56 protein-coding genes and 1 tRNA gene (2 of these 57 only partly in view) are annotated in these 55214 nt (G+C 71.4%); 34 read left to right on the top strand and 23 right to left on the bottom strand.

Features of this window, described 5'->3' with window-relative positions:
• The 3 genes in view from ACIBI4_RS16575 to ACIBI4_RS16565 are tightly spaced (at most 4 nt apart) and all read left to right on the top strand, a layout consistent with a single transcriptional unit that may run on beyond the window.
• A protein-coding gene (locus tag ACIBI4_RS16575) for a branched-chain amino acid ABC transporter permease (RefSeq protein WP_399204592.1) crosses the window boundary here: on the top strand, window positions 1-382 show its 3' end. 1427 nt of this gene lie to the left of the window's left edge; only the last 382 of its 1809 coding nucleotides appear in the window; its start codon lies beyond the left edge, outside the window; its stop codon occupies window positions 380-382.
• A 4-nt stretch (window positions 383-386) separates the two neighbouring features.
• On the top strand, window positions 387-1253 hold the full coding sequence (locus ACIBI4_RS16570; RefSeq protein WP_399204591.1) for an ABC transporter ATP-binding protein: 867 nt from the start codon (window positions 387-389) through the stop codon (window positions 1251-1253).
• Complete coding sequence (locus tag ACIBI4_RS16565) at window positions 1250-1966, top strand: ABC transporter ATP-binding protein (RefSeq protein ID WP_399204590.1); 717 nt, start codon at window positions 1250-1252, stop codon at window positions 1964-1966. Before ACIBI4_RS16570 ends, ACIBI4_RS16565 begins: the two co-directional genes overlap by 4 nt.
• A 77-nt stretch (window positions 1967-2043) precedes the next feature.
• Here the strand turns inward: ACIBI4_RS16565 and ACIBI4_RS16560 are convergent, their stop codons facing one another.
• Window positions 2044-2703, bottom strand: coding sequence for an ANTAR domain-containing response regulator (locus tag ACIBI4_RS16560; protein ID WP_399204589.1), 660 nt, complete (start codon window positions 2701-2703; stop codon window positions 2044-2046).
• Between the two features lie 102 nt (window positions 2704-2805).
• Between ACIBI4_RS16560 and ACIBI4_RS16555 the strand changes: the two genes are divergently transcribed.
• A tRNA-Leu gene (locus ACIBI4_RS16555) sits at window positions 2806-2879 on the top strand.
• 93 nt (window positions 2880-2972) lie between these two features.
• Here ACIBI4_RS16555 and ACIBI4_RS16550 read toward each other — a convergent pair.
• Window positions 2973-5246 carry an FdhF/YdeP family oxidoreductase gene (locus ACIBI4_RS16550; RefSeq protein WP_399204588.1) on the bottom strand — a complete coding sequence of 758 codons (2274 nt, stop codon included), beginning with the start codon at window positions 5244-5246 and terminating at the stop codon, window positions 2973-2975.
• 204 nt (window positions 5247-5450) lie between these two features.
• Here ACIBI4_RS16550 and polA point away from each other — a divergent pair, with 204 nt between their 5' ends.
• Entirely contained in the window at window positions 5451-8114 is a 2664-nt protein-coding gene (gene polA, locus ACIBI4_RS16545) for a DNA polymerase I (protein ID WP_399204823.1), read from the top strand.
• 122 nt (window positions 8115-8236) lie between these two features.
• Window positions 8237-9280 carry a serine hydrolase gene (locus ACIBI4_RS16540; RefSeq protein WP_399204587.1) on the top strand — a complete coding sequence of 348 codons (1044 nt, stop codon included), beginning with the start codon at window positions 8237-8239 and terminating at the stop codon, window positions 9278-9280.
• Here the strand turns inward: ACIBI4_RS16540 and ACIBI4_RS16535 are convergent.
• Entirely contained in the window at window positions 9192-10061 is an 870-nt protein-coding gene (locus tag ACIBI4_RS16535; protein WP_399204586.1) for a DUF4184 family protein, read from the bottom strand. The two genes, ACIBI4_RS16540 and ACIBI4_RS16535, sit on opposite strands and share 89 nt — an antisense overlap.
• A 233-nt stretch (window positions 10062-10294) precedes the next feature.
• On the opposite strand from ACIBI4_RS16535, the gene ACIBI4_RS16530 reads away from it, so the two are divergent.
• The 3 genes from ACIBI4_RS16530 (at window position 10295) to ACIBI4_RS16520 (ending at window position 13279) form a co-directional block, all read left to right on the top strand.
• Window positions 10295-11953 carry a lytic murein transglycosylase gene (locus ACIBI4_RS16530; RefSeq protein WP_399204585.1) on the top strand — a complete coding sequence of 553 codons (1659 nt, stop codon included), beginning with the start codon at window positions 10295-10297 and terminating at the stop codon, window positions 11951-11953.
• A 163-nt stretch (window positions 11954-12116) separates the two neighbouring features.
• The gene (locus tag ACIBI4_RS16525) at window positions 12117-12251 is read left to right on the top strand and encodes an SPW_0924 family protein (RefSeq protein WP_399204584.1); all 135 of its coding nucleotides are present in this window, start codon (window positions 12117-12119) and stop codon (window positions 12249-12251) included.
• Window positions 12252-12265: 14 nt separating this feature from the next.
• Complete coding sequence (locus tag ACIBI4_RS16520; RefSeq protein WP_399204583.1) at window positions 12266-13279, top strand: DUF3068 domain-containing protein; 1014 nt, start codon at window positions 12266-12268, stop codon at window positions 13277-13279.
• A gap of 12 nt (window positions 13280-13291) precedes the next feature.
• Here the strand turns inward: ACIBI4_RS16520 and hrpB are convergent, their stop codons facing one another.
• Together hrpB and ACIBI4_RS16510 are read right to left on the bottom strand one after the other, a co-directional pair.
• A complete protein-coding gene (hrpB, locus tag ACIBI4_RS16515; protein WP_399204582.1) occupies window positions 13292-15895 on the bottom strand; it encodes an ATP-dependent helicase HrpB in 2604 nt (867 codons plus the stop codon).
• A gap of 102 nt (window positions 15896-15997) precedes the next feature.
• Window positions 15998-16948, bottom strand: coding sequence for a class I SAM-dependent methyltransferase (locus tag ACIBI4_RS16510; protein WP_399204581.1), 951 nt, complete (start codon window positions 16946-16948; stop codon window positions 15998-16000).
• Between the two features lie 225 nt (window positions 16949-17173).
• On the opposite strand from ACIBI4_RS16510, the gene rpsA reads away from it, so the two are divergent.
• The 5 genes from rpsA to ACIBI4_RS16485 all read left to right on the top strand — a co-directional run bounded on the left by rpsA (window position 17174) and on the right by ACIBI4_RS16485 (window position 21469).
• Window positions 17174-18682, top strand: a complete 1509-nt coding sequence (rpsA, locus tag ACIBI4_RS16505; RefSeq protein WP_399204580.1) for a 30S ribosomal protein S1 — start codon at window positions 17174-17176, stop codon at window positions 18680-18682.
• A gap of 192 nt (window positions 18683-18874) precedes the next feature.
• Window positions 18875-19813 carry a PAC2 family protein gene (locus tag ACIBI4_RS16500; protein ID WP_399204579.1) on the top strand — a complete coding sequence of 313 codons (939 nt, stop codon included), beginning with the start codon at window positions 18875-18877 and terminating at the stop codon, window positions 19811-19813.
• Between the two features lie 63 nt (window positions 19814-19876).
• Window positions 19877-20479 (top strand): dephospho-CoA kinase, encoded by a 603-nt coding sequence (gene coaE / locus ACIBI4_RS16495; protein WP_399204578.1) that lies wholly within the window; start codon window positions 19877-19879, stop codon window positions 20477-20479.
• A gap of 13 nt (window positions 20480-20492) precedes the next feature.
• Window positions 20493-20876 (top strand): DUF3592 domain-containing protein, encoded by a 384-nt coding sequence (locus tag ACIBI4_RS16490; protein WP_399204577.1) that lies wholly within the window; start codon window positions 20493-20495, stop codon window positions 20874-20876.
• Window positions 20877-21085: 209 nt separating this feature from the next.
• Window positions 21086-21469 carry a tetratricopeptide repeat protein gene (locus tag ACIBI4_RS16485; protein ID WP_399204576.1) on the top strand — a complete coding sequence of 128 codons (384 nt, stop codon included), beginning with the start codon at window positions 21086-21088 and terminating at the stop codon, window positions 21467-21469.
• A 118-nt stretch (window positions 21470-21587) separates the two neighbouring features.
• Here the strand turns inward: ACIBI4_RS16485 and ACIBI4_RS16480 are convergent, their stop codons facing one another.
• Window positions 21588-22736 carry an ABC transporter substrate-binding protein gene (locus ACIBI4_RS16480; RefSeq protein WP_399204575.1) on the bottom strand — a complete coding sequence of 383 codons (1149 nt, stop codon included), beginning with the start codon at window positions 22734-22736 and terminating at the stop codon, window positions 21588-21590.
• 90 nt (window positions 22737-22826) lie between these two features.
• Here ACIBI4_RS16480 and ACIBI4_RS16475 point away from each other — a divergent pair, with 90 nt between their 5' ends.
• The 3 genes from ACIBI4_RS16475 (at window position 22827) to ACIBI4_RS16465 (ending at window position 24174) form a co-directional block, all read left to right on the top strand.
• Window positions 22827-23099 (top strand): DUF6343 family protein, encoded by a 273-nt coding sequence (locus ACIBI4_RS16475; RefSeq protein WP_399204573.1) that lies wholly within the window; start codon window positions 22827-22829, stop codon window positions 23097-23099.
• 55 nt (window positions 23100-23154) lie between these two features.
• Window positions 23155-23598, top strand: coding sequence for a cupin domain-containing protein (locus ACIBI4_RS16470; protein ID WP_399204571.1), 444 nt, complete (start codon window positions 23155-23157; stop codon window positions 23596-23598).
• Window positions 23599-23730: 132 nt separating this feature from the next.
• The gene (locus ACIBI4_RS16465; RefSeq protein ID WP_399204570.1) at window positions 23731-24174 is read left to right on the top strand and encodes a DoxX family protein; all 444 of its coding nucleotides are present in this window, start codon (window positions 23731-23733) and stop codon (window positions 24172-24174) included.
• Between the two features lie 64 nt (window positions 24175-24238).
• Here the strand turns inward: ACIBI4_RS16465 and ACIBI4_RS16460 are convergent, their stop codons facing one another.
• A complete protein-coding gene (locus tag ACIBI4_RS16460) occupies window positions 24239-24835 on the bottom strand; it encodes a GNAT family N-acetyltransferase (protein WP_399204569.1) in 597 nt (198 codons plus the stop codon).
• Entirely contained in the window at window positions 24825-25469 is a 645-nt protein-coding gene (locus ACIBI4_RS16455; protein ID WP_399204568.1) for an RNA-binding S4 domain-containing protein, read from the bottom strand. Before ACIBI4_RS16455 ends, ACIBI4_RS16460 begins: the two co-directional genes overlap by 11 nt.
• Before the next feature lie 157 nt (window positions 25470-25626).
• Here ACIBI4_RS16455 and ACIBI4_RS16450 point away from each other — a divergent pair, with 157 nt between their 5' ends.
• Together ACIBI4_RS16450 and ACIBI4_RS16445 are read left to right on the top strand one after the other, a co-directional pair.
• Window positions 25627-26451 (top strand): helix-turn-helix domain-containing protein, encoded by an 825-nt coding sequence (locus ACIBI4_RS16450; protein ID WP_399204567.1) that lies wholly within the window; start codon window positions 25627-25629, stop codon window positions 26449-26451.
• A gap of 92 nt (window positions 26452-26543) precedes the next feature.
• A complete protein-coding gene (locus ACIBI4_RS16445) occupies window positions 26544-27929 on the top strand; it encodes an alpha/beta hydrolase (protein ID WP_399204566.1) in 1386 nt (461 codons plus the stop codon).
• 48 nt (window positions 27930-27977) lie between these two features.
• On the opposite strand, the gene ACIBI4_RS16440 is transcribed toward ACIBI4_RS16445, so the two are convergent.
• On the bottom strand, window positions 27978-28463 hold the full coding sequence (locus ACIBI4_RS16440; RefSeq protein ID WP_399204565.1) for a GNAT family N-acetyltransferase: 486 nt from the start codon (window positions 28461-28463) through the stop codon (window positions 27978-27980).
• Window positions 28460-28873 carry a RidA family protein gene (locus ACIBI4_RS16435; protein ID WP_399204822.1) on the bottom strand — a complete coding sequence of 138 codons (414 nt, stop codon included), beginning with the start codon at window positions 28871-28873 and terminating at the stop codon, window positions 28460-28462. Before ACIBI4_RS16435 ends, ACIBI4_RS16440 begins: the two co-directional genes overlap by 4 nt.
• A 224-nt stretch (window positions 28874-29097) precedes the next feature.
• On the opposite strand from ACIBI4_RS16435, the gene ACIBI4_RS16430 reads away from it, so the two are divergent.
• Window positions 29098-30021, top strand: a complete 924-nt coding sequence (locus tag ACIBI4_RS16430) for an NADP-dependent oxidoreductase (protein ID WP_399204821.1) — start codon at window positions 29098-29100, stop codon at window positions 30019-30021.
• A gap of 53 nt (window positions 30022-30074) precedes the next feature.
• Here the strand turns inward: ACIBI4_RS16430 and ACIBI4_RS16425 are convergent, their stop codons facing one another.
• The 3 genes from ACIBI4_RS16425 to ACIBI4_RS16415 form a co-directional block, all read right to left on the bottom strand.
• Window positions 30075-30677 (bottom strand): DUF4291 domain-containing protein, encoded by a 603-nt coding sequence (locus ACIBI4_RS16425; protein WP_399204563.1) that lies wholly within the window; start codon window positions 30675-30677, stop codon window positions 30075-30077.
• A gap of 61 nt (window positions 30678-30738) precedes the next feature.
• Window positions 30739-31254 carry a pyridoxamine 5'-phosphate oxidase family protein gene (locus ACIBI4_RS16420; protein WP_399204561.1) on the bottom strand — a complete coding sequence of 172 codons (516 nt, stop codon included), beginning with the start codon at window positions 31252-31254 and terminating at the stop codon, window positions 30739-30741.
• Window positions 31255-31390: 136 nt separating this feature from the next.
• On the bottom strand, window positions 31391-32884 hold the full coding sequence (locus ACIBI4_RS16415) for a DHA2 family efflux MFS transporter permease subunit (protein ID WP_399204560.1): 1494 nt from the start codon (window positions 32882-32884) through the stop codon (window positions 31391-31393).
• 105 nt (window positions 32885-32989) lie between these two features.
• Here ACIBI4_RS16415 and ACIBI4_RS16410 point away from each other — a divergent pair, with 105 nt between their 5' ends.
• From ACIBI4_RS16410 to ACIBI4_RS16395, 4 genes are all read left to right on the top strand, one after another.
• Entirely contained in the window at window positions 32990-33484 is a 495-nt protein-coding gene (locus ACIBI4_RS16410) for a MarR family winged helix-turn-helix transcriptional regulator (RefSeq protein ID WP_399204559.1), read from the top strand.
• Between the two features lie 71 nt (window positions 33485-33555).
• Window positions 33556-34317 (top strand): nucleotidyltransferase domain-containing protein, encoded by a 762-nt coding sequence (locus ACIBI4_RS16405; RefSeq protein ID WP_399204558.1) that lies wholly within the window; start codon window positions 33556-33558, stop codon window positions 34315-34317.
• A gap of 107 nt (window positions 34318-34424) precedes the next feature.
• Window positions 34425-36062 carry a membrane-associated oxidoreductase gene (locus ACIBI4_RS16400; RefSeq protein ID WP_399204557.1) on the top strand — a complete coding sequence of 546 codons (1638 nt, stop codon included), beginning with the start codon at window positions 34425-34427 and terminating at the stop codon, window positions 36060-36062.
• Window positions 36063-36122: 60 nt separating this feature from the next.
• A complete protein-coding gene (locus ACIBI4_RS16395) occupies window positions 36123-37619 on the top strand; it encodes an MFS transporter (protein WP_399204556.1) in 1497 nt (498 codons plus the stop codon).
• Window positions 37620-37639: 20 nt separating this feature from the next.
• Here ACIBI4_RS16395 and ACIBI4_RS16390 read toward each other — a convergent pair whose 3' ends face one another.
• Complete coding sequence (locus tag ACIBI4_RS16390; protein ID WP_399204555.1) at window positions 37640-37870, bottom strand: DUF5999 family protein; 231 nt, start codon at window positions 37868-37870, stop codon at window positions 37640-37642.
• A gap of 171 nt (window positions 37871-38041) precedes the next feature.
• On the bottom strand, window positions 38042-38653 hold the full coding sequence (locus ACIBI4_RS16385; RefSeq protein WP_399204554.1) for an HIT family protein: 612 nt from the start codon (window positions 38651-38653) through the stop codon (window positions 38042-38044).
• Window positions 38654-38727: 74 nt separating this feature from the next.
• Between ACIBI4_RS16385 and ACIBI4_RS16380 the strand changes: the two genes are divergently transcribed.
• On the top strand, window positions 38728-39627 hold the full coding sequence (locus ACIBI4_RS16380; RefSeq protein WP_399204552.1) for a bile acid:sodium symporter family protein: 900 nt from the start codon (window positions 38728-38730) through the stop codon (window positions 39625-39627).
• Here ACIBI4_RS16380 and ACIBI4_RS16375 read toward each other — a convergent pair.
• Window positions 39620-41068 carry a WGR domain-containing protein gene (locus tag ACIBI4_RS16375; protein ID WP_399204551.1) on the bottom strand — a complete coding sequence of 483 codons (1449 nt, stop codon included), beginning with the start codon at window positions 41066-41068 and terminating at the stop codon, window positions 39620-39622. The genes ACIBI4_RS16380 and ACIBI4_RS16375 overlap by 8 nt on opposite strands.
• A 128-nt stretch (window positions 41069-41196) precedes the next feature.
• Between ACIBI4_RS16375 and ACIBI4_RS16370 the strand changes: the two genes are divergently transcribed.
• On the top strand, window positions 41197-42585 hold the full coding sequence (locus ACIBI4_RS16370) for an amidohydrolase (RefSeq protein WP_399204550.1): 1389 nt from the start codon (window positions 41197-41199) through the stop codon (window positions 42583-42585).
• A 143-nt stretch (window positions 42586-42728) separates the two neighbouring features.
• Window positions 42729-42911, top strand: a complete 183-nt coding sequence (locus ACIBI4_RS16365) for a hypothetical protein (protein ID WP_399204549.1) — start codon at window positions 42729-42731, stop codon at window positions 42909-42911.
• A gap of 43 nt (window positions 42912-42954) precedes the next feature.
• Here the strand turns inward: ACIBI4_RS16365 and ACIBI4_RS16360 are convergent, their stop codons facing one another.
• The 3 genes from ACIBI4_RS16360 to ACIBI4_RS16350 all read right to left on the bottom strand — a co-directional run bounded on the left by ACIBI4_RS16360 (window position 42955) and on the right by ACIBI4_RS16350 (window position 45914).
• On the bottom strand, window positions 42955-44841 hold the full coding sequence (locus tag ACIBI4_RS16360) for an ABC transporter ATP-binding protein (RefSeq protein ID WP_399204820.1): 1887 nt from the start codon (window positions 44839-44841) through the stop codon (window positions 42955-42957).
• Window positions 44842-45060: 219 nt separating this feature from the next.
• A complete protein-coding gene (locus tag ACIBI4_RS16355; protein WP_399204548.1) occupies window positions 45061-45465 on the bottom strand; it encodes a hypothetical protein in 405 nt (134 codons plus the stop codon).
• Between the two features lie 2 nt (window positions 45466-45467).
• Window positions 45468-45914, bottom strand: a complete 447-nt coding sequence (locus ACIBI4_RS16350; protein ID WP_399204547.1) for an ATP-binding protein — start codon at window positions 45912-45914, stop codon at window positions 45468-45470.
• A gap of 239 nt (window positions 45915-46153) precedes the next feature.
• On the opposite strand from ACIBI4_RS16350, the gene ACIBI4_RS16345 reads away from it, so the two are divergent.
• The 3 genes from ACIBI4_RS16345 to ACIBI4_RS16335 all read left to right on the top strand — a co-directional run bounded on the left by ACIBI4_RS16345 (window position 46154) and on the right by ACIBI4_RS16335 (window position 48196).
• On the top strand, window positions 46154-47014 hold the full coding sequence (locus ACIBI4_RS16345; RefSeq protein WP_399204546.1) for a helix-turn-helix domain-containing protein: 861 nt from the start codon (window positions 46154-46156) through the stop codon (window positions 47012-47014).
• A 29-nt stretch (window positions 47015-47043) separates the two neighbouring features.
• Window positions 47044-47331, top strand: coding sequence for a DUF397 domain-containing protein (locus ACIBI4_RS16340; protein ID WP_399204819.1), 288 nt, complete (start codon window positions 47044-47046; stop codon window positions 47329-47331).
• Window positions 47332-47404: 73 nt separating this feature from the next.
• Window positions 47405-48196 carry an SAM-dependent methyltransferase gene (locus tag ACIBI4_RS16335; protein ID WP_399204545.1) on the top strand — a complete coding sequence of 264 codons (792 nt, stop codon included), beginning with the start codon at window positions 47405-47407 and terminating at the stop codon, window positions 48194-48196.
• A gap of 6 nt (window positions 48197-48202) precedes the next feature.
• On the opposite strand, the gene ACIBI4_RS16330 is transcribed toward ACIBI4_RS16335, so the two are convergent.
• Window positions 48203-49180, bottom strand: coding sequence for an SGNH/GDSL hydrolase family protein (locus ACIBI4_RS16330; RefSeq protein WP_399204544.1), 978 nt, complete (start codon window positions 49178-49180; stop codon window positions 48203-48205).
• A 122-nt stretch (window positions 49181-49302) separates the two neighbouring features.
• Complete coding sequence (locus ACIBI4_RS16325; protein WP_399204543.1) at window positions 49303-50790, bottom strand: glutamate synthase subunit beta; 1488 nt, start codon at window positions 50788-50790, stop codon at window positions 49303-49305.
• A 170-nt stretch (window positions 50791-50960) separates the two neighbouring features.
• Here ACIBI4_RS16325 and ACIBI4_RS16320 point away from each other — a divergent pair, with 170 nt between their 5' ends.
• On the top strand, window positions 50961-51923 hold the full coding sequence (locus ACIBI4_RS16320) for a D-2-hydroxyacid dehydrogenase family protein (RefSeq protein WP_399204542.1): 963 nt from the start codon (window positions 50961-50963) through the stop codon (window positions 51921-51923).
• A gap of 42 nt (window positions 51924-51965) precedes the next feature.
• Here ACIBI4_RS16320 and ACIBI4_RS16315 read toward each other — a convergent pair whose 3' ends face one another.
• Entirely contained in the window at window positions 51966-52622 is a 657-nt protein-coding gene (locus ACIBI4_RS16315; RefSeq protein WP_399204541.1) for a DUF2293 domain-containing protein, read from the bottom strand.
• 25 nt (window positions 52623-52647) lie between these two features.
• Window positions 52648-53130, bottom strand: coding sequence for a DUF1772 domain-containing protein (locus ACIBI4_RS16310; protein WP_399204540.1), 483 nt, complete (start codon window positions 53128-53130; stop codon window positions 52648-52650).
• A 179-nt stretch (window positions 53131-53309) separates the two neighbouring features.
• Between ACIBI4_RS16310 and ACIBI4_RS16305 the strand changes: the two genes are divergently transcribed.
• From ACIBI4_RS16305 to ACIBI4_RS16295, 3 genes are all read left to right on the top strand, one after another.
• Entirely contained in the window at window positions 53310-53942 is a 633-nt protein-coding gene (locus ACIBI4_RS16305) for a uridine kinase (RefSeq protein WP_399204539.1), read from the top strand.
• A gap of 149 nt (window positions 53943-54091) precedes the next feature.
• Window positions 54092-54511 (top strand): CBS domain-containing protein, encoded by a 420-nt coding sequence (locus ACIBI4_RS16300; RefSeq protein WP_399204538.1) that lies wholly within the window; start codon window positions 54092-54094, stop codon window positions 54509-54511.
• A gap of 146 nt (window positions 54512-54657) precedes the next feature.
• On the top strand, window positions 54658-55214 hold the 5' portion of the coding sequence (locus ACIBI4_RS16295) for a methyltransferase domain-containing protein (protein ID WP_399204537.1). Its footprint extends 238 nt past the window's final position; 557 of the gene's 795 nt are visible here — the first part of the coding sequence; the start codon lies at window positions 54658-54660; its stop codon lies beyond the right edge, outside the window.

Raw genomic sequence — 55214 nt, 5'->3', positions numbered from 1 at the left:
CGCGACCCTCGCCGGTCTGGCCGGCACGGTGCAGGCCCACGTCTCGTACTCCGTGACACCGGACTCGTACAAGTTCGCCTCCACCGCACCGCCGAACTCGGCGTTCCTGCTCGCCGCCGTCATCCTCGGCGGCATGGGAACGGTCAGCGGCCCGCTCATCGGTGGCGCACTGCTCTTCCTCATCCCGGCCAAGCTCAGCTTCATGGAGAACTACCAGCTGCTCGCCTTCGGCCTCGCCCTGATCGTCCTCATGCGCTTCCGCCCCGAGGGCATCATCGCGGACCGCCGCAAGCAGCTCGAGTTCCACGAGACGGGCCAACTCGACGTACCGGAACAACGATTGCCCGAAGGCGGCGTCGGCGCCACGAAGGCAGGGGCGTGACCACATGACCAGCAACGGATCCAGCGCCGTTCTCGACGCAAGCGGCGTCACCATGCGCTTCGGCGGCCTCACCGCCGTCCGCGGCGTGGACCTCACCGTCAACAGCGGCGAGATCGTCGGTCTCATCGGCCCGAACGGTGCCGGCAAGACCACCTTCTTCAACTGCCTCACGGGCCTGTACATCCCGACCGAGGGCAAGGTCACCTACAAGGGCACCGTCCTGCCGCCCAAGCCGCACCTCGTCACCCAGGCAGGCGTCGCCCGTACCTTCCAGAACATCCGGCTCTTCGCCAACATGACGGTCCTCGAGAACGTCCTCGTCGGCCGGCACACCCGGACCAAGGAAGGTCTCTTCTCCGCGCTCGTCCGGGGCCCCGGCTTCAAGAAGGCGGAGAAGGAGTCCAAGGAACGGGCCATGGAACTCCTGGAGTTCACCGGCCTGGCGAAGAAAGCGGACCACCTCTCCCGCAACCTGCCCTACGGCGAGCAGCGCAAGCTGGAGATCGCCCGCGCCCTCGCCTCCGAGCCCGGCCTGCTGCTCCTCGACGAGCCCACGGCCGGTATGAACCCGCAGGAGACGCGGGCCGCGGAAGAGCTCATCTTCGCCATCCGCGAGATGGGCACCGCCGTGCTCGTCATCGAGCACGACATGCGGTTCATCTTCAACCTCTGCGACCGCGTCGCCTGTCTCGTCCAGGGGGAGAAGCTCGTCGAGGGCACCCCCGAGGTCGTGCAGAGCGACGAACGTGTCGTCGCCGCCTACCTCGGCACCCCCTTCGAAGGCGCCCCCGGTGCCGAGGAGCTCGCCGAGGTCGAGGCCGCGGAGGCAGCAGCACCCAGCACCGACTCCCGCTCGGAGGACGACCAGTGACCGCACTGCTCGAGGTCGAGGACCTCAAGGTCGCGTACGGCAAGATCGAAGCCGTCAAGGGCATCTCCTTCAGCGTCGAGGCCGGTCAGGTCGTCACCCTCATCGGCACCAACGGTGCGGGCAAGACGACCACGCTGCGCACGCTGTCCGGTCTGCTCAAGCCGCTCTCCGGCAGCATCACCTTCGACGGGAAGCCGCTGCGGAAGTACCGCGCGGACCAGATCGTGGCGCTGGGCCTGGCCCACTCGCCCGAAGGCCGGCACATCTTTCCCCGGATGACCATCGAGGACAACCTCCGCCTCGGCGCGTATCTGCGCGACGACAAGGAGGGCATCCTCAAGGACATCCAGGCCGCCTACGATCTCTTCCCGATCCTCGGCGAGCGCCGCAAGCAGGCCGCCGGCACCCTGTCCGGCGGTGAGCAGCAGATGCTCGCGATGGGCCGCGCGATGATGTCGCAGCCCAAGCTCCTCATGCTCGACGAGCCCTCCATGGGTCTGTCGCCGATCATGATGCAGAAGATCATGGAGACGATCACCGAGCTGAAGTCCCGCGGCACGACGATCCTTCTCGTCGAGCAGAACGCCCAGGCGGCGCTCTCGCTCGCCGACCAGGGTCACGTCATGGAGATCGGCAAGATCGTCCTGTCGGGCTCCGGCCAGGACCTCCTGCACGACGAGTCGGTCCGCAAGGCGTACCTCGGCGAGGACTGATCCTCCGACGCTCCGGCGTTCCGACGCGAAAGGGCCCGTTTCCCCGTACGTACGGGGAAACGGGCCCTTTCCGTGAGCTACTGGGCGGCCTCGCCCTTGGCGGCCTTCTTCTCCTCGGAGTCCTCGATCACGGCCTCCGCCACCTGCTGCATCGACAGACGCCGGTCCATCGACGTCTTCTGGATCCAGCGGAACGCGGCCGGCTCGCTCAGCCCGTACTCCGTCTGCAGAATGCTCTTCGCGCGGTCGACCAGCTTGCGGGTCTCCAGGCGCTGCGTGAGGTCGGCGACCTCCTGCTCCAGCGTCTTCAGCTCGGTGTACCGCGAGACCGCCATCTCGATCGCCGGTACGACGTCGCCCTTGCTGAAGGGCTTCACCAGATACGCCATCGCCCCGGCGTCCCGCGCCCGCTCGACGAGATCGCGCTGCGAGAACGCGGTGAGCATCAGGACGGGCGCGATGGACTCCTCCGTGATCTTCTCCGCCGCGGAGATGCCGTCGAGCTTCGGCATCTTCACATCGAGGATGACGAGGTCGGGACGGTGCTCGCGCGCCAGCTCGATGGCCTGCTCACCATCTCCCGCCTCACCGACGACGGTGTAGCCCTCCTCCTCGAGCATCTCCTTGAGGTCGAGCCGGATCAGCGCCTCGTCCTCGGCGATGACGACGCGCGTCGTGAGGGGCGGAACGTGCGACTTGTCGTCGTCGGCGACGGGCTGGGGCTCGGGGGCGGTCACTTCTGGCTCCTTGTGGCGGGGCAGGAACTGCTTCCCATGAGCCTACCCAGCTGCGGTAAGGTGGGTGAGCGGCGGGTCGAGGTAAACCTTTGATTCGCAGGAGCTCCGGTAGCCCAATCGGCAGAGGCGATGGTCTCAAACACCATTCAGTGTGGGTTCAAATCCCACCCGGAGCACTTTTCCTTCGATTCGAAGGTCTGGCCCGATCGGGCTGTTCCGCAGGCCGACCGGGCCACTGCTTCCGCCGTTTCCGGCTCTGTCCGCTGCCGCTACTTCGCCTCCAGCCGAACGACGACCGCCTTGCTCACCGGCGTATTGCTCGTGTCGGCCGTCGAGTCCAGCGGCACCAGCACATTCGTCTCCGGGTAGTACGCGGCCGCGCAGCCGCGTGCCGTCGGATAGTGCACCACCCGGAAGCCGGGCGCCCGTCGCTCCGACCCGTCACGCCACTCGCTGACCAGGTCCACGTACGCACCGTCCGCGAGACCTCCGAGCGCGGCCGCGTCCTCGGGGTTCACGAGCACGACGCGCCGCCCGTTCCTGATGCCCCGGTAGCGGTCGTCGAGACCGTAGATCGTGGTGTTGTACTGGTCGTGCGAGCGCAGGGTCTGCAGCAGGAGCCGTCCTGCGGGCAGTTCGGGGTGCTCGACGGGTGCGGCCGTGAAGTTGGCCTTGCCGGTCGCCGTCGGGAAGCGGCGCTCGTCGCGCGGGGCGTGCGGCAGCGTGAAGCCGCCGGGGTGGGCCACCCGCGCGTTGAAGTCCTCGAAGCCGGGGATCACCGCGGCGATACGGTCCCGGATGGTCGCGTAGTCCTTCTGGAACTCCTCCCACGGCGTACGGGAGCCCTCGCCCAGGACACGGCGGGCGAGCCGGGCCACGATGGCCGGCTCGGAGAGCAGATGCGGGCTCGCCGGGTCGAGGCGCCCGCGCGAGGCGTGCACCATGCCCATCGAGTCCTCGACGGTCACGAACTGCTCGCCGCTGCCGTGCAGGTCCTTCTCGGTCCGCCCGAGCGTCGGCAGGATCAGCGCGCGGGCGCCGGTCACCGCGTGCGAGCGGTTCAGCTTCGTCGACACGTGCACGGTCAGCCGCGCGCGCCGCATCGCGGCCTCCGTGACCTCCGTGTCGGGACTGGCCGACACGAAGTTTCCGCCCATCGCGAAGAACACCTTCGCCTCGCCGTCGCGCAGCGCGCGGATGGCCCGTACGACATCGAGGCCGTGGTGGCGCGGCGGGGCGAAGCCGAACTCGCGCTCCAAGGCGTCGAGGAACTCGGCCGCGGGCCGCTCGAAGATCCCCATCGTGCGGTCGCCCTGCACGTTCGAGTGACCGCGCACCGGGCAGACGCCCGCGCCCGGGCGGCCGATGTTGCCGCGGAGCAGCAGGAAGTTGACGACCTCGCGGATCGTGGGCACGGCGTGCTTGTGCTGCGTCAGGCCCATCGCCCAGCACACGATGGTGCGCTCCGACGCGAGCACCATGCGCAGCGCCTCGTCGATCTCCTCGCGGCGCAGGCCCGTGGCGGTCAGCGTCTCGTCCCAGTCCGCTTCGCGCGCGGCGGCCGCGAACTCCTCGTATCCATGGGTGTGTTCGTCGATGAACGCCTGGTCGACGGCGCCTTCCGTCTCCAGGATCAGTTTGTTGAGGAGGCGGAACAGGGCCTGGTCGCCGCCGAGCCGGATCTGCAGGAAGAGATCGGTCAGCGCGGTGCCCTTGAGCATGCCCTGCGGGGTCTGCGGGTTCTTGAACCGCTCCATGCCCGCCTCGGGCAGCGGATTGACCGTGATGATCTTCGCGCCGCCCGCCTTGGCCTTTTCCAGGGCGGAGAGCATGCGCGGGTGGTTCGTGCCCGGGTTCTGCCCGGCCACGATGATCAGGTCCGCCTTGTAGAGGTCCTCCAGGAGGACGCTGCCCTTGCCGATCCCGATCGTCTCGACCAGCGCGGAGCCGGACGACTCATGGCACATGTTGGAGCAGTCCGGCAGGTTGTTGGTGCCGAACTCGCGGGCGAAGAGCTGGTAGAGGAAGGCGGCCTCGTTGCTGGTGCGCCCGGACGTGTAGAAGACCGCCTCGTCGGGGGAGGCGAGGGCCTTCAGCTCCTCGGCGACGATGTCGAAGGCCCGCTCCCAGGTGACGGCCTCGTAGCGGTCCGCGCCCTCGGGCAGATACATGGGCTGGGTGAGCCGGCCCTGCTGGCCCAGCCAGTAGCCGCTGCGGTGGGCGAGGTCGCTCACGGGGTGCGCGACGAAGAAGTCCGGCGTCACCCGCCGCAGGGTCGCCTCCTCGGCGACGGCCTTCGCCCCGTTCTCGCAGAACTCGGCCTTGTGCCGGTGCTCGGGCTCGGGCCAGGCGCAGCCCGGGCAGTCGAAGCCGTCCTTCTGGTTCACGCGCAGCAGGGTCAGCGCGGTGCGCTTCACACCCATCTGCTGCTGCGCCATCCGCAGCGTGTGCCCGATGGCGGGCAGCCCGGCGGCCGCGTGCTGCGGCGCCGCCACCTCGGGTGCGTCCTGAATGGGATCGCCGGCGGGGGGCTTGCCTGCCATGGCCGTTCTCCTTCGAGCGGGCTCTTCTGCGGGGGTGTTCCGATCCTGCCACGCGTGGGTGGCGTGGCTCACGCCCGGGAAGGGGCGATCCGGCCGCGGCCATCGATCCGGGAGCGGACCGGACTGTCAGTGGGGCGTGGGAGGATCGGACACGTGGCAGAGAAGACAGCGAACAAGTCGAAGAACCAGTCCCGACCGCGCCTGATGCTCATGGACGGGCACTCGCTCGCCTACCGGGCGTTCTTCGCGCTGCCCGCGGAGAACTTCACGACGGCGACCGGCCAGCCCACCAACGCGATCTACGGCTTCGCGTCCATGCTGGCGAACACCCTGCGCGATGAGCAGCCCACCCACTTCGCGGTGGCCTTCGACGTCTCGCGCAAGACGTGGCGGTCCGCCGAGTTCCCGGAGTACAAGGCGAACCGGTCGAAGACCCCGGACGAGTTCAAGGGCCAGGTCGAGCTCATCGGCGAGCTCCTCGACACGATGAACGCGGACCGTTTCGCCGTCGACGGCTTCGAGGCCGACGACATCATCGCCACCCTCGCCACGCAGGCCGAGGCCGCCGGCTTCGAGGTCCTGATCGTCACGGGCGACCGCGACTCGTTCCAGCTGGTCACCGAGAACATCACGGTGCTGTACCCCACCAAGGGCGTCTCCGAGCTCACCCGCTTCACGCCGGAGAAGATCGAGGAGAAGTACGGGGTCCACCCCTCCATCTATCCGGACGTGGCGGCGATCCGCGGCGACTCCTCGGACAACCTGCCGGGCGTCCCGGGCTTCGGCGAGAAGACCGCCGTGAAGTGGATCAACAAGTTCGGCTCCTTCGACGCCCTCCTGGAGAACGCGGACAACATCACCGGCAAGGGCGGCGAGAACTTCCGGGCGCACATCGACTCGGTGCGGCTCAACCGCCGCCTCACCGAGATGGTCCGCGACGTCGAACTGCCCAAGGCCCCCACGGACCTTGAGCGCCGGCCGTACGACCGCAAGGCGCTCGCGATGGTCCTCGACACCCTGGAGATCCGTAATCCCTCGCTGCGCGAGCGGCTGCTCGCCGTCGACCCGGGCTCCGAGGAGGCCGAGGAGGCCCCGGCCGAGCCCGGCGTCGAGATCGACGGTCAGGTCCTCGCCACCGGCGAGCTGAAGCCCTGGCTCGATGAGCACGGCACGCAGCTCCTCGGCCTGGCGAGCGTCGACTCCTGGGAGCTCGGCACCGGCTCGGTCGCCGAGGTCGCCCTCGCCGCCGCCGACGGCGCGGCCGCCTGGTTCGACCCGTCGCAGCTCGACGAGGCGGACGAGAAGGCCTTCGCGAAGTGGCTCGCCGACGGCAAGCGGCACAAGGTGCTGCACAACGCGAAGAACGTGCTGCGGGTCTTCGCCGAGCACGGCTGGGCCGTCGAGGGCATCACGATGGACAGCGCACTCGCCGCGTACCTCGTGAAGCCCGGCCGCCGCTCCTTCGCCCTCGACGCGCTCTCCCTCGAATACCTGGGCCGCGAGCTCGCCCCCGCGTCCGCCGCCGAGGGCCAGTTGGCGTTCGGCGCGGACGACAGCGCCGAGGCCGACGCCCTGATGCACCAGGCCCGTACGATCCTCGACCTCGGCGAGGCCTTCGGGGAGAAGCTCAAGGAGGTGGGCGCCACCGAGCTCCTCACCGATGTCGAGCTGCCCACCTCGCTGCTCCTTGCCCGGATGGAGCGCTTCGGCATCGCCGCCGACCGGCCCCATCTCGAGGCGATGGAGCAGCAGTTCGCCGGAGCCGTGCAGCAGGCGGTGAAGGAGGCGCACGCCGCCGCGGGCCACGAGTTCAACCTCGGCTCGCCCAAGCAGCTCCAGGAAGTCCTCTTCGCCGAGCTGGGCCTGCCCAAGACGAAGAAGACCAAGACCGGTTACACGACGGACGCGGACGCGCTCGCGTGGCTTGCGACCCAGACCGACAACGAAGTGCCGGTCATCATGCTCCGCCACCGCGAGCAGGCGAAGCTGCGCGTCACCGTCGAGGGCCTGATCAAGACGATCGCCGCCGACGGCCGCATCCACACCACGTTCAGCCAGACCGTCGCCGCCACGGGCCGGCTCTCCTCCACGGAGCCGAACCTGCAGAACGTGCCGGTCCGCACCGACGAGGGCCGTGCGATCCGCCGCGGCTTCGTCGTCGGCGAGGGCTTCGAGTCCCTGATGACGGCCGACTACAGCCAGATCGAGCTGCGCGTCATGGCCCACCTCTCGGAGGACGAGGGCCTCATCGAGGCCTTCACCTCCGGCGAGGACCTGCACACCACCGTCGCCTCCCAGGTCTTCTCCGTCGAGAAGTCCGCGGTCGACGCGGAGATGCGCCGCAAGATCAAGGCCATGTCGTACGGCCTGGCGTACGGTCTGTCGGCCTTCGGCCTGTCGCAGCAGCTGAACATCGAGGCGGGCGAGGCCCGCGGTCTGATGGACACGTACTTCGAGCGCTTCGGCGGCGTACGCGACTATCTGCGCCGCGTCGTCGACGAGGCCCGCGCCACGGGCTACACGGCCACGATGCTCGGCCGCCGCCGCTATCTTCCGGACCTCAACAGCGACAACCGCCAGCGCCGCGAGGCCGCCGAGCGCATGGCGCTCAACGCGCCGATCCAGGGCACGGCCGCCGACATCGTCAAGATCGCGATGCTCAATGTGGACAAGGCGCTCCAGGCGGAGCACCTCACGTCCCGGCTGCTCCTCCAGGTCCACGACGAAGTCGTGCTGGAGATCGCCCCGGGGGAGCGCGAGCAGGTCGAGGAGCTGGTCCGCCGCGAGATGGCCTCGGCGGTGAGCCTGCGCGCCCCGCTGGACGTCTCGGTGGGCGTGGGCACGGACTGGGAGTCGGCCGCACACTGAGCCACGGCTTTTCGACGGGCCCGGGGCGGTTGCGCCGGGCCCGTCGCCGTACCCGAACGGCCCTCACTCAGACGGACCCCGACCCCGGGCCGTCCCGTGGGGGCGGCGGCATCGTGGCGGTCATGGATCTTCACATACGGACGCGGCGTGCTGTCGTACGCCACGGCATACGACGGCGGCACAGCGCGGTGCGGCACTGGCGGCCCGCGGTCGCGGCGGCCGTCGCCTCCGCGCTGATCGCGCCGATATCCGCGGTCTCCGCGGAGGCCGCCGTGCGGCGGGGCGCGCCGGTCGCCCCCCTCGCACCCGCCTGCCGCTCCCCGCGTGACCCCGGACTCGCCGCCCGGATGTCCAAGGACATCCGGGCGGCGTTGTCGTCCCGGGAGGGCACGGTGTCCGTGGCCGTGCACGACGACGACAGCGATCTGTGGTGTGCGCTCGACGCCGGGCGGCAGTACGACGCGGCGAGCGTCGCCAAGGTGCTGATCATGGAGACCGTGCTGTGGCGGGCCGAGCAACTGCGGCGCAAGCTCACCCAGTTCGAGGCGCGGCGCGTCCCGCCGATGATCCAGGTCTCCGACAACGCCGCGGCCGGGCAGCTGTGGCAGGACCTCGCGCCCTGGCGGGTCGAGCAGTTCCTGGCCAAGGCGAAGGCCGCGTCCACCACCCCCGGACCGGGCCGCCTGTGGGGCCTGACCCGGACCACCGCCGTCGACCAGATGCGGCTGCTCGGCGTACTGACCCAGGCCCGCTCCTTCCTGCGCTCGCGTGCCTACGGGCTCAAGCAGCTGGCACAGGTCCGCAAGGACCAGCGCTGGGGCGTCACGGCGGGCATGGCCAACGGGGTCAGTGCCCACATCAAGAACGGCTGGCTGCCGAGGGCCACGCACGGGTGGCGTGTGCACAGCATCGGCGCGTTCAAGGGCGACGGCCGGACCTACCGCATCGTCGTGCTCAGTCACGACAACCCGACGATGGCGTACGGCGTACGGACCATCGAGCGGGTCGCCCACGCCGTGCACCGCGCGCTCAACAAGGGGCGCTCGGCCGGGCAGGGCTACACGCCCGAGAGCGAGATCAGCGAGCAGCCGGACGGGTCGGTTCCGGATGATGCGCCGGAGGCTCCGCCGCAGGACCCGGACCGCCCCGGCCCGTCAGCACCCTGACCGCCAGCGCGTAGCCGAGCAGTCCGAGCAGCAGCCCCGCCCCGGCGCCGAAGCAGAGCGTCGGGATGATCTCCCAGGGCTTGCGCGGGCTGCCGCCCACCTCCCGCAGCCACCCGGCCGTGCGATGGGCCGCCCCGAGCAGCACGCAGCCACCGATGAAGACGCCCGCGGCGATCCGGGCACGTACGGTCAGACGCGGCACGTCGGCGTCCGCACCCGTGACCTTGACGCGCCGCAGCGCGGAGGCCGCGAACCAGGTCACGCCGATCAGCGCCAGCGCCGAACCCCCGTACTGCAGATACCAGTAGAGCGGTGAACCGGCGATCTGCTCGCCGAGCACCGGGAACAGCCGCATGCCCCACCGGTCGAGATGGGTGAACGCGTCCCACACCGTGTGCGAGGCCGCCCCGAGCACCGCCGAGACGTAGAAGCCCAACAGCAGCGCGGCGCGTGGCCGTTCACGCCACGCACGGCCGCGGACCAGTCCGAGCACACGGCCGCGCCAGGCCGCGGGCAGCAGCGCGATCACCGGTTCGCGCAGCAGCAGCCACGCGCCCACGAGCAGCGCCGTGATCACGACGTCCGCCGTCAGCACCCCGGGCAGCGAGTGTGTCACCGCGCCGAATCCCATCGCGCCGGGCAGCACACTCTCCGCGAAGTATGTGAGATCCGGTGCGAACGAGCCCGCGACCAGCACCGAGGGAAGCAGCGCCGCGCGCCCGGTCCCGTCCCTGCGCACCAGCGGAAGTACGGCGGCGGCATGGCTGAGCGTGAACGGCAACAGAGCTCCAAGGGGGCGGCGCGAGGTGCGGTGAGGACAGGTGTACGGGGCCATCGTCCGCTGAGCGCGACCCCGTTCACCGCAGGAACGGAAATTCCGCATGAACACAGCTGTCGATCCGCCAACAAAACGGACAGGAACCGGTTTCTGCGGAAGGGAACTTGTCGTAGTGTCGCCTGCGTTGGCGCGTGGGGAGTACGCGCCGGGTGGGACACGGGAGGGGAACCGTCGGGATGCGAGCACTCTTCGGGAAGCGGATGCGCAGGACGACGGCGGCGGCCGCGGTGGCGGCGGCGGCCTTCGCGGCGCTTTCTGCTTCGCAGGCGCCCGGGGTGACGGATGCGCCGTCCGGCGGGCGTCAGACCACGGAGACGGCCGACGTACCGGACACCGCGGGCGGCGACGACTCGTACTTCACGGACATCCCGCTTTCGCCGCCGGACCTGAACGACCCGGACGCGCCCACCAACAGCGGCATCCCCAAGACGGTCCTCGACGCCTACATGAAGGCCGAGACGGCGCTGCGCGGCGACAACCCCGGCTGCAACCTGCCCTGGCAGCTGCTCGCGGCCATCGGCCAGGTCGAGTCCGGCCACGCCCGTGGCGGCAAGGTGGACGCCAACGGCACCACCAGCTCGCCGATCCTCGGACCTCCGCTGAACGGCGAGGGCTTCGCCAAGATCACCGACACCGACGGCGGCGCCTACGACGGCGACACCACGCACGACCGCGCGGTGGGCCCGATGCAGTTCATCCCGTCGACCTGGGAGACCTGGAGCCAGGACGGCAACGGGGACGGCAAGAAGGACCCCAACAACGTCTACGACGCGGCGCTCGCGGCCGGCAAGTACCTCTGCGCCAACAACCGCGACCTGTCCAAGGCCAAGGACCTGCGGCAGGCGATCCTCAGCTACAACCGCTCCACCGACTACCTCAACCTCGTGCTGAAGTGGATGGAGACGTTCAAGAAGGGCGGCGTGGACACGCTGCCGGACGGTACGGGTCCCATGCCGGACAACCGCAACGACGACACCACCCCGGACCCGGACCCCGACACCGACGGGGGCAACGGCGGTACGGGCAACCCCGGCGGCGGCAAGCCCGGCGGCGGCGCCACCGACCCGGGCGACAAGCCCGACCCCAAGCCCGACCCCGACCCCGATCCGGAGGACCCGGACGACCCCGCCCCCGTCACCGAGCTGGCCAAGGCCGGTGCCGCCTCCTTCACGGCCACCGAGGGCAGCGCGTTCGCGGACACCCCCACCGTCAAGGCCGCCACGGCCTCCGGTGCGGGCGTCGGCAAGGTCCTCGTGCGCTTCACGATCGTCGGTGACACCGACGCGTCCTTCGGCGGCAGCAAGTCGGCCGAGGTCAGGACCGGCGCCGACGGCCAGGCGAGCGCGCCCGCGCTCCAAGCGGGCGAGAAGACCGGCGAGTTCACCATCCGGGCCACCACCACGGCCGGCAGCCGCGTCCTCACCACGGACTTCTCGGCGACCGTCACCGCACGCCAGGCCGACGCCCTCACCAGCGCCACGGCCACGCTGACCGGTGCGCCGGGCGCGGCGTTCACGGAGACCGCCGAGGTGAAGGCCACGCTCGGCGGCGCGGCCGCCCCCGGCGTCAAGCTCACCGCCACCATGGTCAAGAACGACGCGGGCGACCCGAACGACGCGGGTCCGTACTTCAAGGACGCCGACGGCAAGGCGATCCGCACCCTCACGCTCACGACCGGCGCGGACGGCACGGTGAAGCTCCCGGCGATCTACGCGGACGACACCGCGGGCACGTACAAGCTGAGGCTGCTCGCCCCCGGCGGCGGCAAGCTCGACGTCGAGCTGAAGGTCGCGCCCGCCGAGTCGCCGTCGCCGAGCCCGGACCCGACGCCTTGACCGGCCCTCTCCCGTAGACGCCACACAACTTCACATCCGTCACCGCACCGCCCCTGGACCGAAAGCCGGATCAGGGGCGGTGCGACGTGTTCTCATCTCGCCCCCGCGTTGCTACGGTGCCCCAGCCCTGACGCCGTATCAGATTCTGGAGGGGGCCGGAAAAATGCGCGCTCTGATAGCCGCGGGGATCGGTCTCGCCGTTGCGCTCGCCCTGGTCCTCACCATCTCGTCGATGGAGGCACCGCCCGGCAAGACCTCGCCGAAGCCTCTGCTGACCACGATCCCCAAGCACCCGTAGGGAGGGCCGACGCGATGCGCCGCAAGGCCAGTCTCATCCTGCTCGGCTTCGCCGTGTTCTTCGCGGCGCTCTCGCCGCTGCTGCGTTTCTACGCTTTTCCCCGGCTGGCGAAGGTGCCCGCGAACCAGTACCAGACGATGGTCCTGGAGGCGAAGGGTGCCAGCGTCATGGACATGGCCGAGGGGGGAGTGAAGAAGACCGATCTCTCGATCGTGCAGACCCTCCGGGGCAACGTGGAGGAGTCCGAGAAGATCGAGGAGTCGGCGGGCCGTGACGTCGTGGTCTGGGACGGGCTGTCCTACGCCCAGGACTCCGACGGCAAGATGGTCACGATGATCCCGGAGCGCTACATCTTCGACGCCCACTCCGCCGAACCGCTGCACGCCACGGGCGAGATGGCCGACAAGCAGCCGGTCAAGCGCGAGGGCCTCGAGTTCAAGTGGCCGTTCCTCACGGAGAAGCGGGACTACAAGTACTTCGACGCCCGCAGCCGCACCACCAACACCATCTTCTTCAAGGGCGAGCAGAAGTTCCGCGGCCTCGACGTCTACTACTTCGAGCAGACCATCGACTGGATGAAGGTCGACTTCCCCAGCACGATGCCCGGCGGCTACAAGATCTCCAAGGAGCAGCTCAAGGCCTCGAAGACGGAGATGTGGTACACGACCGTCCGCAAGTTCTGGGTCGATCCCACGACCGGCGCGCCCGTGTACGGCGAGGAGATCCACAAGGAGGAGATGCGCGGCGGGACGCTCGTCGAGGGGCTCGCGCCCGGCAAGGACAAGCTCACCGTCTTCGACGGCCATGTGAAGATGCGCGAGGACTTCATCGAGTCCACGGTGGACCTGGTCAAATCCAACCGGGTCCTCGTCCTCCTGATGACCTCGTACCTCCCGTGGGGTTTCCTGATCCTCGGCGCCCTGCTGCTCTCGCTCTCCCTGTGGCTGGAGGCCCGCAGCCGCCGCCCCGGGGACGATCCCGAGGGGTCAGGGGAGCGCACACCGGAACCCGAACCCGCCGGGGTCTGACCGGCCCCGGGTTCAACCCCGGTTCCGCAGGCGGGCGTTGGTGAACCGGGTCGGTTCCGCGCCCGCCGGGTCCTCGGGCCACGGATGCTTCGGATAGCGCCCGCGCAGCTCGGCCCGTACCGCCTGATAGCCGCCCTGCCAGAACGAGGCGAGGTCGGCCGTCACGGCGGCGGGCCGGCCCGCGGGCGACAGCAGATGCACCAGGACCGGTACGCCCGCGACCGTGGGCGTCTCGGCGAGCCCGAACATCTCCTGCAGCTTCACGGCCAGGACGGGCTGCTCGGAGTTCGCGTAGTCGACACGGACACTCGATCCGCTCGGCACGGTCAGCCGTTCCGGCGCCAGCTCGTCGAGCCGTGCCGCCTCGCCCGTTGCCCACGGGAGCAGCCGGGTGAGCGCCTGCCCGGCATCGATCCGCCCCAGGTCCGCGCGCCGCCGCGCCTTCGACAGCTCGGGTTCCAGCCAGTCGTCGGCGCGCGCGAGCAGCGCGGTCTCGTCCACGTCCGGCCAGGGCGCACCGAGCCGGCGCCGCAGGAACGCGAGCCGCCGCCGCAGCTCCTCGCCCTTCTGCGACCACTTCAGGAGGACGAGGCCGTCGGCGGCCAGCCCGTCCAGAAGTGCCTTGCGTACGAGGCCGGGTCCGGGGGAGGCGAGCGGGCGCACCTTCAGCTCGATCGCGCCCAGCCGCTCCACCTGCCGCGCGACGACCTCGCCGTCCGCCCAGCAGACCTCCTCGCCGCTGCTGTGCAGCGGTGCGGCGGCGCGGCGGGCCGCGGCCTCGTCGAGCACCGCACCGAGCCGTACGCGGGCGTGGGCCGAGCCGACGGGGCGGTCCGCCACCGCGACGGCGATCCACTCGGAGCGGAACAGCGGGGAGCCGTCCGGGAGTTCGGCGGCGGTGCCCGAGGCCATCAGGAAGCTGCCCGGGCCCTTGGCGCGGGCGACGCGCTCGGGGAAGGCGAGTGCGGTGACGAGGGCGGGCGCGTGCTCGTCGGCCGCCTTGGTGTGGCTGATGTGCGTGGTCTCGTCGGTGTGCGCGGCCCCCTCGGCGTGCGCGGCCGCGGAAGTGTTCGCGGTAGCGGCGGTGATCGCGGTTCCGGCGGAGTTCGCCGCGGACTCCAGCCGTCGGGCCTCCGTACGCCACCGTGCCGAGTAGCCGTCGCCGCCCTGCCGTGCGCGGCGCCAAGCGGCCGCCAGGTCGTCGCCGTACTCGCGCGGCGGCTCCTCGCTCAGGAGCGCGACAAGCTCGGCGGCCCGGCGCACCCCGATGTCACGCGCGCCGTCGAGCAGCGCACGGCCCAGGCGCGGATGCAGGCCGAGCCGGGCCATGCGCAGCCCTCGTCCGGGCACCCGGCCCGCCTCGTCCAGGGCGCCGATCGCCGTCAGCGTCTGCCGGGCCGCGGCCATGGCGCCGGCCGGCGGCGGGTCGAGCAGGGCCAGACCGGAGGCGTCCGGGTCGCCCCAGCACGCGGCCTGCAGCGCGAACGCCGTGAGGTCGGCGACCTTGATCTCCGGCGCGGGGAAGCGGGGGAGCCGTCCGTCCTCCGCCTCGTCCCAGCAGCGGTACACCGCCCCGGGCGCCTCACGCCCGGCCCGGCCCGCGCGCTGCCGTCCGGCCGCCTGCGAGGCCCGTACGGTCGTCAGGGCGCTGAGGCCGCGGGCATGGTCGGTACGGGGCTCACGTGCGAGCCCGGAGTCGACGACGGTCCGTACGCCCGGCACCGTCAGCGAGGACTCGGCGACCGCCGTGGCGAGCACGACGCGGCGGCGCTCACCGGGCGAGAGCACCGCGTCCTGCACGGCGGCGGGCGCACGGCCGTGCACCTGCAGCACGTCCACACCGTCGAGCGGCCCCAACTGCCCGGCCACCCGGCCGATTTCGCCCACCCCGGGCAGGAAGCACAGTACATCCCCGGCGCGCTCGGCGAGGGCGCGGCGGACCGTGGCGGCGACATGGGTGAGCAGTGCCGGATCGACGCGCATCCCGTGCGGCGGGCGCACCGGCCGGGGCGGCGGCGCCCAGACGGTCTCGACGGGATGCGCCGTGCCCTGCGCCTCGACGACCGGGGCGTCCCGTCCCGCGTCGCCGAGGAGCCGCGCCCAGCCCTCGGCGTCGGTGGTCGCGGAGGCGGCGACGAGCCGCAGCTCGGGCCGCAGGGTCGCGCGGACGTCCAGGAGGAACGCGGCGACGGTGTCGGCGTCCAGGTGCCGCTCGTGGCACTCGTCGAGCACGACGAGGTCGACACCGGACAGCTCCTGGTCACGCTGCAGCCGCTGGAGCAGCACCCCGGTGGTGACCACCTCGACCCGGGTCCCGCGCCCGACCTTGCGCTCCCCGCGGACCGTGAACCCGACGCTCTCGCCCACCTGCTCCCCGAGCAGCCAGGCCATCCGCCGTGCGGCGGCCCGGGCGGCGATCCGCCGCGGCTCGGCCACGACGACCCGCCGCCCGGGCCCGCCCAGGAGCCCCGCGAGCGCGAGCGGCACGAGCGTGGTCTTGCCGGTGCCGGGCGGCGCGCAGAGCACGGCGGTGCCGTGGGCGTCGAGCGCGGCGGTGAGGCCGGGGAGGGCGTGGCGGACGGGCAGCTGGTCGAGGGCGGCGGTGGCGCGGGTCACGGGTCCAGTGTGTCGGGTGCGGGACCGGGTCAGGGGTGCAGCCCCCACGGTTCGGTCACGAACACTCCCCGGCCCTCACCCGCGGGCCCCGGGCCCGGTGCCTCAGTCGCGCGCGCAGACGAAGATCGCCGTACCGGGGATCAGGGAGCCCCGCAGCGGGGACCAGCCGCCCCACTCCTGACCGTTCCAGTCCGGCCACTCCGGCTCGACCAGGTCCACCAGGCGCAGCCCGGCCGCGACCACGTCCCGTACGCGGTCGCCCACGGTCCTGTGGTGCTCGACGTACACCGCGCGTCCCTGGTCGTCCTGCTCAACGTACGGCGTGCGGTCGAAGTACGAGGCCGAGACCGAGAGGCCCTCGGGACCCGGCTCGTCCGGGAACGCCCAGCGGATCGGATGCGTGACGGAGAAGACGAAGCGGCCGCCGGGACGCAGGACGCGGCGCACCTCGCGCAGCACGAGCACGGGGTCGGCGACGAAGGGGAGCGCGCCGTACGCGGAGCACGCGAGGTCGAAGGAAGCGTCCGCGAAGGGCAGCGCACCGGCGTCCGCCTCCACCAGCGCGACGCCCTCGGAGCCGATCCGCAGCGCGTGCTGCAGCTGGCGGTGCGAGAGGTCGAGCGCCACCGCGCGGGCGCCCTGGGCGGCCAGCCAGCGCGCGCACTGCGCGGCGCCCGCCCCGATCTCCAGGACGTCCTGTCCCTTCAGTGCGGAGGCCGGCCCCAGGAGACCGGCCTCGGCCTCGTCGAGGCCCTCGGGACCCCAGACGAAACGGTCGTCGCCGAGGAAGGCGCCATGGTCGTTCTGGTACTCGTCGGCATGCCGGTCCCACCAGCCCCGGCTGGCCCTGCTGCTCTCCGCGACATCGCTCTCACGGCGTGTGGCCACCGCGTCGTCGTACGGGTCGTGCTCTTCGATTCCGGACTCTTGGATGATGCGCTCCCGCGTCGTAGGGTGCGGACCTATCGGGGCGCGAGCGACCCCGGTGGCCTCGTGCGACAGATTTTGTGCCGGGAATGCGGCGATCCGCCCCGGGTGTGCGCCTTCGCGCATTGACCCTGCCCGGCAGCCCCCGTATGCTACAAGTTGCGCTGCGAGCCTGCGTTCCTCAGACATAGCAGGATGCGCTCGCGTCTGTTGTATGTCCCCTCGGTTCTCGAGGCGCCACAGATTTCTTCTGGATCGGCGCCTCCTAGGCTGTCCGGCTTCTGCAGAGCGAAACGGGCTCCCGGCGTAGCAGTACCTACGACTTCAATGTCCGCCGGAGCCCTTTCCCACATGACGAGCAGCACCGAGACCACCGCCACCACTCCGCAGGTTGCGGTCAACGACATCGGTAACGAGGAAGCTTTCCTCGCCGCCATCGACGAGACGATCAAGTACTTCAACGATGGCGACATCGTCGACGGCGTCATCGTCAAGGTTGACCGGGACGAGGTCCTCCTCGACATCGGTTACAAGACCGAAGGTGTCATCCCGAGCCGCGAGCTCTCCATCAAGCACGACGTCGACCCGAACGAGGTCGTCGCGGTTGGTGACGAGATCGAGGCCCTGGTTCTCCAGAAGGAGGACAAGGAAGGCCGCCTGATCCTCTCGAAGAAGCGCGCGCAGTACGAGCGTGCGTGGGGCACCATCGAGAAGATCAAGGAAGAGGACGGCATCGTCACCGGTACCGTCATCGAGGTCGTCAAGGGTGGTCTCATCCTCGACATCGGCCTCCGCGGCTTCCTCCCGGCCTCCCTGGTCGAGATGCGCCGTGTCCGTGACCTCCAGCCCTACGTGGGCAAGGAGCTCGAGGCGAAGATCATCGAGCTGGACAAGAACCGCAACAACGTGGTCCTGTCCCGCCGTGCCTGGCTGGAGCAGACCCAGTCCGAGGTCCGCCAGACGTTCCTCACCACCCTGCAGAAGGGTCAGGTCCGCTCCGGCGTCGTGTCCTCGATTGTCAACTTCGGTGCCTTCGTGGACCTGGGTGGCGTCGACGGACTCGTCCACGTCTCCGAGCTCTCCTGGAAGCACATCGACCACCCCTCCGAGGTTGTCGAGGTCGGCCAGGAAGTCACCGTCGAGGTCCTCGACGTCGACATGGACCGCGAGCGCGTCTCCCTGTCGCTCAAGGCCACGCAGGAAGACCCGTGGCAGCAGTTCGCCCGTACGCACCAGATCGGTCAGGTCGTCCCGGGCAAGGTCACGAAGCTCGTTCCGTTCGGTGCGTTCGTGCGCGTCGACGAGGGCATCGAGGGTCTGGTCCACATCTCCGAGCTGGCCGAGCGCCACGTGGAGATCCCGGAGCAGGTCGTCCAGGTCAACGACGAGATCTTCGTCAAGGTCATCGACATCGACCTCGAGCGTCGCCGGATCTCGCTCTCGCTGAAGCAGGCGAACGAGTCCTTCGGTGCCGACCCGGCGTCGGTCGAGTTCGACCCGACCCTGTACGGCATGGCTGCCTCGTACGACGACCAGGGCAACTACATCTACCCCGAGGGCTTCGACCCCGAGACCAACGACTGGCTCGAGGGCTTCGAGACCCAGCGCGAGGCCTGGGAGACCCAGTACGCCGAGGCGCAGCAGCGCTTCGAGCAGCACCAGGCTCAGGTCATCAAGTCCCGCGAGGCCGACGCCCAGGCGGCGGCCGAGGGTGGCGACGCGGCTGCCGCGGCTCCGTCCGCGGGTGGTCAGGGTGGCGGCGGTTCGTACTCCTCCGAGGGTGCGGACAACTCCGGCGCGCTGGCCTCCGACGAGGCCCTTGCCGCGCTCCGCGAGAAGCTCGCCGGCGGCCAGAGCTGAGGCTCTGTCCTAGGCGGTAGTTGATCACCGTCGAGGCCCACGGTCCCCTTTCGGGGCCGTGGGCCTCTTCGTGTTGCGGGACGAGGCGCCGCCCTGCCCGCCACCCCGAGAACGCGTGCACATACGGGTGTTGGGGAATGCCATGCACGGTGTGGGCGTTCTTGTGTACGAACTTGAGGAGGAGCGGTCGCTGTGGTTGACGCGCAGAGTTTGTACGAATGGGATGCCAAGGGTCTCGCCGTGGCCGACATGGCGCTGGCGCAGGACTCGGCCGGACTTGTGATGCTCTACCACTTCGACGGGTACATCGACGCGGGGGAGACCGGTGAGCAGATCATCGACGAGATCGGTGAGGCGCTGCCGGGTCAGGTCGTCGCCCGGTTCGACCACGACCGGCTCGTGGACTACCGCGCGCGGCGTCCGCTGCTGACCTTCCAGCGGGACCAGTGGGTGGAGTACGAGGAGCCCGCCATCGAGGTGCGGCTGATGCAGGACGCGACCGGCGCCCCGTTCCTCGTCCTGGCCGGTCCCGAGCCCGACGTCGAGTGGGAGCTGTTCGCCCAGGCGGTCGGCGAGGTCGTCGAGCGGCTCGGCGTACGGCTCGCGGTGAACTTCCACGGGATCCCGATGGGCGTTCCGCACACGCGCCCCGTGGGCCTGACCCCGCACGGCAACCGCACCGACCTCGTCCCCGGACACCGCAGCCCCTTCGACGAGGCCCAGGTACCGGGCAGCGCCGCCGCGCTCGTCGAGTACCGGCTGATCCAGGCCGGGCACGACGTGCTCGGGGTGGCCGCGCATGTTCCGCACTACATCGCGCGCTCCGCGTACCCGGACGCCGCCCTCACCGTCCTGGAGTCGATCACCTCGGCCACCGGTCTGGTGCTGCCCGCCGTCGCGCACGCGCTGCGCACCCAGGCACACCGGACGCAGAACGAGATCGAGCGGCAGATCCAGGAAGGCGACGAGGAGCTCGTCTCCATGGTCCAGGGCCTCGAGCACCAGTACGACGCGGCAGCGGGCGCCGAGACCCGCGGCAATATGCTCGCCGAGCCCGTGGACATCCCGACCGCCGACGAGATCGGCCGGGAGCTGGAGCAGTTCCTGGCGGACCGGGACGGCGACAAGTAGCCCCGAGCAGCCCCTTGCGGGATACCGATCCATACCGTGCAGCCATGGCCTAGGCTTTCGTTCATGCTGAAGGTGGGTCTGACCGGCGGGATCGGTGCCGGCAAGAGTTCGGTCTCCGGGCTGCTCGACGCGTACGGCGCCGTCCTCATCGACGCCGACCGGATCGCCCGCGAGGTGGTCGCGCCCGGAACTCCCGGACTGGCGGCGGTCGTCGAGGCCTTCGGCGAGGAGATCCTCGCCGCGGACGGCACGCTCGACCGGCCGAGGCTCGGCTCGATCGTCTTCGCCGACCCCGAGCGCCTCGCTGTGCTCAACGGCATCGTGCACCCCTTGGTCGGCGCCCGCTCCGCCGAGCTGGAGCGGGCCGCCGCCGAGGACGCCGTGGTCGTCCATGACGTACCGCTGCTCGCCGAGAACGGGCTTGCGCCGCTGTACGACCTCGTCGTCGTGGTCGATGCCTCGCCCGGGACCCAGCTGGACCGTCTCGTACGGCTGCGGGGCATGAGCGAGGACGACGCGCGGGCGCGGATGGCGGCGCAGGCCACGCGCGAGAAGCGGCTGGAGATCGCCGATGTCGTGATCGACAACGACGGGCCGCTGGAGGATCTGGAACCCCAGGTCCGCGCGGTCTGGGACGGCCTGCGGACCCGCGCGGCGCGCGGCTGACGGGGGCGCGGACGTGGTCGTGCTCGCCGCGCTCACCTCGTTCGGCGGTCTCGTGGCGCTGCTCGCCGGCGCCTACGGGCTGCGCCGGACCCGGCGGCTCACCGCCGCGGGCGAGCTGGTGACGGCGCTGGTCAAGCCGCCGCCCCAGGGCGCCGAACGGCCACTGCTCCAGTTCGAGACGCTCGACGGACGGGTCCTGGAAGTGCCCGCACCGGTACCGCCCAGCCGGCGGCTGCCGCTGCGCACCGGCACCGAGGTGCGGCTCGCCTACGATCCGGCCGATCCACGCACCGTCCTGCTGCCCGGCGGCGAACGGGTCCGCCTCGACCAGGGCTTCGTCGTGGCGGGAGCGGCGCTCGTGGTGCTCGGCGCGGTGCTCGCGGTGACGCTGGGCTGACGGTCCGGTCCGCTCCCGCGCGTATACGGCGCGGGGCGGCGGGGCAGCGTTAGGGCGTGGATCTCCGTGCGGGAGCCGGGGAGGAGGCGCGTACACGGCGCGTACACCAGCGCATACGGCGGCTGGGACAGGAGCCGCACCGAGGCGCGTACGGAATAGCGCCGCAGTGACGGGCGTTGAAGCTGATCGGCAAGCGGAAGGATGGCAGCGTGCCGGAGAACATGGGACGAGGACGGACCCCGGAGACGAACGTCATCGACTTCCGGGCGGCCGAGCAGCTGCTCGCGGCACGCGATCCGCGCGGGGCGATCAAACTGCTCGACGCGGTGATCGAGGCGCACCCCGAGCACACGGCGGCGCGGCTGCTGCGCGCCCGTGCCTTCTTCGCCGGGGCCCAACTGAGGGCGGCCGAGCTGGAGTTCTCGATCGTCCTGGAGCGCGAGCCGGACAATGCGTTCGCGCATTTCGCGCTGGCCCGCACCTATGAGCGCATGAGCCGTCCCGCCCCCGCGAAGCGGCACTTCCGGCTGGCGGCGGCGCTCGATCCGCAGCCGGAGTACCTGGCGGCGGCGCGCTTCGACGAGGCCGGTTAGGGCCTGCCCGGCGGATCATGCCTGGGACGGGCCGGTCAAGGTGCCGCAGCCCGACGGCGGCATGATCCGCCGGGCAGGCCCTAGCGGCCGCTCACGCGGTGGGGCGGGGACAGCTCGTTCAGGCCGTGCGCAGGACGCGGAAGCGGTCCGGGGCCGCCGGGTCGCGGTCGGCGATCTGCAGCGGCGGCGCGGTCCACTGCCATACGCCGGTGTCCTCGGCCCGCGTGAAGGTGATCCGCCCGCGGGTGCCCTCGACGGCGACGTCCGCCCAGGACGCGCCGACCCCGTCCACCCCGTGGCTGCGCAGGCTCTCCGCGAGGACCGCGATCGTGTCGTACCCCTCGTACGCGACGAACGACGGTTCCGCGCCCAGTCGTTCGCGCAGCGAGCGCTCGACGCGGTTGGCCGGCGGGCCCGGCCGGGCGGGCAGATAGCGCAGGAACGGGACGCCCGCACCGTCCTCGCCCAGGAGCTCCGCCCACGCGGCGAACTCCGGCTGGCCCGCGGGCGCGCCGATCAACACCTCGCCTAGACGTTCGTCCGCGCGCACGGCCCGTACCAGGGGGACGGCCGGTTCCGGCTGGCCCACCAGGAGCAGGAGCGCCGTGACGCCGTGCCCGGCGAGAGCGTCGCAGAGCAACGAGGGTTCCTGGGCGTCGAGTTCGACGACCTCGCCGCCGTGCGGTGCCAGCCGGCCGCGGAGGATCGCGGTGCCCGCCTCCCAGTAGGCGCTCGGCTGCTTCACGACGGCGATACGGCGGTGTCCCGCGGACAGCAGATGGTCGCCGTAGAGCCGCCAGCCGCGGGACTGCGGCGGGGCGATCCGGGCCACGTGACGGGCCGGTTCCTCGGTGAGCGCGTCGATGACCGCGGACGAGCACAGGAACGGCAGCTTCAGGGACTCGGCGGTGGCGGCGGCCGCGCGCGCGACGACGCTGTGGTACTCGCCCGCAAGCGCGGCCACGCCGAGCGCGGCCAGCTCCTCGACGGCCGCGGCGGCGCGCTGCGGATTGGCCGCGGTGTCCCGTACGAGCAGCTCGACGGGCCGTCCGGCCACCCCACCCCCTGCGTTGACCTCCTCGACGGCTAGCCGCATGCCCGCGATCAGATGGTGACCGGCCTCGGTCCAGCCGGGCGGCGAGAGCGGGGCCAGGGCGCCGATGCGGACGGGGGAGTCGATGGGCGAGGAGTCGACGGATGAGGTGTCGACGGACGAGGCGTTGTCGGGGGAGGTGTCGTCGCCCTGGGGGCGCGCCGGGATGACCATGGCGCCATTGCACCCTTGGGCGTCCGCGCCGGGCAAGCGAATTGGGTGCATCCTGGGAAGAGGGGCCGTGGCGAGCCGGAGGTGGTGTCCATGCGTACGGGCAGTGAGCCGGTGACCGCGCGCAGTCCCCTCCGCCTGCGTTTCTGGCTCGGCATCTGGGGCGTGGTGTGGGCGATCGCGGGCACGGTGGCCTTCGCGCTCGCGGGCCGGCCGGGGTGGGCCGTGGCCTGCGGGGTGCTGTGGCTGGTGATCACCGTGGACCTGACGTTCGTGCTGCGGCACATCCGGCAGGGGCCGCACTATCAGCCGGGGCCGGACGTCCCGCCGTACGAACCGGTCGATCACCGGGACCCGCGGGGTTAGCAGGACGCCAGGTTCGTACAAGACGAGCCGGGGGAGCCTCGGCCAGGCTCGGGGCATGGAGAAGTCAACGGCGCAGCCCGCCGCACCCGCACCCACACCTGCATCCGCACCCGCACCCGTGAACCTGACCGAAGCGCTGGCGTCCTTCACGGACGTGTACAGCCCGCGGATCGTCGCGCGGATGAACGACTACGACGTCCGGATCGCCCACACCGCGGGGGAGCACGTCTGGCACGTCCACGAGGACACCGACGAATTCTTCCTCGTGCTCGACGGACGCTTCGACATCGCGCTGCGCGATGCGGAGGGGGCGGAGTCAACGGTCGTACTGCACAAGGGGGATGTGTTCGTGGTGCCGCGTGGCACCCAGCACAAGCCGTCCTCGCCCGGCGGCTCGATCCTGATGTTCGAGCCGTCGGGGACGGTGTCGACGGGGGACCGGTACGAGGGGGAGCTGCCCGGGCACGTGGACAGCACGGCGGGGCGTGCGCTCGGCTGAACTCGTACGCGGGGAGTCTCTCGAAAATCGTATGAGAAAACGGTCCAGGACCGATGAGTTGAGGCCGTACCCCCGGTCTATCCCTGTGACAGCGCAACCAAGCGCCCACCCCCGGTTCACAAGGAGCAGCTCATGTCCGAGGCCACTCTTCCCGCGTCCGCCACCGTCGCCTCCCCGCTCGCCGTGCAGCGCAGCCGGCGCGCGACGGTCTCGCTGACCACCCTGCGGGTGGTGCTCGGGCTGTTCTTCGCGATCGGCAGCGCGTTCCCCAAGCTCACCGCGCATGAGTCCGCGACGGTGAGCTTCGACAGGATCGGGTTCGGCGACTGGTTCATGTACAGCATCGGCGGACTCGAACTGATCGGCGGAATCGCCCTGTTGATCCCGATCCTGTCCGGTGTCGCCTCGCTCGCGTTCGTCGGTCTGATGGTCGGTGCGTGCAGCTTCAGCTTCGCGTTCCTGGGCGGCGAGTTCTGGTACACGCCGCTGATCCTCATCGTGCCGCTGCTGTTCGTGGCGCGGGCGCAGCGGGATCAGACGGTGCGCCTTCTGAAGGCGGTGCGGCGCCAGGTGTGATGACCGGCGCCCGCCTCAGGCCCGGTTGACCGGAGCGTTTCGGTCAACCGGGTCTGAGGCATGCTCAGTCGCCGCGCACGCGGGCGTGCAGATGCATGTCGTGATGACCGTCCTCGTGCAGGGCGGCGCTGCGCTTCGTGCCCTCCAGGGCGTAACCGGCCTTGACGGCCACGCGGCACGAGGCGGCGTTACGGGTCGAGTGGTCCAACTCCAGCCGGTGGAAGCCCACTTCGTCCAGCGCCCAGGTGCTCAGCGTCGCGAGCGCGGCCGGGGCGACACCGCGCCCGCGGGCGGCGGGCAGCGTCCAGTACGCGACGACGCCGATGCCGTCGTCGAAGTTGAGCTCGCGCAACGCGATCCGGCCGAGCACCTCGCCCCCGTCGTGCGTCACGGCCCAGTGCGCGCCGCGGTCGGCCGCCCAGTCCTCCGCGTACTGCGCGAACCAGCGGCCGACCTCCTCCTGCGAGGCGGGGCGGCGGATGTGCCAGCGCATCAGGGCCGGGTCGTCGTACGCGGAGAGGAAGGCGGCCGCGTCCGCCGCCCGCCACGGGCGCAGCACCACGTTCCCGGTGGCCACGAGCGCGGGCTGCGCGCCGGCGGAGAGGGCGTCGGCGGGGAGGACGGGCGGGGTGACCCAGGTGCGGACGGGGTCAGCGGTCACGGTGGCTGCGGTCCCTTCGGGAGGTGCGGCCCGTGCGGTCCGTACGGTCGTCGGTGCGGCCTGTCCGGCCCGTGCGGTCGTCCGTGCGGCCTGTCCGCTCCGCGCGGGGCGTGCGGTCGCGTCGCGGTGTGCGGCGGTCGGACCCGTCTCCTGACGTCTCGCTCCCGGCGTCACCCCCAGGCGACTCACCTCGCGAGGACCGGCCCGTCACCGGGTCGTACGCGCCGAGCGCCGCCGCCAGGTCCGGGGTGCCCGCGCCCCGCAGCCGGTCCATCTCGCGGCGGTCGCGCTTGGTCGGACGGCCCGTGCCACGGTCGCGTACGCCCGCGGGGGCGATGGCGTCGCGGGGCGGGGGCGGCGGGCTGTTGTCCTGGTAGCACTCGACGGCGACCGGGGCACCGACGCGCTTGCGGATGATCTTCTTGACGAGCACGATCCGCTCGTGATGCTCGACCCGAAGGCGCACCTCGTCGCCCGCCTTCACCGGCTGCGCGGGCTTGGCGCGCTCGCCGTTGACACGGACATGGCCCGCGCGGCAGGCCGCCGTGGCGGCGGAACGGGTCTTGAGCAGCCGTACGGACCAGATCCAGGCATCGACCCGTACGCTGCCGCTCTCGGAGGGCTCGGAAGTCATGTCCCGACCCTAACGGGCGGCCCCGGGGCTCCCCCAGGGCATTTTCACGGGGGACGATGCGTGCGGGGGTGGGCCGATGGCCGTACGGGAGAGAGCGTCACACGGCGGGGCGGGCTGGACCGAAGCCGACCGTGAGCGAGGCGGGCGGGGGAAAGTCGTGCTGGAGTTACCGGAGTTGTACGTCGTCGACACCGAGTGCTGCACCGACCACCGTGACTTCATCGGGCCCGGATACGAGGACGGGCACGGCCTCGTCCTCATGCGCTCCGGCGCCTACCGCTGGCGGCAGCAGGGCGAGGAGTCGTGGATGGACGCGACCGCGGGCTATCTGACCCGGCCCGGCGACGAGGTCTACAGCGCGCATCCGCTCGGCACCGGGGACACGGCGACCTGGATCCATCTGAGCGAGACGGCCTTCGACCGGTGGTTCGACCGGGCGGGACCGCGCCGTGTCACCGTCACGAGTCGCACCGATCTCGTGCACCGCGCGCTGCTCGTGGCCGTCGGGCGCGGGACGGACCACTTCGAACTCGGCGAGCGGATGAACGGTCTGCTCGACCTGGTGGCGGCCGGCGCGGGCTTCGGCTCGCACGACGGATCACCGTCGCCGGCGGCGCGGCGGGTGCATCAGCGGCTCGTGGCCGATACGTGCGCGGCGCTCGCCGCCGGACCGCTGACCGGTTCGCTCGACGAACTCGCGGCCCGCGTCGGCGCCTCGCCGCACCATCTGAGCCGGGTGTTCCGGCAGGTCACCGGCCGGACCCTCACCTGGTACCGCAACGAGCTGCGGATCCGCGCCGTCCTGGAGGACATGGAACAGGGCCGCTGCGGACTGCGGGCGCTGTCGGCCGCGTACGACTTCGCGGACCAGGCGCATCTGACGCGCGTGATGCGACGGCACGTGGGGGAGACGCCGAGCGGTGTACGGGAGGTGCTCGGGCTCGACCGGAACGGGCGGGTGTGCGCCGACCCGGGCAAGTGAGCATGAATGTCCAACGCGCCGTACCCGTACGCCTTCGAGAATGGCCGCCGCGACCACGTTTCGCGACCACCAAGGCAACCCGGGGGACGCCCATGGCACTCAATCGACGCACCGGCCTGCTCACGGCCGCGCTGATCACCATCGCGGCCTGTACGGGCGCGGCACCGGCCCAGAGCACGCCCGAGCGGGGCGGCGGGAGCGGGCCTCGGCTCACCGACCCGCGGCCCTGTCCCGGACTCACCGACGTCACCTGCTCCGACCTGACCGTTCCGCTCGACCGTGGCGGCAAGCAGCCCGGCACCCTGAAGCTCCAGGTCGCCGCCGGCAATAACACCGATGCCCCCCGCGGCGTCCTGCTGCTGCTCACCGGCGGACCAGGCCAGCCGGGTCTGCCGTACTACAAATCGCTGGCCGAGCGGCTGCCCGAGGTCGTCAAGCAGTACCGGCTCGTGATGATCGACCAGCGGGGCACCGGCGGCACGGCGATCGACTGTCCCGACCTGCAGAAGGAGGTCGGCTCCAGTGACACCGCCGTCCCCGGCAAGGCGGCGGTCGGCGCGTGCGCCCGCATCCTGGGCGGCACACGGAACCTCTACACGACCTCCGACACCGTCGCCGACTTCGAGGACCTGCGCCGGGCCCTCAAGGCACCGAAGATGACGCTCGACGGTGTCTCCTACGGGACGTTCACGGCGGCGCAGTACGGCCTCACGCACCCGCAGCGCACCGCGCGTCTCGTCCTCGACTCGGTGGTGCCGAGTGACGGCGCCGGAGCTCTGTACGAGGACTCGCTGCACCACACCCGCTCCGTGCTGCGCACCGCGTGCGCGGAACAGTCCTGCGGCTACGACCCGGCGAAGGACCTGGCGACGGTGGTGCGCCGGGACGGCAACGGGGTCGACGTGTTCAGCATGCTCGTCATCGCGAGCATCATCGATCCGAAACTCGACAACCCGAACTTCAAGTTCCTCGACGCGATCCACCGCTCCGCGGCCGGTGACACCGAGCCGCTGGACCAGCTGATCGACGGCTTCACGTCCCCGGACGGCACCCCGCCCGAGCTGTTCAGCTCGGGGCTGCACGCGGCGACGCTGTGCGCCGACACCCGCTTCCCGTGGGGCGGCGCCGCGGCGCCGGTCGAGGGCCGCGAGAAGGCACTGCGCAAGGCCGTGCAACGGATCAAGCCGTCGTACGTCTGGCCCTTCGAGCGCGCGACGGCCGGCGACCAGGGCATCCCGCAGACCTGCCTCAACTGGCCCCGCTCACGCCCCAACCCGGCTCCGCCGCACACGACGCTCACGATGCCGGTGCTCCTGCTGCAGGGCGACCGTGACCTGTCCACGCCGATGCGCTGGGCCCAGGACCTGGCGGCGAAGACCCCGCGGGGCGAGCTCGCCCTCATCGAGGGTGCAGGGCACTCGGTACAGCGGCGCAGTGACGCGGGGGCGAAGGCCGCGCAGGAGTTCCTGCTGAGGTGAGGCCTCGGGGCACGCGGGCGGGACGTCAGGTGCTTCGGGGCGCGCAGGTCAGGGGACAGGCGTCCAGGCCATACGGACGTCCGGCTCGCGCTCCTCGTTGTGCGCCCCGTCCGTGCGCTCGGTCTCCACGAAGCCGTGCCGGGCGTAGAAGCGGCGGGCGGGTGCGTTGACCTGGAACGTCCAGAGGGAAAGCCCTTCGGGGCTACGGGACTTGGCGAGCGCGACGAAGCGGTCGCCAAGTCCCTTCCCGCGCCAGGCGGGGTCCAGGTAGAGCTGTTCGAGCTCGGTGCCTTCGAGGACGAGGAGGCCCGTTATCCGGCCGTCGCCCGCCTCGGCGAGCCACGTCTCGTGCACGGGCACGACGACATGGCGGAACCAGGCCCGCACCTCGTCGTCCGTGTGCGCCCGCCGGACACCGGGCAGCGCGGCCGTGTACGAGCGCAGCCAGACCTCGGCCAGGGCCGGAGCGTCCGCCGCGCCGGCGCGGCGCAGGGCGGGGGCGCTCTCGCGGGGGCCGGGGCCGGCGGTGCTCATTCGGGGACGACCGCCGTGGCCGTGATCTCGACCAGCTGGCCGCGGTAGCCGAGACTCGCGACGCCGAGCAGGGTCGAGGAGTGCGGGCCGCCCTCGGCGGTGCTCAGGCCCGATGCCTCCACCACCTTCCACACCTGCGCCAGAACGGCGGGGTCGCTGCTCACCACATACACATCCGTGTACACGACCTGGGACAGATCGCTGCCGATGTCCCGCAGCTGGGCCGCCAGATTGGCGAGCGTCTGCTCCGTCTGGCGGACCGGGTCACCGGGGCCGACGAGCTTCCCGTCGGCGTCCAGCGGGACCGATCCGGCCAGGAACGCCAGGCGTGCACCGGCCTCGACGATCGACGCGTGCGAATACGTGGGTGGCTTCAGGAGACCGGCGGCGGCGATGCTGCGCTGAATGATGGGGACCTCCGAGGTGGCAGGGCGGTGTGGGCCGGTGTGGGCAGGTGTCCAGCTGCGCGTAGACGCGCGGGCCGAGTGGCCGGGTGCCGGGAGTGTGCGGATCCTGGACAGTACGGATCGCGGACCGTGCCGGCCGTGCTCATCCTCGTGCCGGCCGCGGTCAAACGCATCCGAATTTGGCGTCACCCGGAATGTTCCGCTCCCGTTCGGAGTTGCCCAGCATCATGAAGGCCATCGCACTCGACGCATACGGTTCCCCCGACGACCTGCGGCTCGTGGAGCTGCCCGAACCGAAGGTCGCACCCGGCGAGGTGCTGATCCGCGTGAAGGCGGCCGGGATCAACCCGGTCGACTGGAAGCTCGCCGCCGGCTATCTCGACCCCATCATGGAGGTGCGCTTCCCGCTGATCTCCGGCTGGGACGTGGCCGGAGTGGTGGAGCGCACCGGCTTGGACGCCACGGAGTTCGCGGTCGGCGACGAGGTCTACGGCTATGTCCGCAAGGACTGGGCGCAGAACGGTGCCTACGCGGAACTCGTCTCCGCCCCCGTCCGCACCCTCGCGAAGAAGCCCGCGGCGCTGAGCTGGGAGCAGGCGGCCGGGGTGCCGCTGGCCGGGCTCACCGCGTACCAGGCGCTGAAGAGGGTCGGTGTGGACGCGGGCGAGACCGTGCTCGTGCACGCCGCCGCCGGCGGTGTCGGCTCGCTCGGCGTGCAGATCGCGGTCGCCCTGGGCGCACGCGTCATCGGTACGGCCAGTGAGCGCAACCACGCCTATCTGCGGGAGCTGGGCGCCGAACCCGTCACCTACGGCGAGGGACTCGCCGACCGCGTACGGGAGTTGGCCCCGGGCGGCGTCGACGCCGTGCTCGACTTCGTGGGCGGCGGTGCGGTCGCGCAGTCGCTGTCCCTGGTGAAGCAGCGGGACCGCATCGCGTCGATCGCCGACGGCGAGGGTGCGCTGGGCGCGGGCGGCCACTACGTGTGGGTACGCCCGTCCGCAGGGGACCTGACCGCGCTCACGCAACTCGCCGACGCGGGCAAGCTGACCGTCCATGTCGATAAGTCCTTTCCGTTGGCCGACGCGGCCGACGCCTGGCGCCTCGGCCAGGAAGGGCGTACGCGGGGCAAGATCGTGCTGACGGTCTGAGCAGGCCGTAGGCGTGGGGCTCGCTGCTCGCTGCTGGCTGGGTGCGGGCCCCGTCATGCCACCCGGAGGTGGGCCAGCAGTTCGTCGCCTGCCGGATACTCCCGCTCCTCGGGCAACAGCCCGGCCGCCGCGTCCAGTTCCCCTTCCCGTACGAGCGCGTGGATCTCGCGCGCCGTGTCCGTGACGTCGGTGATCCCGACGATCCATTCGTCCGCGTACCGCCGTGTGGCCTCGCCCGCGAGCCCCAGCTGGAGCGAGCGGTACGGCAGTGGGTCGAGCCGCAGGTCCCGTTCGGGATCCCACTGCACCCGCGCGGGCGCCTGCCGCAACTCCCGCTTCCAGGCGGCCTGGTCGGCGTGCAGCCCGCGCACATGGTGCGAGACGCAGGCGTTCCGCAGGGCCCACTCGAAGCCGTCCCGCCGTATCTCCACGGCCAGCACGGTCTCCTGCCCCTCCTTGGTGCCCCAGCCGGAGCGGTACATCATCCAGAGGAACGACGGTTTGATCCAGGTCATCCGGTCCCTCTTCCAGGCCTCGGGGAACCGGCCGTCCCGCGCCGCCGGCCGCCCCAGGCCGGGCGCGTAGGCCTGATAGACGGTGACGGTCTCCTCGGTGTGACGGGCTCGGATGCGATACATGGCGTCGTGCTTCTGCATGAGGTCAGGGTGGCGGTGGAGAGCCGTGCGGGGCGAGTGGTTTTGCCCGGGGCCGGGCACATCAGGCCTCCGTCGGTATGTCCAGCGCCGTCCCGTACAGGCGCGTGACCCGCAACCTGATCACCACCCGCTGCTCGTCCACCAGCTGCTCCAGGAAGCCCTGTTCCTCGGCCGGGTCGCTGAACCCCGGGGTGAGCGCGAGGAGTTCACGCCCCACCGCGTCGCCCGGGGTCTCGCTCGGGGCGGAGACCTCGGCCTCGCCCTCGGCGACCGCGAACGACCAGTTGCCCGGGCCCGAGACATGCAGGGCCGCGTGCGGATCCGCGAGCAGTTGGCGGACCTTGAGCCGGCCTGCGGTCGTGGAGACGCGCACGATCCGCTCGACCGGGTCCCAGTTGTGCAGGACCGTGGACAGATGCGGGTGCCCCGTGCGGCGCACCGTCGCCAGGACGGAGAACTGCTGCGAGCCGAGGAGGTCGGACAGCTCCTGGTCGGTGAGGACGCGGGGCGCCGGTCCGGAGGCGGGCTTGCGGGAGGCTACCGGGGAGGGGTTCGTGCTCGTGCTGTTGCTGCTCATGGCGTTCTCCTGAAGGTGTGAGTGCTGGTGCTGGTGCTGGTGCTGGTGCTGGTGCTGGTGCGGGGGCGGGGGCGGCGGGCTTGATGGCGGGTGTGTCAGGTGGGCTGGGCTTGGCCGAGGCGCGTGCGGACTCCGTTCACGCAGCGATGGAGATGTCGGCCGCGGTCCGGGTCTCGCGGGGCGCCGTCGCGCGGGGCTTGCGCACCATGGCATACGCGGTCACGAACGCCGCGATCAGGAGTCCCGTGCCGATGGTGAACGCCAGCCGGTAGCCGTCGGTCAGCGCTGCCGTCCGGGAGGCGCCCTGGAGGAGCTGGGACTCGGTGCGGGAGGAGGCGAGGGTGGAGAGCAACGCGACGCCGAGCGCCATGCCGATCTGCTGGGTCGTGTTGAAGACCCCGGAGGCGAGGCCCGCATCCGACTCGCTCGCTCCCGACATGCCGAGCGAGGTGAGCGCCGGGAGCGCGAGGCCGAAGCCTGCCGCGAGCAGCATCACGGGGAGCAGATCGACCACGTAGTCGGCGCGCTCCGGGAGGCGTGCGAGCAGCACGAGCATGGCGACCAGGAGCGTCAACCCGGCCAGCAGGACCCGCCGTTCGCCGAAGCGCGCATTGAGGCGCGCCGATATGCCGAGCGACACCACACCGATCACCACGGCCGCGGGGAGCATCGCGAGCCCCGTCTCGGCGGCTCCGTAGCCCCGTACGCGCTGCAGATAGAGCGCGACCAGGACCTGGAAGGAGAACAGCGCAGCGACCATCAGAATCTGGACGAGATTCGCCCCGGCGACCTGGCGTGAGCGGAGGAACCGCAGCGGCATGAGCGGGGTCCGTGCCGTGGCCTGCCGCAGGACGAAGGCGGCCAGGAGGAGCATGGCGACGGCGCCGAGGACGAGGGTGCGGGCCGCCGCCCAGCCGGACGACTCGGCCTGGACGACCGTGTAGATCCTCAGCATCAGACCCGCCGTGACCAGCAGCGCTCCGAGCAGATCCGCGCCGGCGGACAGGCCGAGACCGCGGTCGCGGGGGAGGGCGACGGTGGCGACGGCGAGGGAGGCGAGGCCGATCGGGAGGTTGATGAAGAAGATCCAGTGCCACGACAGGGCATCGGTGAGGACACCTCCCAGGACCTGTCCTATGGAGGCGCCCGCCGCTCCGGTGAAGCTGAACACCGCGATGGCACGGGCCCGTTCGCGCGCCTCGGTGAAGAGCGTGACCAGGATGCCGAGGCTCACGGCCGCGGCCATCGCGCTGCCGACGCCTTGCAGGAAGCGAGCCGCGATGAGGACCGCGGGAGAGGCGGCGACGCCCGCGAGGAGCGAGGCCGCGGTGAAGACCCCGGTGCCGTAGAGGAACATCCGGCGGCGGCCGAGCAGATCGCCGAGGCGGCCCGCGAGCAGGAGGAGGGAGCCGAAGGCGATCAGATACGCGTTCACCACCCAGCTCAGCCCCGCCGCTGTGAAGCCCAGATCGCTCTGCAGGGCCGGCAGGGCCACTGTGACGATCGAGCCGTCGAGCACGATCATCAGCGTCCCCGTGGCCACCACGGCGAGCGAGAACTGTCTGGTCCTGGCGGGCGAGGCCTGGGCCGTACGCGAAAAAGCATGGGCAATACGTGAGTTGGCAAGCATGACGCACTCCGGTCGTCGGCGTGATCGCTGTCGTAAAACGACCGTAGCAGATAGTTCGGATGCAGACGATCCTTTTCGGATCGTCTTTTCGGCTATGCTTGCGTCATGACTGCGATGTCCTCGCCCAAGCGCACCGAGCCGGACCTCTCCTTCCTGCTCGATTACGGCGGCCACGCGCTCCGCGCCCGGATGGCGGCGGCGCTCGCCGAGATCGGCATCACGGCCCGTATGCACTGCGTGCTGGTCCATGCGATCGGCCAGGAGCGCACGCAGGCGCAGCTCGCCGAGATCGGGGACATGGACAAGACGACGATGGTGTCCACGGTCGACGCCTTGGAGAAGGCGGGCCTGGCCGAGCGCCGCCCGTCGCGCACCGACCGCAGGGCCCGGATCATCCAGGTCACCGAGGAAGGGGCGCGGGTCGCCGAGCAGAGCCAGCAGATCGTCGACTCGGTGCACCGGCAGGCCCTGGGCGCTCTGCCCGACGGTGACCGCGAGGCGCTGATAAAGGCACTGAAGCACCTGGTCAACGGGTACTTGGCGACGCCGCTGGAGGTCGAGCTCAAGCAGGTGGTGCGCCGGGCGAGGCAGCGGTCGTAGAGGATGCGGTCAGTGGGGCTGTCGTCGGAGAGGACGCGGTCAGTGGGGCTGTGGTCGGAGAGGCTGTGGTGATGGGGGAGCGGTTCATGGACGAGGAGGCGTTCCTCGCGTACGTCACCAAGCAGCTCGCCGCGCTGCCCGGTGTCCGGGCCGTCACCCTGGGCGGCTCACGTGCGCAGGGCACGCACACGGCCGCGAGCGACTGGGACTTCGCGGTCTACTACCGCGGCGCCTTCGACCCCGCCGACCTTCGCGCCGTGGGCTGGCCGGGTCAGGTGTCCGAGCTGGGCGGCTGGGGCGGCGGAGTCTTCAACGGCGGTGCGTGGCTCACCGTCGAGGGCCGCGCGATCGACGTGCATTACCGCGATCTGGACGTGGTGGAGCACGAACTGGCCGAGGCCCGTGCGGGGCGTTTCCGCTGGGAGCCTTTGATGTTCCACCTCGCGGGCATCCCCTCCTACCTGGTCGTGGCCGAGCTGGCCATCAACCGCGTGCTGCACGGAGACCTCCCGCGCCCCGCCTACCCGCCCGCCCTGCGCGCCGAGGCCCCCGGCAGCTGGCGCGAGCGCGCGGCCCTGACGCTCGCCTACGCGAAGGCGAACCACGCCCCGCGGGCGCAGGCCGCCGAGGTCGCGGGCGCGCTCGTCACCGCCGCGATGTACACCGCCCATGCGGTCCTGGCGGCCCGCGGCGAGTGGGTCACCAACGAGAAGACCCTGCTCGAACGGGCCGGACTGCGGGCGGTCGACGGGATCGTGGCGGGCCTGCGGCCGGATGCCGAAGTGCTGGCCGGGGCGGTGAGAGCGGCGGAGGTGTTGTTCGCGGCGGCGTGACTCCGGGGCCGGCCCGCGTGCTGGATCTCGCCGACGTGCCGCGTACCAACACCCCGTACCCCACCCATAGTTGACACCCCCACCTCCCACAGGTCACATTCGCGCGAATGGACCCCAGTGATCTCACCGCAGCCGAAGCGCGCGTCGTGGCGGCCTTCCCGCACGGGGCTGCGCTCGATTTCCGCCCCGCCGGTGCGGAGGACGAGGACATCACGCTCGGTGCCGCCTGGGGCCCCGACCGCACCGTACGAGCCGAGGTGCTCACCTCGTTGCTGCTCGACGGCCCGCGCACACCGGGCGAGGTACCGGCGCTGCGGATCGCCGGAGCCCGGATCGTCGGGCCGCTCTATCTCCTCTACGGGCAGGTCGAGTGCGCGGTCAGCCTCTACCGCTGCCACTTCGACGAGACGCCGGTGCTGTTCGGCGCGCGGCTGCGCCGTGTGTACCTGGGCTCGTCCGTCCTGCCGGGCCTGTCCGCCGGCACCGCCGTCTTCGACGGCGACCTCTCCCTGGAGAAGTGCCGCATCGCCGGCCAGGTGACGCTCACGGGCGCGCAGATCACCGGAGCGCTCACCCTGGACCACGCGGTCCTGCGCGCGGCGGAACGCACAGGCGCGGCGGACGGCGCAGGACCGCGCCCGGTGCTCGACCTGGGCCGCGCGACCCTCGGCGGCGCCCTGTCGGCGCGTGAACTCACGGCCCACGGCGAATGCCGCTGGGAGTCCCTGACGACCGGCGGCGAGATACGCCTGGACGGCGCCCGGCTCGTCGCGCCGGGCGCCTTGGCGCTGTACGCCCCCGGCCTCCAGGTCGGAACGTTCATGAGCGCGGTCGACCTGTCGGCCCAAGGCGAGGTCTGCGTCTACAGCAGCACCTTCGGCGGCACCCTCAACCTCGCCCGCGCCCGCCTGGACAACCCCGTCGACACGGCCCTGCACGCCTCCAACCTGACGGTCGGCTCCGACCTCAAGGCCACCGGCCTCACCGCACTCGGCCGCGTCAACCTGCGCGGCGCACGGATCCCCGGCCAACTGGTCCTCACCGAGACCACCTTGCGGCATCCCGGCAACACGGCCCTGCGCGGCGACGGCATGGCCGTCGGCGAACTGTGGCTGCGCGGACCGTCCTCCATCGAGGGCACCCTCAGCCTGCGCCGCACCCAGGCCGAGCTCATCCACGCCGCCCCGGAGGTCTGGCCGGACGAGGTGCGCCTCGACGGCCTCACGTACACCGCACTCGTCCCGCACGCGCCCGCCGCGCGCCTTCTGCCGGTCCTGGAGCGCGACACGGAGGGCCATGTCCCCTTCGCGTACGAACAACTCGCCCTCGCGTACCGCCGGATCGGCGACGACACGGCCGCCCGCACCGTCCAACTCGCCAAACAGCGCCGCCACCGCGCGACCCTGCCCGCCTACGCCAGGGCCTGGGGCCACCTCCAGGACCTCACCGTCGGGTACGGATTCCGTCCCGTACGCGCGGCCGGCTGGCTGATCTCCCTGCTCCTGACCGGCTGGATCGCGTACGCGGTGAAGCAGCCCTCCGCGCTCAAGGCGGGCGAGGCCCCGGACTTCTCGCCGTTCTTCTACGCGCTCGACCTGCTCCTTCCGCTCGTCGATCTCGGCCAGGAGAAGGCATACGCCCCCGAGGGCGTGCTGCAGACGCTGTCGTACGTGCTGATCCTCGCGGGCTGGGTGCTGGCGACGACGGTCGCGGCGGGGATCACGCGGGCGCTCAGCAGACAGTGACCGGGCCCGAAGGCATCCGCGCAGGTGGCCGGGCCTGTTCCGGGCCCGCATAATCCGCATATGGCCGCAGCCGCCGACCCCGCGACCCTCCGTACCGGCACCGCCGCCGGCCGCTGGGTGCTGCTGACCACCGTGCTCGGCTCCACCATGGTGCTGCTCGACTCCACCGTGGTGAACGTGGCCCTGCGCCGGATCGGCGACGACCTCGACACGGATCTGGCGGCCCTGCAGTGGACGGTCAACGCGTACATGCTGGCCCTCGCCGGGCTGATCCTGCTCGGCGGGGCGCTGGGTGACCGGTACGGGCGACGGCGGATCTTCGTCATCGGCGTGGTGTGGTTCGCGGCCGCGTCGCTGCTGTGCGGGCTCGCACCCAACGCCGAGGTGCTCATCGCGGCGCGCGCCCTGCAAGGCGTGGGCGGCGCGCTGCTCACCCCCGGCTCGCTCGCGCTGATCCAGGCCTCGTTCCATCCCGACGACCGCTCCGCGGCGGTGGGCCTGTGGTCCGGGTTCGGCGGGGTGGGGGCGGCGGTCGGGCCGTTCCTCGGCGGCTGGCTGGTGGACGGGCCCGGCTGGCGCTGGGTGTTCCTGCTCAATGTGTCGCTGGCCGCGCTGTGCGTCCCCATCGCGCTGCGGCACGTCCCCGAGTCCAAGGACGAGGCGGCGCACGGCCGCTTCGACATCCCCGGCGCCGCCCTCGGCGCGCTCGCCCTGGCCTTCCTCACGTACGCACTGATCGCGGCGCCCGACCAGGGGGCCTCCGGGGTCGTCATCGGCTCGGCGGCCGCGGGTGTCGCGGCCACGGTGGCGTTCCTCCAGGTCGAGCGGCACACCCGCGAGCCGATGATGCCGCTGTCGGTGTTCTCGGTGCGCCAGTTCAGCGCGGTCAACCTTGTCACCCTGTGTGTCTACGGAGCGTTCGGCGGCTTCTTCTTCCTGTCCGCGCTCCAACTCCAGGTCGTCACCGGCTATTCGGCGCTTGTCGCGGGCACCGCACTCCTGCCGACCACGATCCTGATGCTGTTCTTCTCGGCCCGCTCGGGGGAGATCGGCCGGCGGATCGGTCCACGGCTTCCGCTCACGGTCGGCCCGCTGCTGTGCGCGGCGGGCATGCTCCTGATGATGCGGGCGGGTCCCGGTGCCTCGTACTGGCTCGATGTGCTGCCGGCCGTATGCGTCCTCGGCCTCGGCATGGTGACGCTGGTCGCTCCGCTCACCGCGACCGTCCTGGCCTCGGTGGACCCGTCACGCGCGGGTCTGGCGAGCGGAATCAACAACGCGGCGGCCCGTGCGGCCGGTCTGATCGCGGTGGCCGCGCTGCCGCTGGTGGTGGGGATGGGTCCCGAGGCGTACCGCTCGGCGACCGAGTTCAACCGCGCCTTCCGGCTCGCGATGCCGCTCTGTGCGGCGCTGCTCGTGGTGGGCGCGCTGATTGCCTGGTTGACGGTCCGCAACCCGGTGCCGGACAAGGCGGAACCGGAGCCGTGTCATCCGGAATGCCAGACGTATTGCACGGTGGACGCACCACCGCTGGAAGGCGGGGAGACGTCCCGCTGACGCACCTGCTGCCCCGTCGCTCAGGCGGCGACGGCGACCTCGACCGACTGCGGCTGCGTCGGGATCAGCGCGAGCACGGGCCGCCTCGGCGGCACGACCTCACCGCCCGGCAGCAGCTCCCCGGTGTCGTCGAACACGATCGTCCCGTTGCACAACCGGCTCCAGCCCTGCTCGGGGTGGGCGGCGACGACGCGCGCGGCCTCACGGTCGGGGCGGTCGGCGGTGGGGCACGTCGGCTGGTGAGTGCACATGGTCTGACTCCGTCTTCTGGAAGTGGATCTCAAGGTGGAATGGCTCTGACTCCGGTTTCGAAGCTCTTGCTGACGCTGCACTTCTGACGTTCCGTTGATTCGAGGATGCCCCTCGAACGTCCCGGTCCTGTCACTGGTAATGACCGGGCGGGCAACGGCAACTCATCGGTGTCACAAGGAAATGTGAGCCGTCCCGCCCCCTTCCGCCATCGCCACCCCGATCCGCCGGTTCGTCTCGGCCCAGACGTCCGGCTCGACCTTCGGCAGGACGTCGCCCCACAGGATCAGGCCGCTGCCGCGCATCTGCTGCATGCCCTCGGGGCGGCCGATCAGGAACAGGTGGAGGTGGGCGCCGCCGTCGCCCCACTTGTTGACGTGGACGCGGGCGATGCCGCCGAGGGAGCGGACGGCCTGTTCGACGCGCTGCAGCATTCCGCCCATTTCCGCGGCGCGCTCGGGCGGCAGGTCGTGGAGGTCGTAGTGGCCGCGGGGCTGGAGCATGACCATCGCCGGGAGGGCCTCGGGCTCGGTGAAGCCGACGAGGCGCCAGTGGTCGTCGGTCCAGAGGAAGTCCTCGTCGGGCCGCCGGCACGCCGCACACGTGTCGGGGCCGGACTCGCCCTCGCGGGGCGGCTCAGGAAGGACCGGCGGTTCGAGAGTCTTGACGCGCAGGCCCTCCGGCTCGAACGGAAAGATGTCCCACATGGCGATCCCCTCGCCGGAGAAGGGGATCTGCTCACCTATCGGGAGGTTACGGACGTACGGGCTGGGCTCGGTTGTCATGATCGACAGAGTCGCACACGGCCGGAGCGGCACACCCATGGACTCCTGCCCCCGCACCCCCCACCCTGACCCCCATGGACTCCGGCCTGGTCACCATCCTCGTGCCCGTCGTGCTTGCCGTGATCATGTTCGGGCTCGGGATGAGTCTGACCGTGGGGGACTTCCGGCGGGTGCGGGAGTATCCGCGCGTGGTGCTCGTCGCGCTCGGTTGTCAGCTGGTGGTGCTGCCCGCCGTGTGCTTCGGGCTGGTCGAGGCGTTCGGGCTGGCCGCCGCTCCGGCGATCGGGATGATGCTGCTCGCCGCCTCGCCCGGCGGGACCATGGCGAATCTGTACAGCCATCTCTTCGGCGGGGATGTCGCGCTCAACATCACGCTGACCGCCATCAATTCGGTGCTCGCCGTTTTCACGCTGCCTTTGATCGTGAACTTGTCCGTCGGGCACTGGGGCATGGGGGACGACGGGAGCGTGGGGCTGCAGTTCGGGAAGACGCTGCAGGTGTTCGCGCTCGTGCTGATTCCCGTGGCGGTCGGGATGGTGGTGCGGGCCAGGCGGCCCGGGTTCGCCGAGCGGGCCGAGCGGCCCGTCAAGCTGCTGTGTCTGGTGATTCTGGCCGGGGTGATCGTGGCGGCGCTGCTGGCCGAGCGGTCGAACGTGGGGGAGTACCTGGCGGAAGTCGGGCCCGTGGCGCTGCTGTTCAGCTGCATCTCGCTGGCCACCGGCTATGTCGCGGTGCGGGCCGTGGGTGCCGCGCATCCCCAGGGCGTGGCCGCCTGCATGGAAATCGGGATGCACAACACCTCGCTGGCCCTGACGATCGCGCTCAGCCCCTCGCTCCTGGACAGCACGGAGATCGCCGTGCCCAGCGCCGTGTACGCGATCCTGATCTACTTCACCGCCGGGGCGGCCGGGTGGATCCTGAATCGCGTGGGCGCGGGCAAGGGCACGGCGACGACGGGCGCCGAGGTCAGATGAGGCGGCGGATCTCGCCCCGGACGCGGTAGAAGCCGCCCGCCGCAGGGTGCAGCGCGTCGACCACATAGCGCGCGCCCGGCTCCCGTATGCCGCGCGGGAACTGCACGTTCCACGACGGTTCGTAGCCCGACGAGACCACATGGACACGGAGCCGGTTGCCCTGCTGGGTGCACTCGACCACCACACCGTCCGCCGGCGCCACCGTCACCGTGTGCACCTCGGCGACCGTCCGCGCCGGGGTGTACGTGGGCGTCGCCGAGGAGTACTTGACGTCCACCGTGGTCGGGACCGAGCCCGACTGGGCGGCGGTGATGGCCGCGGGTGAGGCGTCGACGCAGACCAGGCAGCCGTCCGTGGTGACCATGTACAGCTTCTCGTCCAGGTACTGCATGGACAGCGCCGAGCCGTTGCCCGTGCGCAGCTTCCACAGACGGGTGCCGTCGGCGTCGAAGCAGTAGACCGAGGACGCGCTGTCACCGGCGAAGACATGGCGGCCGTCGGGGGAGGTGGCGCACGAGTAGACCGGGTCGTCGCAGCGGTACGTGCCCTCGATGGCGCCCGTGGCCTTGGACAGGCGCTGCACCGTGTGCTTGGCCGTCCCCGCGTACACCGAGGTGTCCTCCTGCCAGCCGAAGAGCACTCCGCCCCAGGTCGGCGAGTGCCACAACTCGCCGCCGCCGTCCGGCGCGTAGGCCGTCACGCCGCCCTGGTGGCCGTGGTACACCGCATCGCCGTCCGCGCGCACCATCCACGCGTGGGCGCCCGCCGACTTGCGCGACCACTGGTACTCGTCCTCGTGGTCGATCACCGTCAGGCCGCCGTCTCGGTCCGCGACGTTGAGCACACCCTCGTGGATGTCGAGCCAGAAGATGTCCACATCGTGTGCGATGTCGTACGCGGCGAACGGGAGCTTGGACGACAGGTCGTACACCTTGCCGTCGTCGCAGCCCGCATAGATCCAGAAGTCGTCCGCCACCAGGCACTTCACGCCGTCGGGCAGGTCATAGCGGGCGAGCACCTCGCCGCTGTGGCTGAGCGTGTACACATCGCCCGACTGGTTGCCCACCCAGCAGCGGTCCTCGTCGATGTGGATGCCGAACGCCGCCGATCCCGTACGGAAGCGCCACAGGACCGGAGCGGTGCTGCGGGCGCGCGACGGCGCGGAGGAGACCTCACGGCGTGTCACCGGGCGCGGGGCGCGCTGCCCCTGGACCGCGGGCGCGTAACCCTTCCGCACCTTCTCGCCGATCTTCTTCGCCGCGGCGGCCTGTGCCTTCGCCGGCGTCGGGAACGACGACGTCTGCAGCTGGCCCGTGGCGCCGATCCGTCCGTAGCGCACCGAGACGACCGTGCCCTCCACGGTCACCTCGTAGAACTTGTGCGCACCGCCGCCCTCCTGGGACAGCTCCAGATACGTATGCGAACGCTCCCCCTGCGCCATGCCACACCTCTCCCAGCTCGGGGCCCGGCGCCCCACCGGCGCTCGCGACCACTGGGAAAGACGTTACGGGCCGCCACTGACAACCGGCGGACCGGCCTCCGCCCGTCTGTCCTCGCTACCGTTGACCGATGACCACCCCCGGAGCGCAGCCGCCCGCCGATCTCGTCATCACCGACTGCACTGTGCTCGTCCCGGACCAGGACGACAGAACTCCCGTCCCCACGCCCGCCCCCACCCTCGCCGTCCTCCCTGACCACGCGATCGTCATCCGCGACGGACTGATCGACACCCTGCTGCCGAGCGCCGAAGCGACGGGCATCGACTCGCGCGAACGGATCGACGCACGCGGCCAGGTGGCGCTGCCCGGGTTCATCAACTGCCATACGCACGCGCCGATGGTGGCCCTGCGCGGAATCGCCGAGGACCTGCCCGTCGAGGAGTGGTTCAACGAGCGGATCTGGCCCATCGAGTCCCAGCTCACCGAACGCGACGTGGAGCTCGGCGCGCGCCTCGCGTGCGCCGAGATGATCCGCGCCGGTGTCACCTGCTTCGCCGACCACTACTTCGCGATGGACCGCGTCGCACGCGTGGTGGACGAGACCGGGCTGCGCGCCCAGCTCGGCTGGGCGTACTTCTCCTCGCAGGGTCCCGAAGGACGCGAGCGCTCCCTGGAGTTCGCGCTCGCCCACCAGGGTTCCGCCGGCGGGCGGATCACCACGGCGCTCGCGCCCCACGCCCCGTACACCGTCCTTGACGAGGATCTGGCGCAGACCGCACGGCTCGCGCGCGAGCACGGGCTCCCGGTCCATCTGCATGCTGCGGAGAACCGGGCGCAGACCGACAACTCCCTCAAGGAGCACGGCCGTACGCCCATCGAGATCCTCGAACGGACCGGTCTCCTCGGCACGGATCTCCTGATCGCCCACGCCACGGGCCTGATCGAGCGGGACTTCGCCGTCCTGGCCCGAGCGACCGGCCGGATCGCCGTGGCCACGGCGCCCCGCGGCTATCTCAAGTTCGGCTGGGACACCACGCCGATCGCCGAACTCGCCCGGATCGGCATCCCGGTGGGTCTCGCCACCGACGGTGCCGCGTCGAACAACACCCTCGACGTCTGGGACGCCATGGCCCTGACCGCTCTGACCCAGAAGCAGTCGACCCGCGACCCGCGCCGGCTCACCGCGCGCGAGGCGCTGGATCACGCGACGCGCCAGAGCGCCCAGGCGCTCGGACTCGCCGACCGGATCGGCTCCCTCGCCCCGGGCCACCGCGCCGACCTCGTCCTCGTCGATCTCGACGGACCGCACACGCAGCCCGTGCATGACCTCGCCGCCACCCTGGTGCACAGCGCGCGGTCGAGCGACGTGACGACCACGGTCGTGGATGGCCGGGTCCTGATGCGGGACCGGCAGCTGCTCACGGTCGACGTACGGGAGACGGTCGCCGAACTCGCCGAACGCCTGCCCGCGCTCACCGACCGCAGTCATGGACAGCGGATCCAGACGTACGAGGCATGAGCGGGTCGCGACGGCCCACGTTGTGCATCAACTCCGTGTCAGTCAGGTCACGTCGAGCACCGCGCTCCCGTCCGACGGTGTCTTTCCCGTAGACGCTTCGTTGCGCACAGGTGCCGCAACGAGACCGAGCACGGGGGTGCTCCATGAATCCACGCACAGGACGTGTCGTCATCGGCCGGTTCCCCGCGGGCGGCCCACGGGGCTCGTGGCCCGCCGAGGAATTCGCGCACGCGCGGCGGCTCGAGGGCGAGGCGGCCGAGGTCGTGATGGACCTTGCCTCGGATGCCTTCCTCGTCGTCGTACGCGGGCGTGAACTGGCCGAATAGGCCCGGACCCACGGCTCCGTACGGACTCACGGTCCGTACGGACTCACACCCCCGGCACCGACCCCACCGGCGGCTCCCCGTCCGCGAACTGCCGTGCCTGCAGCGAGTACAGCTCCGCGTACACCCCGCCCTGGTCCAGCAGCTCCTGTGGCGTGCCCGACTCCACCAGGCGCCCCGCCTCCAGGACATGCACGAGATCCGCGTGCCGTACGGACGCGAGCCGGTGCGTGATGAGGATGACGGTCTGGCCGGAGCCCGCCAACGCCCTGATCCTGTCGAAGACTTCGAGCTCGGCTCGCGCGTCCAGGGCCGCCGTCGGCTCGTCCACGATCAGGATCGAGCCGCGCCGGTACGCGGCCCGTGCGATGCCGAGCCGCTGCCACTGGCCGCCGGACAGCTCATGCCCGCCCGTGAACGCCCGCACGAGCAGGGTGTCGAGGCCGTGCGGCAGGTCCGTCACCACTTCCTCGGCGCCCGCGTCCGCCACCGCACCGGCAAGCCGCTCGTCGGTGAGCGGGACGGACGCCCGACCGATCGCAATATTGACCTTCGCCGTGAACGGCCAGCGCTTGAAGTCCTGCGCCACCATGGCGATCCGCTCGGCGAGCTGCGCACGGTCCGCGCCCGCCGCGTCCACGCCGTCCCACAGGATGGCGCCCTGCTGCGGGGCGTAGAGACCGGCAAGGAGCTTGACGAGGGTGGTCTTGCCCGAGCCGTTCTCCCCGACGAGCGCGATGATCTTCCCGGTCGGCAGATCGAGCGTCACGTCGTCGAGCGCGGGCCGCTTGCGGTCGCTGCCCGGATAGCGGAACGTCACCTTCTCGAAGCGGATCTCCCGCGGCTCTGCGGGCAGTTCGCTGCCGCCGAGCGGCACGGACCGGGTCGCCGCCTCCTCGTGCATCCGCTCCAGGTCACCGACGAACAGCGCGTTCTCGTGCAGTTCGCTGACCTCGAGGACCAGGGTGTTGAGGCTCGACGACCCCGTACGGATCGCGATCACCGCCGTGCCCGCCACCGCGAGCGACATCGCGTCCGTGAGCAGCAGCGCCCCCAGCGTCGTATACGTGGCGGCCGTGGCGAGACCCGTCCACGCGGCCGCGATCAGGCTGGTGCGGGCCTCCAGGCGCGCGAGCCGGGTCTGCTCGACCTCCGCGGACTGGGACATGGCGCGAAAGTGCCCGAGCAGGAACGGCCCGACCCCGTGCACCCGTATCTCCGGAGCCGCCCGCGCCTCCGTGAGCAGCGAGCTGAGCAGCCGCCCCGCGCGCGCGTGCTGCACCCACGCGTGGAAGGAGCGGTAGCGCCGCCGTGCGGTGGTCAGCGCGGCCCAGGCGCTCGGCAGGGTCATCGTGACCAGGAGCGGAAGGAGCAGCGGATGCAGCACGGTCAGCACGCCCGCGGCGGCGATCAGTGAGATCGCGGCGTTCACCACGCGGGTGGCGAGCGAGACCATCCGGCGGGCCGAGGCGGCCCCGTACTGCGCGGTGTCGAGCAGCTTGTGGAAGGCGTCGTCCTCGATGGCCGCCAGCTCCACCGACGCGGCCCGCTCCAAGTACTGCTCGGTGGCGACCCGTTCGACCTTCGGTTCGAGCCGTCCCGTCGCGTACGTGGACGCCGCGCGCAGCAGTGCCGAGACCGACAGGACGCAGGCCACCGTCACCAGCGCGGGCGTCGCGGCGGAGAGGCGCTCCTCGATCGGGGCCGTGGTCATCAGCTGCCCGAGCACACTGTTGACCGCGAGCAGACTGACCGCCTGGGCGACGCCCCGCCCCAGTTCGGCGCCGACCACGATCCGCGCGGCCTGCCGGTCCGCGCCCCACGCGAGCCGCAGACTCGCGGCGATGAGGGCGGGGAAGCGGCGCAAGAGTGCGATGAAGTCCAGCTGCAGCACCGCCTCCTCGTGCTGTGCCCAGCCGGTGTCGTAGCGCAGCGGCCCGCCGAAGAGGAGCCGCTCCGATTCCGAGGTGGCTCCCTCGGAATCCGCGGACGCGTCCGCTGCCTTGTCCGCTCGCTTGGTGTGTCTGTTCCTGGCCCCCCAGCCGAGTCCCACTCGGACCTCCGTTCGGATCGGAGGTCAACTATGGCCCGGCACAGGGGATTTGGGCAGGGCGTGAACCGGTCGCCTGGGGGCGCGTCGCGTCCGGCGGTGCTACGCCTCCGCGGGCCGCATCCACACCGGAACGGTCCGCGTGATCCGGCACAACGTCAGATACAGCGGAATCGGCGGCGTATAGGGAGCGTCACGCCCTGGATGGTGGATCAGCCGTGCCCCGCTCTGGCTCGGCGGCACCAGGGCCTGCGGCGCGTACCGCGCCGGCTCGGGCCAGTCCAGGGACTGCTGCGAGTGCGAGGGGACGATCCACCACCAGCGGTCGCCGGTCGCGTACACGCAGCCGACCTGCGACATCCGGCTCATCACCTGCCGGCCGAGCTCCGCGGGCATACCCACGGCGTCGCAGCCCAACTGGGCGCGCATCCCGTCGGGCAGCGGCAGCGGGATGTCGCTGAAGCGGCGGGCGAGTGCGGTGAGCCGGTCGAGTGTCATCGCACGCATGGTCAGCCCACCTCCTGGACGGCCGTACGGGGCAGGTGCGCCCACACCTCGAGTCCGAGGCCGGCCTCCTGGGCGCCCCACGAGCGGCAGAGCGCCTGGACCAGGAGCAGTCCGCGTCCGTGGTCCTCCCCGGCGTCCCGCGCGGGGTGGGGTGCGGGGCGGTCGGGGCCGCAGCCCTCGTCGATGACCGCTATCCGCACCAGGTCCGCCGTGTCGTCGTCGTGCAGTTCGCAGACGATGCGGCGGCTCGCGGTGTGCACGACGGCGTTCGTGACGAGTTCGGAGACGACGAGCGCGGCCAGGTCGCGGGTCTCGTCGCACAGCGCCCAGCCGAGCAGGCGGTCCCGGGTCATCCGGCGGGCGCGCGGCACGGCCTCGACGCCCGCGGGCAGCTCGAATCGGCAGCGTCGGCCGAGGTCCGGTTGTGCGGGTGCGTTACCGAGGGCCACGACCGGTTCCTAACGGAGCTGTGGGGTCACCGCTGCTCGAGGGCAGTGGAGAGCTTCCGGACGTCTTCACGCCTGCCACTATCTCCCCGTCGGGAACACTTGGCAAGAGTCACTCTGAAAATTGCAGAGTGCGGTGTTACACCTTGGAACGGCGTGGCACACTGCACGAACCGAGCGCGGCCGCCCCGTCTGTAACGGGCGGTCAGGCCGCGCTACAGAGCGACCCGAGCGAGGTAGACGTGAGCGAACCGCGGTCCGCTCCCACCGTGGGCCAGGTCGTCCTGGGCAAGCGCCTGCAGGAGCTGCGCGAGAGCGCGGGGCTCAAGCGGGAGGACGCCGCCCGGGTGCTGCGCGTCGCGGCCGCGACGGTACGCCGAATGGAGCTGGCCGAGGTCGCCTTCCGGATCCCGTACGTACAACTGCTGCTCAAGGCGTACGGGGCCGACGAGGAGGAGACCGAGTCCTTCATCGAGCTGGCCGAGGAGGCCAACAAGCCCGGCTGGTGGCAGCGGTACCACGACATCCTGCCCAACTGGTTCTCGATGTACGTGAGTCTGGAGGGCGCCGCCAGCCTGCTGCGGTCGTACGAACCGCACTTCGTGCCCGGTCTGCTGCAGACCGAGGACTACGCCCGCGCGGTGCTGAAGGCCGGTTCCATCGGCTCGATGGGCGAGGAGGAGATCGACCGGCACGTGGCGCTGCGGATGCAGCGCCAGGAACTCCTTGAGGGGCCGGACGCGCCCCGGCTCTGGGTGATCATGGACGAGACGGTCCTGCGCCGCACCGTGGGCACCCCTGACGTGATGCGCGGGCAGCTCGACCGGCTGATCGAGGCCACCAAGCTGCCCAACGTGACGCTGCAGATCGCGGAGTTCTCCGCGGGACACCACCCCGGGACCTACGGGCCCTTCGTGCTGTTCCGCTTCGGCGTGCCCGAGCTGCAGGACATGGTCTACGCCGAGTATCTGACCGGTGCCGTCTATCTGGACCGGCGCGCCGAGGTCGTGACGTACCTCGAAGCCATGGACGTGATGGCCGCGCAGGCCGCGTCGGCACACCGCACGAAGGAGATTCTCAAGACTCTCCGCAAGGAGCTCTGATGGATCAGCTGTCCGTGAACGGGGGCCGGATGGACGCCACGAGGAGTGAGGGCCAGTCGATCGACAACGAACCGATATGCAACGAGCCGATATACAACGGAATGCCCGCCCGTGAGCTGGGGGTCGAGGGCTGGCACAAGCCCTGGAGCGGCGGGAACGGGGGCAACTGCGTGGAGGCGATGAAGCTCGCCGACGGACGGATCGCCATGCGGCAGTCGAACGATCCCGACGGCCCCGCCCTGATCTACACGCTGGGCGAGATCCACGCCTTCATCGAGGGCGCGAAGGCCGGACAGGCCGACTTTCTGCTGTCATGATCAATGCCAAGCGCGGCACCATGTGCACCACGCGGCTCAACTCTCTCATCCAGTACGGGACTTGGAGCGCCTTATGAGCGATCGGATCGACACCAGCAAGCCGCACCCGGCCCGGATGTACGACTGGTTCCTGGGCGGCAAGGACAACTACCCGGTCGACGAGGCGATGGCGGAGCAGCTGCTCCGAATCGACCCGCGCGCCCGCGAGTTCGCCCGCGTCAACCGCGCCTTCATGCAGCGCGCGGTGCGCTGGCTGGCCGGGCAGGGCATAACCCAGTACCTCGACATCGGCACCGGGATCCCCACCGAGCCCAACCTCCACCAGATCGCGCAGGAGGCCGCGCCCGCATCCCGCGTCGTCTACTGCGACAACGACCCGATCGTGCTCGCCCACGCCGAGGCGCTGCTCCGCTCCACGCCCGAGGGCCTCACGGAGTACATCCAGGCGGATGCCCGCAACCCCGAGGTGATCCTCGACCACGCGGGCAAGTTCCTCGACTTCGACAAGCCCGTCGCACTCTCGATGCTCGCGCTGCTCCACTTCGTCTCGGACGAGGACGGCGCGTACGACGTCGTCGACAAGCTCGTCGAGCGGCTCGCGCCCGGCAGCTACGTTCTGCTGTCCCAGACGACCGGCGACTTCAACCCCGGCGGCGCGGACGAGGCCCTGGAGCTCTACAAGGCGCGCGGTCTCGTCCTCGCCCTGCGCTCGCGCGAGGCCTTCGCGCGCTTCTTCCACGGCCTGGAGTTCATCGAGCCCGGTGTCTCGCTGACCGCCGAATGGCACGCCGAGCTGGGCGAGCCCGTGCCGGTGGCCGGCGACGAGCCGATCCCCGGCTACGCGGCGGTGGCGCGCAAGCCGTGACGGGACTCAGACGCCGCGCACATGCCGGGCGACCGTTTCGGCGATCGCCCGGCTGAAGCGCAGCACGCCCGGTGACTTCTTCGGGCACGGCCTCGCGTCCTTGGTGAGCGGGGCCAGACAGAAGTGCAGGTAGTCGTCGGCGCTGTGCAGCCGGGCGATCCCGTTCGCGCAGTACGCGGGGTGCTTTCGCTCGTAGGCCGTGCACGGCAGTTCCTGTACGTGGGTGTAGCGGGCGCCGGGCCGGCTGACCGCCGCGCCCGCGTCCGCGGTGAGGTCGCCGGAGGCGGCGGCCTGCTTCTCGTACAGCGCGTTGATCCGCTGGATCCGGTCCGTGGACATCGGATCGGGTCCCTGCAGCACCCAGACGATCGTGGGCCGCGCGATCCCCGCACCGGCCGCTGCCCGCTCGATCTCCTTGGTCAGGGCGCGGGCGTCGGCGGCGTACCGCTCGTAGTAGGCCGCTGAGCCCTGCGCGATGCCGTCCATGCAGGGCGTGTAGCCCCAGGAGTTGCCCCAGAACTGCAGCACCACGACCTCGGGCTTCACCTCGCGCACGAGTGCGGCTGCGCGGTGCTGCGGCGGTACGAGGAGGCTGTCCTGGTCGCGCAGGTAGTCGCAGAGGGTGGTGCCGGAGTACGGGGCGTTGCGCAGGGTGGCGGTTTCCTCGAGGAGACCGGCGAGGACCGTCTGGTTCTCCATGGCGAGGGAGTCGCCGAGGTAGAGGGCCGGGACGGGGTCGCGCGGGGCGTCCGGTTTCCTGCTCCCGGCCGCGGGGTCCGGGGTCTTGGTCCTGTCCGCCGCACCGGCCTTTCCGTCCGCCGCACCGGCCTTTCCGTCCGGTGTCGGGGAGGCCGGCCTCGTCGGTGTCGCGGCGGCCCCCGACGGGTCGGAGGCGACGAGCAGCCGCCAGCCGAGCACGGCGACGGTCAGCAGACCGAGCACGGTGAGGGCGACGGCCCAACTCGTGGTGCGCTTGCCGGGCATGGGACTCCCTGAGGCCGCGGACATGGACGCACCACGGTGGCGGGTCGGCGCGCAGAGGTCTATAGGCTCGGGGGAGCAGTTTGCGGGCGAGACTCCTCGACGGTCGTGCTCGGGAAACTTGCCTACGCGCTCATCGGCCGGTCGTCCGGACGGATCGGCGCGGGCAGCGTGGTGCGGCCCGTGAGCCGCCGGTCGATCGCGGCCGCCGCCGAACGTCCCTCCGCGATGGCCCACACGATCAGCGACTGCCCGCGCGCCGCGTCCCCCGCCGCGTACACCCCCGGCACGTTGGTCGCGAACTCGCCGTCCCGTACGAGGACTCCGCGCGGGTCGAGCTCCAGGGCGAGGCCGTCGATCAGGCCGTCGGAGCGGTCCGGGCCCGAGAAGCCGAGCGCGAGCAGCACCAGGTCGGCCCGCAGCACCCGTTCGCTGCCCGTGCGCGGGCGGCGCTCCCGGTCGACCTCGACCAGATGCACCTCCCGCACGCGCCCCCGGTCGTCGCCCGTGAACTGCAGCGTCGACGCCTTGAACAGCCGGGCGTCCGCGTCCGCGTGCGGCGCGGTCTCCAGGTCGCGGGCCTCCTCGTGGGCGGCCGACAGGCGGTAGATCTTCGGATAGACCGGCCAGGGCTCCTCCCGCTCGTCACGGTCGGCGGTCGGCTGCGGGTAGATGTCCAGCTGCGACACCGAGGCGGCGCCCTCGCGTACCGCCGTGCCCAGGCAGTCCGCGCCGGTGTCGCCGCCGCCGATGATGATCACACGCCGGCCCGCGGCGGAGAGCGGATTGGCGGACAGATCGCCTTCGCAGACCTTGTTGGCGAGCGGCAGGTACTCCATGGCCTGGTGGATCCCGTCCAACTCCCTTCCGGGGAGGGGAAGCTCGCGCCACGCGGTGGCGCCGGTCGCGACGAGGACCGCGTCGTAGCGCCCCCGCAGCTCGCCCGCCGTCAGGTCACGGCCCACCGTCACCGACGTACGGAACTTTGTGCCCTCCGCCTTCATCTGCCCGAGCCTGCGCTCCAGATGGTGCTTCTCCATCTTGAACTCGGGGATCCCGTACCGCAGCAGCCCGCCCAGCCGCTCGTCCCGCTCGTACACCACCACCGTGTGTCCGGCGCGCGTCAGCTGCTGCGCCGCCGCGAGGCCGGTGGGTCCGGAGCCGATCACGGCCACCGCCTTGCCGGTCAGCCGGTCCGGCGGCTGCGGGATCGCCCAGCCACGCTCCCAGATCCGGTCGGCGATCGCGACCTCGACGTTCTTGATGGTGACCGCGGGCTGGTTGATCGCGAGCACACAGCCTGCCTCGCAGGGCGCCGGGCACAGCCGGCCGGTGAACTCGGGGAAGTTGTTCGTCGCGTGCAGCCGGTCCGCGGCCGCCCACCAGTCGTCACGGGCCACCAGGTCGTTCCACTCGGGGATCAGATTGCCGAGCGGGCAGGCCTGGTGGCAGAACGGCACCCCGCAGTCCATGCAGCGGTCCGCCTGGGTCGCGATGATCGGGAGCAGTGCGCCGGGGACGTACACCTCCCGCCAGTCCCGCACCCGTTCCGCGACGGGGCGGCGCGGCCAGTCCTCGCGTCCGGCGGTGAGAAAGCCCTTGGGATCGCCCATGGCCGGTCTCCCTTGCGACGGCTGTCAGTGGGTCCGGGGCGCTTCTTTCGTCACGATACGTCGGGTCTCCGGGGTCGGCACCATGCACGGCGGAGGGGTCTCGTACGACGTACGCGAGCAGCGTTTGTACGGTGGCGGAGCAGTCTCAGGCGGAACGGACAGGGATGGACATGACCACGTTGCGATGTGCGGTGCTCGACGACTACCAGGGCGTGGCGGAATCCCTCGCCGACTGGTCGCGCCTGGCCGAAGAGGTGGACGTCCGCTTCGTCCGTACGCATCTGGACGGGCCCGACGCGGTGGCCGCCGCGATCGCGGACTGCGAGATCGTGGTAGCGATGCGGGAGCGCACCCCGTTCCCGGCCGAGCTCTTCGAGCGGCTGCCCGCGCTGCGGCTGCTGATCACCTCCGGAATGCGCAACGCCTCCATCGACCTCGCTGCGGCCGCCCGGCACGGCGTGACCGTGTGCGGTACGGCCAGCAACTCCGAGCCGCCCGCCGAGCTGACCTGGGCGCTTCTGCTCGGGCTCGCCCGCCGGGTGGTTCCCGAGGCGAACGCGCTGCGGACGGGCGGTCCCTGGCAGTCGACGCTCGGCGCGGACCTGCACGGGCGACGGCTCGGCCTGATCGGCCTGGGGAAGATCGGGGCCAAGGTGGCCGCGGTCGGACAGGCCTTCGGGATGGACGTGGCCGCGTGGAGCCGGAATCTGACGGACGAGCGGGCCGTCGAGGTCGGGGTCACCCGCGTGGACTCGCTGGACGAACTCCTGGAGAGCAGTGACTTCGTCTCCGTGCATGTGCAGTTGGGCGACCGGACCCGCGGTCTGCTCGGCGCCGACGAGCTGAAGCGGATGCGGTCGACGGCCTTCCTGGTCAACACCTCGCGGGCGGCGATCATCGACCAGGAGGCGCTGCTGCAGGCGCTGCACGAGGGCTGGATCGCGGGCGCGGCATCCGATGTCTTCGACACCGAGCCCCTGCCGGCCGACCACCCGCTGCGCACCGCACCGCACTTCATCGGGGTGCCGCATCTGGGGTATGTCACGCGGCGCAATTACGAGGGGTACTTCCAGGGGGCCGTCGAGGACATCGAAGCGTTCCTGGGCGGGGAGCCGGTGCGCGTTCTGGGGTGACCGGTGCGGGTTCCCGGGTGGGTGGGGCGTCGGCGGGCCGGTTCAGTCGTCCGGGCCGCGCCACCCGGCGAGCCGGGCCTCCACCTCCGGGGACACCCGCCGGCGGGCCTCCGCGCGGGCCACGCCCGCCATCAGGAGCGCGTCGTACTCCGTGTCGAGATGCCGCACCGCCGCCCGCAGCGCCGCCGTGACCGCGCCCGGATCGAGGGCGCGGCCCGCCGCGCTGCGTCCGACGCGTCCGCTGCCGCGCAGTGAGGCGTGCCCGGCGACCGCGTGGGCACGGTCCCGCGGGCACCCGGGGAACAGCCGCAGCAGCTCCGTGGCGAACGCCGCCGTGAACCGTACGTCCTGCTCGGCCCTGCGGGCCGCGTCCCGCTCACGGCGCCGGGCCCGCGCGTCCGCGTCGGCGAGGCAGGCCTCCTCGGCCCGGGCGAGGGCGGCCTCCTCGACGAGGACGCCCTGCCGCTCGTACCGACGGCGCCGCGCATTGCGCCGGACGACGACCACGGACAGCGAACTGCCCTCGCGCGCACGGCGCGTGAGGGCAGTATTGCCGCGCGGCAGATAGACGAGGTGCCCGAGGTCCGCGCAGTCCAGGCAGTGCGGTGCGCCGTCCGCCATGACGAGCAGAGGGAGCGGGCCGCCGCGGCACTCCGCGCAGTGCCGCCGCCCGCGCGGCTCGACCGCGACCAGATCCATTGCGCCTCCGTGACTCCCGTATCGCTCAGGCGGCGAGGGCGAGCACCATCGCCGCGCAGGCCGCGAGCGAAGCGACGCCGCGGACGTGGTTCCAGGCCGTCCACTCGGTGACGAAGGTCTTCCACTCCGCTTCCGTCCCCGGGGCCTGCGGGTCCATCTTGTCCAGGGCGTTGTTCCGCGGAACGTTCGCCGAGGCCGTCACACCGAAGCTGCCCACCAGGTACAGCACACAGCCGATCAGAAGCTCCCACGCGCCCTCGTCCGGCCAGATCACGAAGGTCATCACGGCCAGCACGGCGCTCAACAGCGCCGTACCCACGAACACGCCCAGGAACACCGGGTTCATGATCAGCCGGTTGAGCTTCTGCATCGCGACAAGACCCTGCGGCCAGGGCAGCGCCCCGAAGGTCTGCATCACGGACGTGGAGAAGGCGAAGAACACCCCGGCCATCAGGCCGCAGCCCAGCGCCGTCACCAGGGTCAGCGCGAAGTACGGTCCTTCGATCATGACAACTCCTAGAAAGATGTGGGGTGTTGGCGCCGCGCCAGATCCTGCACGGCCCCTGCTCTCACCACAAGTGAAATCCCTGCGGACCCACCGCACCATCGACCAGGCGCGCACCCCCATAAGCGAGCGTCTCGCGCCCGGTGGGAGCGGGCGTCCGGCGCCCCGGCATCATGGTTTCCGTGCGCCTGACACCGATCACCTGGGACCACCTGACCGACGCCCTCGCCGACCGCGTCCTCGCCCTGAAGGCACAGGACGGCGGTGAATGGCTGCGGATCGGGCTGGACGGCGCACCTGCCGCGCGCACCGGCGAGCTCGCCGAGTCCCTCGCGCAGGAGCTGCGGATCCGGGGCCGCTCCCCGCTCGTCGTCCCGACCCAGGGCTTTCTGCGCCCGGCGTCCCTGCGCTACGAGCACGGCCATCACGACGCCGATTCCTATACGGAGGGCTGGTTCGACACCGGCGCCCTGTGGCGCGAGGTCTTCGGACCGCTGGAGCCGGGCGGTTCGGGGCGGGTCCTGCCCGACCTGTGGGACCCGGCCGCCGACCGCGCCACCCGCAGCGCACCCGTCGGACTCCCGCCCGGCGGCGTCCTGGTGCTGCACGGCCCGCTGCTCCTGGGCCGCTGGTTCCCGTTCGACCTGTCGGTCCACATCCGCCTCGGCGCCGCCTCCCTGCGCCGCCGTACACCCGAGGACGAGCTGTGGACACTGCCGGCGTTCGAGCGGTACGAGCAGGAGGTGCGGCCGGACGAGACGGCCGACGTGGTCGTACGGGCCGACGATCCCCGGCATCCGGCGTGGAACGGCTGAGCGGCACCCTCACGGTGGTGCGGGGTCACGCACCGTAGCCGATACGGCCGTCCGGGTGCGCGCCCCGGATCCCGGGACGAGAATGAGTCCGCCGGTTCCTGCGGTGCCGTCCGTGCCGCGCCGGTCGGCCGGAAACCGGGAGGTATCCCATGACCACCGCCGCAGACATCATGCATCCCGGGGCGCAGTGGATCCCCGCCCACGAAACCCTGGACCGTGCCGCACAGCTGATGCGCACCCTCAACGTCGGCGCCCTGCCGATCAGCGACGAGAACGAACGGCTCTGCGGCATCCTCACGGACCGTGACATCGTCGTCGGCTGTGTCGCCATGGGCCACGACCCCTCGAAGGTCACCGCCGGCGACATGGCCAAGGGCACGCCGCGCTGGGTCGAGGCGGGCGCGGACGTCGGTTCCGTACTGGAGGAGATGCAGAGCCACCAGATCCGGCGGCTGCCCGTGATCGACAACAAGCGGCTCGTCGGAATGATCAGCGAGGCGGACCTCGCCCAGCACCTCACGGAGGACCAGATGGCGACCTGGGTGGAGAGCGTCTACGCGAAGCGCTGACCGCCGTCGTACGAACGGGCCGTCCCTCGGGTGAGGGGCGGCCCGTTCGTACGTGCACCCGCGGTAGGGGTACCCACGGCACGTCCATCCGACGCACCCGCCGCCGTGAGCCGGCCCAGAAGGCCATAACTGGGATGATCCGCCCTATGACGCGAACCGACGGCTATCTCCTCGACAACCGCCAGGCCGAGGCCGGAGAGCGCTTCGACGCGCTGTCCGCGCTCTTCGACCCGTCCACCTTCCGGCACTTCGAACGCCTGGGCGTCGGTCCCGGCGGGCGGGTCTGGGAGGTGGGGGCCGGCGGGACCTCCGTGATCGACTGGCTGGCCCGGAAGGTCGGCCCGACCGGGCGGGTCCTCGCCACCGACATCGACACCGCGTGGGCGACCGGTGCGGCCCGCCCGCCCGTCCAGGTGCTGCGCCACGACGTGGCCGCCGATGAACCCCCGGGCGACGGCTTCGACCTGGTGCACGCGCGGCTCGTCCTGGTCCATGTGCCGGACCGCGAGCGCGCGTTGCGGAACATCGTGCGGGCCCTGCGGCCGGGCGGACGACTGCTCGTCGAGGACGCCGACCCGGTGCTGCAACCGCTGGTCTGCCCCGACGAGCACGGCCCGGAGCAGCAGCTGGCGAACCGGCTGCGGCAAGGCTTCCGCGCGCTGCTCGCCGACCGCGGCGCGGACCTCGCGTACGGCCGCAAGCT

The organism is Streptomyces sp. NPDC050418, from assembly GCF_044458745.1.
GTDB lineage: Bacteria > Actinomycetota > Actinomycetes > Streptomycetales > Streptomycetaceae > Streptomyces.
The sequence above is the reverse complement of the archived record's forward strand: the minus strand, read 5'-3'. Positions and strand labels throughout refer to the sequence as shown.

Bases quoted from the DNA above. Each gene is read 5' to 3' on its own strand.
- ACIBI4_RS16570 (WP_399204591.1), top strand. From the start codon at position 387: ATGACCAGCAACGGATCCAGCGCCGTTCTCGACGCAAGCGGCGTCACC.
- ACIBI4_RS16550 (WP_399204588.1), bottom strand. From the start codon at position 5,246: ATGGCAGGCAAGCCCCCCGCCGGCGATCCCATTCAGGACGCACCCGAG.
- polA (WP_399204823.1), top strand. From the start codon at position 5,451: ATGCTCATGGACGGGCACTCGCTCGCCTACCGGGCGTTCTTCGCGCTG.
- ACIBI4_RS16540 (WP_399204587.1), top strand. From the start codon at position 8,237: ATGGATCTTCACATACGGACGCGGCGTGCTGTCGTACGCCACGGCATA.
- ACIBI4_RS16530 (WP_399204585.1), top strand. From the start codon at position 10,295: ATGCGAGCACTCTTCGGGAAGCGGATGCGCAGGACGACGGCGGCGGCC.
- ACIBI4_RS16525 (WP_399204584.1), top strand. From the start codon at position 12,117: ATGCGCGCTCTGATAGCCGCGGGGATCGGTCTCGCCGTTGCGCTCGCC.
- ACIBI4_RS16520 (WP_399204583.1), top strand. From the start codon at position 12,266: ATGCGCCGCAAGGCCAGTCTCATCCTGCTCGGCTTCGCCGTGTTCTTC.
- ACIBI4_RS16510 (WP_399204581.1), bottom strand. From the start codon at position 16,948: ATGCGCGAAGGCGCACACCCGGGGCGGATCGCCGCATTCCCGGCACAA.
- rpsA (WP_399204580.1), top strand. From the start codon at position 17,174: ATGACGAGCAGCACCGAGACCACCGCCACCACTCCGCAGGTTGCGGTC.
- coaE (WP_399204578.1), top strand. From the start codon at position 19,877: ATGCTGAAGGTGGGTCTGACCGGCGGGATCGGTGCCGGCAAGAGTTCG.
- ACIBI4_RS16480 (WP_399204575.1), bottom strand. From the start codon at position 22,736: ATGGTCATCCCGGCGCGCCCCCAGGGCGACGACACCTCCCCCGACAAC.
- ACIBI4_RS16475 (WP_399204573.1), top strand. From the start codon at position 22,827: ATGCGTACGGGCAGTGAGCCGGTGACCGCGCGCAGTCCCCTCCGCCTG.
- ACIBI4_RS16470 (WP_399204571.1), top strand. From the start codon at position 23,155: ATGGAGAAGTCAACGGCGCAGCCCGCCGCACCCGCACCCACACCTGCA.
- ACIBI4_RS16465 (WP_399204570.1), top strand. From the start codon at position 23,731: ATGTCCGAGGCCACTCTTCCCGCGTCCGCCACCGTCGCCTCCCCGCTC.
- ACIBI4_RS16455 (WP_399204568.1), bottom strand. From the start codon at position 25,469: ATGACTTCCGAGCCCTCCGAGAGCGGCAGCGTACGGGTCGATGCCTGG.
- ACIBI4_RS16445 (WP_399204566.1), top strand. From the start codon at position 26,544: ATGGCACTCAATCGACGCACCGGCCTGCTCACGGCCGCGCTGATCACC.
- ACIBI4_RS16440 (WP_399204565.1), bottom strand. From the start codon at position 28,463: ATGAGCACCGCCGGCCCCGGCCCCCGCGAGAGCGCCCCCGCCCTGCGC.
- ACIBI4_RS16430 (WP_399204821.1), top strand. From the start codon at position 29,098: ATGAAGGCCATCGCACTCGACGCATACGGTTCCCCCGACGACCTGCGG.
- ACIBI4_RS16425 (WP_399204563.1), bottom strand. From the start codon at position 30,677: ATGCAGAAGCACGACGCCATGTATCGCATCCGAGCCCGTCACACCGAG.
- ACIBI4_RS16420 (WP_399204561.1), bottom strand. From the start codon at position 31,254: ATGAGCAGCAACAGCACGAGCACGAACCCCTCCCCGGTAGCCTCCCGC.
- ACIBI4_RS16415 (WP_399204560.1), bottom strand. From the start codon at position 32,884: ATGCTTGCCAACTCACGTATTGCCCATGCTTTTTCGCGTACGGCCCAG.
- ACIBI4_RS16410 (WP_399204559.1), top strand. From the start codon at position 32,990: ATGACTGCGATGTCCTCGCCCAAGCGCACCGAGCCGGACCTCTCCTTC.
- ACIBI4_RS16405 (WP_399204558.1), top strand. From the start codon at position 33,556: ATGGGGGAGCGGTTCATGGACGAGGAGGCGTTCCTCGCGTACGTCACC.
- ACIBI4_RS16400 (WP_399204557.1), top strand. From the start codon at position 34,425: ATGGACCCCAGTGATCTCACCGCAGCCGAAGCGCGCGTCGTGGCGGCC.
- ACIBI4_RS16395 (WP_399204556.1), top strand. From the start codon at position 36,123: ATGGCCGCAGCCGCCGACCCCGCGACCCTCCGTACCGGCACCGCCGCC.
- ACIBI4_RS16390 (WP_399204555.1), bottom strand. From the start codon at position 37,870: ATGTGCACTCACCAGCCGACGTGCCCCACCGCCGACCGCCCCGACCGT.
- ACIBI4_RS16385 (WP_399204554.1), bottom strand. From the start codon at position 38,653: ATGACAACCGAGCCCAGCCCGTACGTCCGTAACCTCCCGATAGGTGAG.
- ACIBI4_RS16380 (WP_399204552.1), top strand. From the start codon at position 38,728: ATGGACTCCGGCCTGGTCACCATCCTCGTGCCCGTCGTGCTTGCCGTG.
- ACIBI4_RS16375 (WP_399204551.1), bottom strand. From the start codon at position 41,068: ATGGCGCAGGGGGAGCGTTCGCATACGTATCTGGAGCTGTCCCAGGAG.
- ACIBI4_RS16370 (WP_399204550.1), top strand. From the start codon at position 41,197: ATGACCACCCCCGGAGCGCAGCCGCCCGCCGATCTCGTCATCACCGAC.
- ACIBI4_RS16365 (WP_399204549.1), top strand. From the start codon at position 42,729: ATGAATCCACGCACAGGACGTGTCGTCATCGGCCGGTTCCCCGCGGGC.
- ACIBI4_RS16355 (WP_399204548.1), bottom strand. From the start codon at position 45,465: ATGCGTGCGATGACACTCGACCGGCTCACCGCACTCGCCCGCCGCTTC.
- ACIBI4_RS16340 (WP_399204819.1), top strand. From the start codon at position 47,044: ATGGACGCCACGAGGAGTGAGGGCCAGTCGATCGACAACGAACCGATA.
- ACIBI4_RS16335 (WP_399204545.1), top strand. From the start codon at position 47,405: ATGAGCGATCGGATCGACACCAGCAAGCCGCACCCGGCCCGGATGTAC.
- ACIBI4_RS16330 (WP_399204544.1), bottom strand. From the start codon at position 49,180: ATGCCCGGCAAGCGCACCACGAGTTGGGCCGTCGCCCTCACCGTGCTC.
- ACIBI4_RS16325 (WP_399204543.1), bottom strand. From the start codon at position 50,790: ATGGGCGATCCCAAGGGCTTTCTCACCGCCGGACGCGAGGACTGGCCG.
- ACIBI4_RS16320 (WP_399204542.1), top strand. From the start codon at position 50,961: ATGACCACGTTGCGATGTGCGGTGCTCGACGACTACCAGGGCGTGGCG.
- ACIBI4_RS16315 (WP_399204541.1), bottom strand. From the start codon at position 52,622: ATGGATCTGGTCGCGGTCGAGCCGCGCGGGCGGCGGCACTGCGCGGAG.
- ACIBI4_RS16310 (WP_399204540.1), bottom strand. From the start codon at position 53,130: ATGATCGAAGGACCGTACTTCGCGCTGACCCTGGTGACGGCGCTGGGC.
- ACIBI4_RS16300 (WP_399204538.1), top strand. From the start codon at position 54,092: ATGACCACCGCCGCAGACATCATGCATCCCGGGGCGCAGTGGATCCCC.